We start from the raw sequence: 55,586 nt of genomic DNA on the forward strand, positions 1-55,586 counted from the left end.
TGAAACAGAGAAAAAATGAAATCCGTCCGGACAAGCCTGTCTATCTGTACTGCCAAAACAGTGTCCGCAGCGGACGCGCGGCACAAACTCTGCGCAAAAACGGCTGCACTGAGATTTACAACCTAAAGGGCGGCTTTAAAAAATGGGGCGGAAAGATTAAAGCGAAGTAATAAAGGAAAACAGCTGTCGTATAGACAGCTGTTTTCCTTTATCTCTCTTCCGTCTCGTACCTGAGCACCGGGTGTCTCGCCGCTTTTGTTTCATCCATTCTTTTTACAATCGTCGTATGCGGCGCCTCTTGGACGAGCTCCGGATTCTCCTCCGCTTCCCTTGCGATTTGAATCATAGCGTTGATAAACGCATCCAGTGTTTCCTTGGATTCCGTCTCTGTCGGCTCGATCATGATGCATTCTTCAACATTAAGCGGGAAATAAATCGTAGGCGGATGATATCCAAAATCGAGCAGCCGTTTTGCTATATCAAGCGTACGCACTCCCAGCTTTTTCTGGCGCTTCCCTGACAATACAAATTCATGTTTGCAATGACGGTCAAACGGAAGATCGTAATAAGGCGCAAGCTTTCTCATCATATAGTTGGCGTTTAACACTGCGTTCTCAGTAACAGCCTTTAACCCGTCAGGCCCCATAGAGCGGATATACGTATACGCTCTGACATTGATGCCGAAGTTGCCGTAATACGGCTTCACGCGGCCGATCGCATGAGGGCGGTCATAATCAAACGTAAAGCGTCCTTCTTTTTGGATTAAAACTGGTTTTGGCAAATAAGGAATCAGATCTTTTTTTACGCCGACAGGGCCTGATCCGGGGCCTCCGCCGCCATGAGGGCCAGTGAATGTTTTATGCAAGTTGAGGTGCACCACGTCAAAACCCATATCTCCCGGTCGTGCTTTGCTTAAAACGGCATTTAAATTAGCGCCGTCATAGTACAGTTTCCCCCCCGCTTGGTGAACAATTTCCGCCATCTCGGTAATCTGTTCCTCAAACAAGCCGAGCGTGTTCGGATTCGTCAGCATAAGAGCCGCCGTTTCTTCATCCACTGCTCTTTTTAAATCCTCCAGATCGACGAGCCCCTTTTCATTCGATTTCACCGTTACTGTTTCAAAGCCTGCTACTGTAGCTGAAGCAGGGTTCGTCCCGTGCGCGGAATCAGGTACAATGACCTTCGTCCGCTTGAAATCCCCGCGCGCTTCATGATAGGCCCGGATCATCATCAGCCCCGTCCACTCGCCATGCGCCCCAGCAGCGGGCTGAAGCGTGACCTCATCCATTCCCGTAATTTCCTCAAGGTGCTTGCTTAAATCATATAAAAGCTCTAAAGCGCCTTGAACCGTGTCTTCATCCTGAAGAGGATGAATCGCAGCAAAACCGGGAATTCGCGCGATTTTTTCATTTATTTTCGGATTGTATTTCATTGTGCAAGAACCGAGCGGGTAAAAGCCTGAATCCACCCCGTGATTACGTTTAGACAGCGCTGTATAATGGCGCATGATATCCAGCTCGGACACCTCTGGCAGCTCTGCATCCTCGTCGCGAATATAGGTGTCTGACAAGAGGTTCTCCAATTCGATTTCCGGTACATCGAGCTCCGGCAGACTGTAGCCGATACGGCCTTCTCTGGAAAGCTCAAAAATAAGTGCCTGATCCTGATTACTCATGGCGATCCCCCAATTCCTGAATAAGTGCGTCAATTTCTTCTTTTGTTCTCAGCTCCGTTACAGCAATCAGCATATGACAGTCCAGCTCCGGATACGTCAGCCCAAGATCATATCCGCCGATGATGCCTTTTGCCAGCAAACGCCGATTTACTGCTTTTACCGGTTCATCCAGTTTGATGACAAATTCATTAAACATCGGTCCATCAAACATGACGGTGAGGCCCGCTTTTTTTGCTTCTTGCTTGGCATAGTTGGCTTTTAGGAGATTTTGACGGGCGATTTCTTTTACGCCGTTTTTCCCGAGAGCTGTCATGGCGACAGAAGCTGCCAGCGCATTTAAAGCTTGGTTCGAGCATATATTTGATGTCGCTTTATCCCGGCGGATATGCTGTTCCCTGGCTTGCAAAGTAAGCACAAAGCCTCTTTTTCCGTTTTCGTCTTCCGTTTGTCCGACGAGACGGCCCGGCACTTTTCTCATTAATTTTTTGTTGACTGCAAAAAAGCCGCAGTGCGGGCCGCCGTATGCGGAAGGAATGCCGAAAGGCTGTGCATCACCGACGACGATATCAGCCTGAAACTTGCCCGGCGGAGTGAGAAGACCTAGCGCAAGCGGATTGGCTGACACAATAAACATGGATTTCCCTTGATGAGCGATAGGCTCAATATCCTTTAATGGCTCAACCCGGCCAAAAAAATTAGGGTACTGAACGATCACTGCAGCCGTGTCCTCGCAAACGGTTTGGCGCAAAGCATCAATATCAGTAACTCCATCTTTAGCGGGGACTTCAACGACTTCAATATACTGACCTTTTGCGTACGTTTTCAGCACTTCTCTCGATTCAGGATGCACGGTTTTTGACACAACGATTTTTTTCTTTTTCGTGTGGCCGGAAGCAAGCATGGCCGCTTCCGCCAAGGCTGTTCCGCCATCATACATAGAGGAGTTGGCGATATCCATTCCTGTCAGTTCACAGATCATCGTTTGGAACTCGAAAATGGCCTGTAGCTCCCCTTGTGAGATTTCCGGCTGATAAGGCGTATACGCCGTATAAAACTCAGAGCGCGAAATGACATGATCCACAATAACAGGCTGATAGTGGTCATATACACCCGCTCCTAAGAAAGACGCGTGTTGTACGGTATCACGATTTTTAGAGGCCAGCTTTGCCAGTTCTCTTGTTAATTCCGTTTCTGATTTCGCTTTTTTGATTTGATACTCTTTTTGATATCTGACGTTTTCCGGTATATCAGCAAATAATTCATCGATGCCGCTTACGCCGATAGCGGCAAGCATTTCCTGTTTATCCTTTTCTGTTGCGGGCAAATAACGGTGCTTCATGTGTTGACTCCTCTCCCCAAGAAAAAATATTAGCGTTTATAAAATGGTGTTTTGACAACCTTTGCTTTCACTAATTTTTTGCGAATCTCCACCTCTACAACAGTCCCGATTTCACTCGCTTCCGCAGCAACTAGGGCAAGGCCGACGTTTTTCCCTAATGTCGGTGACTGCGTGCCGGTTGTGACCTTTCCGACGGACTTGCCATGTTGGAATACTTCATATCCGTGCCGCGGTATCCCTTTTTCGATCATTTCGAGGCCGACAAGCTTTCGCTTTGCTCCGTTTTCTTTCTGTTCACTCAATACAGACTTACCAAAAAAGTCAGACTCTTTTTTGTGTTTTACGGCAAAGCCAATACCTGCTTCAATCGGTGTAATATCCTGGGTCAGCTCCTGGCCGTAAAGCGGGAGTTTCGCTTCAAACCGGAGCGTATCACGTGCGCCAAGACCGCATGGAATCAGTCCGTATTCCTCACCCGCATCAATAATTTGCTTCCACAAATACACGGCATCATGAGCACGGCAGTAAATTTCAAATCCGTCTTCACCCGTATAGCCGGTGCGCGAAATGAGTGCTCTGCAGCCGCTGATATCAGCTTCATCAATAAACGCAAACGGCTTTAATGCAGACACATCTGAAGCTGCCAGTTTTTTTAAGATTGCTTCTGCTTTCGGCCCCTGCACAGCCAGGAGCGCAATTTGATCTGACTGATTGTCAATCTGCACATCACCTGTCGCATGTTCTTTCATCCAAGCCAGGTCTTTATCTATATTAGAAGCATTAATGACTAGCAGATAGCGGTTCTCTCCTTTTTGATAGACAAGCAAATCATCGACGGTTCCGCCATCCGGATAGCACATCGCTGTATATTGCGCACGGCCTGGTGTCAACGCGGAAACATCATTTGTCATCAGCCTTTGCAAAAAAGACAGACTGTCGCTTCCTGACACTTCGATTTCTCCCATATGGGATACATCAAAGAGCCCGGCTGCAGTTCGAACAGCCTCGTGTTCGTTTTTTATAGAAGAGAATTGAACAGGAAGCTCCCAGCCTCCGAAATCAATCGTTTTTCCTCCATATTCCTTATACAGGTCAAATAACGGCGTTCTTTTCAGCATCAAATTCCTCCCCTTTTTCAACGGCGCAGCTAAAAAATTATACAAAAAAGGACAGAGAAACACCTCATGTAAAATGAAGGTTCTCTGTCCTGGCACCTGAAAGTTTACTTTGCATACGCAAAGACGTCCCCTTTGGTGGCTTGCGGCATCCGCGCAAACACTCTCCAGAGTTGCGTCGAGCAAGAGTTCTTTTGCCTGAGAGATTCACTCCGCAGTTTGCTCCTTCGGCGCCTGTATCCCGAGGTTCTCGGTCAGGTCTCTCCCCTTGCTGTCATTCGCTCATATTTTCATGCTGTTATGGACATACTATAGCAATATCTTACATCAAATACATACTCATATCCTACCACCATCACTATATGCTGGGCAACAGCAATTTGGGCAGATTTTTCTTATATTGTTCATTTTAAGAATCGAAGAATAAGAAGGGCGGTTTCAAAGCAATGAACGCAGAAATGATCTACGATGCAAAATGGCCGGAAGAATTCGCTGAAAGGCTGAAAAATGATGGCCCATGGGCGAACTGGGAACTGTACAAGCTATCTGCAGAAATCCAGAAAACATTAGCAATTCCTGAATTTGAAGGCTTACGGGCCCCTTTATATCTGCCTTCCTTTACGCCGCTCCCTCACCAGCTTGAGGTAGCGCAAAAAGTGGTTGAAAAAATGAACGGGAAAGCGATTTTAGCAGATGAGGTGGGTCTCGGGAAAACGGTTGAAGCCGGGCTGATTCTAAAAGAATATATGATTCGCGGTTTAGCCAAAAAAATTTTAATCCTTGTGCCCGCTTCCCTTGTGTCACAGTGGGTCAAAGAGCTACAGGAAAAATTTTTGATCCCGGCTGTTGAACAAAAGAAAAGCTACGTGTGGGAGCAATACGATATTGTCGTCTCATCAATCGACACCGCGAAGCGCTCGCCCCACCGTGAAATTGTGCTGTCAATCCCATATGATCTCGTCATTATTGATGAGGCACATAAACTAAAAAATAGCAAAACGAAGAACTATGAATTTGTCCGGAATCTCGTAAAAAAATATTGCCTGCTTCTTACCGCGACGCCAATTCAAAACCGTATCGAAGAAATTTTCAATTTGGTGTCCTTATTAAAGCCTGGCCATTTAGGCAGTCAAAATCACTTTCAGGAAGAGTTCGCTAAGAAGAAATCCAGTTTAGAAGCGCACGAGCATTTAAAAGATCTTGTGAATAAAGTCATGATCCGTAACAGGCGGCATGACACAGGGCTGAATTGGAAACAGCGCTATGTTGAAACAGTGCCGATTGAATTTTCTCCATCTGAGCAGGCGCTTTATGATGAAATTTCCCGCCTGAAGGAAGGCATCAACAAGCCGGCCAGCATGTTCTCGATTATGACTTTGCAAAGAGAGTGCTGTTCGAGCAGAGAAGCGGTGTATATGACGCTGAAAAAGATGCTAGATCAAAAAGAGAAACAAGCACCGGCCATTGATGAGCACACCATTTCGGTTTTAATAGATCGCATCAACCAAGTGACACAAAACTCCAAAGCGCTTCAGGTCGTTGATCTGATCAAAAAGATAGACGATAAGGTCATCATTTTTACAGAATACCGGGCAACCCAGATTTACCTGCAATGGTTTCTTCAGCAAAACGGCATCAGTTCTGTGCCGTTCAGAGGCGGATTTAAACGCGGGAAAAAAGACTGGATGAAGGATCTTTTCCGCGGAAAGGTCCAAGTCCTGATTGCAACTGAAGCAGGCGGTGAAGGGATAAACCTGCAATTTTGCAATCACATGATCAACTATGACCTGCCATGGAATCCGATGCGTCTCGAGCAAAGAATCGGAAGAATTCACAGGCTCGGGCAGGAGCGTGACGTGCACATATACAACATGGCGACGAAACATACTGTAGAAGAGCATATTTTAAAGCTGCTATATGAAAAAATTCATTTGTTTGAAAAAGTGGTCGGCGAACTTGATGACATTTTAACGAAAATTCAAGTGAACAATTTTGAAGAGCACCTACATGACATTTTGTACCATTCAGCTACAGAAGAAGAAATGAAAATAAAAATGGATAATTTAACCTCATTTTTGTCTTATAAAAAACAGCAGCCTGCTGAAAAAAGAGGATCTTAGCCTGTAAGGAGGTTTTACAAGTGAGACAGCAAGAGGTTCACGATTTTCTGCTTCGTTTTTTCCAGGCAAACAGCTGCCAAATCGTCGATCAAGGTTCCGGCTATATGACTGTGCAGCTTACAGTTGAAATGGACAAACAGATCATGAACCGCCCTTTCTACTGGCATTGGCGCGAGAAGACAGGCGGTGATCCGAATCCGATGAAAATCACTTTTATTACAGATAAGGAGACTGCTCCAAAAGACCTAGACGGCGAATTTATTTATTTTGGAGCGCCCCGCCTTTTTCAAATATTTAAAGCTGTTAAACAAAATGGGAGATTTACCAGAATGTATGAGAAAATTGAATCAGCCGGAGCTAAAGTCCCACTCCAGCCTTGGCTTGGTATAAATATCACGATTTCATACCAGTCCGACATGAAAAAGGACAAGCTATTGTCACTAGGTCTTCACCTAGTCTCTGGAACCATGATTGAAGATTTTCAAAGCAAGCTGACACAGCTTTCACTGACGTCTCAAATATGTGACTATTGCTTCACCATATCGCCTATGATCAAACCAGAAAGCGGCCTCAAGCGCATGGAAAACTATATTGCTAAATCCGCCATGCAGGAGCCGTCAGACTGGGCAGAACAGGCTGTAAACAGGTGGAAAAAAGATATGGAATTGCTTGACAAATTTTATGAGCATACAGAAGAAAAACCAGAAGAGTATTATCTAGAAAAACAGGCCCTGAAAGCCTTGTATCAACCAAAGATATCAGTTGAAATTGAAAATGGCGGATTATTTTATCTGCAAAATAATATTTCAAGCTAACTTTTTTACCATTCGACATCGTTCTCGTTTTTTTTGAAAAAATGCGACTATAATAAAGATATATTGGAAAAAAATTCTGGCAATTTCAATGACAAATGACTTCCAGAGACCAATGAAGGCATACAATGAGTCATGGCCGGACTGGCTGAAATACATAAACAAGTATTTTAGGAGGAGAAACTGCATGAAAAATGCAAAACAAGAGCACTTCGAATTAGATCAAGAATGGGTTGAATTAATGATGAAAGCCAAAGAGGCAAATATCAGCCCGGAAGAAATACGAAAATATTTACTTTTAAACAAAAAGTCTGCTCATCCTGGTCCGGCAGCCAGAAGTCATACCGTAAATCCTTTCTGAATGTGCTATAATATCACAAGGAAGGTGATGACATTGATTGGCCAGCGTATTAAACAATACCGTAAAGAAAAAGGCTACTCACTATCAGAACTAGCTGAAAAAGCTGGGGTAGCGAAGTCTTATTTAAGCTCAATAGAACGAAATCTACAAACGAACCCCTCCATTCAATTTCTCGAAAAAGTCTCCGCTGTTCTGGACGTCTCGGTTCATACTTTGCTCGATGAGAAACATGAAACCGAATACGATGGTCAATTAGATAGTGAATGGGAGAAATTGGTTCGCGATGCAATGACATCCGGGGTATCGAAAAAACAATTTCGTGAATTTTTAGATTATCAAAAATGGAGAAAATCCCAAAAAGAGGAGTAGTGCCTGAGCAGAGGCACTTACTCCTCTTTTGTTAATAAACGTAGAGATGGCCCAGTATATGATATACCGGGCCATCTCTTTTTTATTGCTGCTATTAATTTTTATCCTCACTGTGCGCTTTTTCATTTTCTTTCACGTAACCGTCTTTATCAGTGTGTTCCTTTTTGATTGTCAAACCATTCCATTGTGTTGCTTCAAACGAGAACTGAAGCTGAATGGAGTTGCCTTGGTATTTATTTTGAACCATTAGCCCGTTTTCATCTTTTGTTTTGTCGTCTTTAAATTGGATTTCCATTTGAACCTGGTCGAAATCAGTCGGTGTTTTTGGAACACCATCATATTCAGGAGCGGTTTTACCGTCAATTGTTGCTACATTGACTTTGCCGCTTGCGTTTAAGAATTTAGGGTCAATTTGTTTTTTGATTTTTTCAGCAGCCGCTGCATCATTCTTTGAGGACATCAAATACAAGTCTTTGAGGTTGGCATCATCTAAAATAATGTTTTTCGGGTAACCATTGCCGCCCTCTTTTCCGACTGTCAATAACGTCACTTCAAACTGGCTGAGAAAATCTTCTGGAGATGTATTGCTGCCGCCGTTTGCTTTAAATTCTCCGTAATTCAGCGCCATTAATACCTCTTTGATTGCAAGTGAGCCGTTATTTTCAAAATGGAAATCTTTCGTCAATTTGTCTCCCGGCTTTAGATTTGACAGGTTGACACTTGCTGAATTTTCTTTAGCTGATAAATCAAGCGTACCTGATGCAAAAGTAGCATCCGTTGATTTAATGTCGTTAAATGCTGCCCATGTTCCTCCTCCAACTAAAGCTAATCCTAATGCCGCAGAAGCGACTCCTAAACTCAATTTCTTTTTCATACCCATGGCAAACTCCCCTTTTATTGAATGATATTATATCGAAACCTGTTGCCAGGTTTACAACTGATGTTAAGTGGACATAGTATTGTCCTTTGTATCTGTTTCCAAAGCTTTTGTCTTTCTTTCTATTTCTCTAATGGCGCTTGTGATTGTCACAAAAGCGTACACCAGCAGCATCACGCCGGGAACAATCAGTAAAACAGCAGTTCCGATCGGCTGACTGGCAAAATGAAGTATGTAGCCGGCATACGGAAGCTGAAAACCTGTATAATGCGCACGGACATTTTCGTCCGATACGAGCGCTGAATCAGCTGCGGCGTTATTGTCCCCTTTTGTTTTAAATAACAAATGGTCTCCTTGCTTCGTCATGTCAATAATTCTGTGGGTCACCGCCGTATTTGCATCCTGCATAAATGTAATGACGTCACCCTTTTGGAGCTCTTTCACATCAGTAATTTCTTTGACCAATATTAAGGAACCTGTGTTGAACTCCGGCTCCATTGAACCTGACAGAACTGATTTCAGCGTGTATCCAAACACTGCCGGCTCTCCCCCGGATGAACGTGTTGATATCACGACAAGCGTCAGCACAATAATGAGAGTAAAGATGATCACGTAGAGAATATTACTGATCAGCCTCATTGCTTTTTTCATCCTCTTCCCCGCTTTCCCTCTGAACTGATTGAGTTTCTTTTTCTTTTGTTACAGCTTCTTGAGTTGCATCTTCTTTATTTGATTTTTCTTGTATATCCTTTTGAGAGTTTTCCTTCTCCTTTTTGAAGGCTGGCTTCGTTTCTTTTTTCGGAACTGTCGGTTTTTCATCGCACTTTGCAAGCGTCATAGGCTCCGACCACTCAAATGTACTGCCTTCTGCCGGATAGCCAGCCGGTTTGTATACTTTAAATGCATAAATGCCGGGTTTCATTTTTTTCTTCGTCTCAATTTTATAAAGTGAATCGCCGATTTGATTGGAAACAAATCCTTTTTCGATCACATTCCCATCCTTTAATGGTTTGCGGGCATTTTTCAGCTTATGAAGCTCCCACTTCCACTTTGATTTTTTAAGTTTCTCGCCTGTATTTTCGAGCTCAGCAAATAAAGCGACAGGGGAGCATACAGTGCCTTTCGTATCCGTTTGATCTGATAAGTGCAAATCACTTTGATCCCAGCGTTTATCATAATGGCAGTTTTTATCTGTATGCTGAAAATCTGTACACGCTTGAAGCGAAACATCCAATGTTTCAATATCATGAAAAGCAGCGCTTGTATCATCGGAAAATTGTAAGCATATCGCGAAAGTCAGACTGAAAATGACTGAAAGCTGAAAAATAAGAAGCAGAACTTTCAGATTCGTCTTCGCCTTTTGCTGATTGCGGAACAATCGAAACATATCTTACCTCCTGTAAAACACTGTAACTTGATATGACAATCGTTCTTTTTAAAGAACTGCACAAATAGAGTATAATCAACGTTTAATGGATTGAAAAACATCAAAATCGACCGTTTTGTTCGTTTAAAAGAATGTTTTCATCATATTACAAAGTCTTACTCAGTATTGCTCACCTTTTTGAATTTTTTTGAAATTTTTGGGATTATTATGTGAGAAATTAAATGCATAGCCAAACATGATTTGGTAATAATAAACAAAGAAAGGGTGACAGCATGATGATCAAACAATGTGTGATATGTCTTCTTCTCGTTTTCGGCACCGCAGCCGTTCACGCAGAAGAAGCACCACTTGTGACCGCCCGCCACATGTCCAAATGGGAAGAGCTTGCTGTAAAAGAAGCAAAAAAAAGGTACCCGCTCGCACAGGTACTGTTCAAACAAAAAGTATGGGACCGAAAAAGAAAAGATGAAGCAGTAAAGCAATACCACCTAACCCTGAGGGAAGGATCAAAGGAATTCGGCGTATTTGTAACGATTTCATTCGATCCCTACAGCCAAAAGGTCAATAAAATTGCCATATTAGAAGAATATCAATAAGGTCCTCCTTATTTGAAGGACCTTATTCTTTGTATATGTGATTATTTTTTCCGTTTAAGCCATAGCCTGAAACCATAGGGTAAAATACCGAACCAATGCTGTGAAGCGGGTGTTTTAGTTTCTTTCCGGACCTCTTTTCGCTCTTTTCGCTCATCTTTCGGAGTATCTATATATTTGACAAATTGCTGAGTCATATATTTGACATAATCATTCGTTTTCACGTGATCACCTCATCATTCAATTATTATGAGTGTTGGCTCACATGACTTTTTTTATACCCTTTTCTCTGCTTTATTCTGTCCAGCGCAGCAGTTTTTTCTGTTTTTGATCGAACACTAGCTGTGCAGTTCTTTCTGCTCCCGACTCCGTAATGGCTTTTAAGCTGATTTGTTTTTGCTCTTTTATCAATGTATTGTGAATGTGATAAGAAACCTGCCCATATGTAAACTGCTGTGAACCCTTTTGGCCTTTCCGCTGCTCAAGAACATGCCGAATTGAAAGAAGTGCGCCATTTTGAAGCAAATTTTCTCCTGTGTAAAACGCTTTTGTTTCCTTTTCAAACATGCAGCGTGAAATATATTGAGCAGCAGTAAAGTTTACGATCAGCAGCACAAGCGCGGACACAAAAAGAACAGCGGGATAAATAAACCCTTTCGAACGGTACATTCATCCTCCTCCTAAAGACGTATAAACCGGAAAAGCAGTTTGATACACTTTTTCATCCTTGCTCTTAATATTTAACAACACAATCCCATTTTCAATATCAGCTTTCATGGCAGTAATATGATCGAGAATCGGCACATGCCCTTTGCCATCCACCCTTTTTCTGATCATTGAATGATAGGTTTCAAAACGGATGTCTTGCCCGGAAAGATTGGTACAGATCAATACATTCCCATGCTCGGCTGTCTTGACTGTTTGAGACTTCTTGCACTCGTTCATCATCTGCTCCATTGAAATCATCCATTCTTGCTGTGTGAAACCGTCATGCTCCTGCTGTCGTGACAAAAACAGATGGAAGATCATAGCTAACGATCCTGATATGAGCAAAAAGACGGAGAGCGAAAATAATACGTTAAGAAGCGTATAGCCAGTCTGTCCGCAGAATGCTGAGGCAAAATGGTTTTTCTTTATATGCTGCTGAGATGCATACGTTTTGATATTCTCCCTCCTCCTCCCACTTCAGCATATAGATATTATTGTTCTTTGTAACCGTTTTTGACGCAGCTCCTTCACCAGTCATCATATATTTGCTAATACTTTCATTCATTAACTGGTAGCCGATTTCTCGTGATTCCGCCATATTTTCATCAGCTATCAGCTTGTCCCACAAGGGAACGACTGTCAGCATCAGAAACAGCCACAGGCTTAGCGCAGACATTGTTTCTATTGTAGAAAAACCTTTACTTTCTCTCCACATTGACTCTCCCGCTCCCTAAATAAACTGTGATGTCATAAGCGGCATGTCCTTTTACTTGTATTTTTCCGCCTGCATTCGGGTGCCCTTTCTCGTTAAATTCCAAACGGTCTTTTAATGTCAGCGGTTCTATAGAAAGTCCCGTTGTATACGGACGTTCAATCACAATATCACCCATGACTAATTGATATTCTTTTTTCTGAAAGAGAATTTTTGTTCTTTGATGACTGGAAATAGCAGTCTGCTGTGCAAGCATAATATCGTTTTTCAGCTGCCAAGCCGCCTGACGGACAGCTGTATTGTCATAAGCAGGAGGAAGTGTGGTAAACACGGCAATCAAGAGGATAGAGGCTAGACTTAACACAAGTAAGCTTTCTAAAAGGGTAAATCCCTCCTCCTCGTTTAATTTAATGTTCAACCTTAACTTCTCCGCCACTGATAATAATGTGCTTCCCATTTGGACAAACTGCATCCTTTTTCACATAGCCCTCTGACTGTAAATCAGCAAGGCTCGGTGTCTGTCCTTCATGGTCGAGCTCATATGCAGTCATTTGTGCTTTAATCATGTTTTGCAGGCCTTCACAGCCCTTTTTCTGAATGGTTTGATTATGTTTCGTGACGTTCGGTATTGTAATTAAAAGCAAGATTGAAATAATAAAGAGCACAATTAACATTTCAACAAGTGTGAAACCTTTCTCATTCATCAGCCTCTTCCTTTCACATTTGATTCATCATCTGATACATAGGCAAGAGCATAGATAAATACACGATTAAGATCATCGCTGCAACAAATCCATAAATCATAGGCTGAAGGATGCCTGTCCATTTTTGCGCCTTGTGTTCCAGCCGCTGAAGTATGAACTGGCTGTATGTGAAAAGCTCCCGATCCAGGCGGCCGCTTAGCTGGCCGTGAGATATGACTTTTGAAAAATCAGTTTCATAAAAAGGGCTTTCACAAATAGCGGCTTCAATTGATTCACCAGCTTTTAACCGTTCAATCACTTGTTCAGCCTCGCAGCGGTAGAAAGGGAGAAACGTTTGATGTTTAAATGCGCTAAGGCTGTCATAAATTGAGAGGCCTGATTTTAAAAGGCTGCTTAGCTGCAAAGAAAAAAAGTAGCTGTTAAACAGCCTGACAAGGTTTCCAACCAAAGGAATCCTGACACAAATAAGCATTTGCCTAGCAGGTGATTTTTTCTTAAACACAAGCCAATAATAAAGGCCGATACCTGCTGCAAAAAGAGCCACTAGAATGATCACAAGATCAATATGCTGAAAAAAAGCAAAAAGCATGTCTGTTGAACGTGAGGTTTCTATATTCATCGATTGATAGATACCGGAAAACTGAGGAATGATGATGGCCTGTAACATATAAAACATGACAGCGACTGTGAAGATGAGGAAAAGCGGATATCGCAGCACCCTTTTCAGCTGGTCTGCCTGTGCAATTTTTCTTTCCAGCAGCTCTCCGCTCTGGATCATGGAAGCAGGCAGTTCACCATGTGTTTCAGCAAAATAACAAATACCTATGGCTTCCTTATGAAATGACAAACTCTTTAATACTTGATAAAACGGCGCCCCTTCCCTCAAACGAATGACTGTGTCAGTCAAGTCAGCCGCCTGCCTTTTAGTCATCTGGAGTTCCATCAGGCGTAATCCATCCAGAAGGGTATACCCGCCCGCCGTCATTTCACCGAGCCGCTTCAATAACTGGGCTTGATCCTTTAACGGCCAAGTTTTCCTAATCTGTTTCATGATAAACCCACCGGTCATAATTGTTTGTCGTCAAGTAGCCAAGCGCAATTCCTTTTCTGATAATTTGACGAAGCGTTTGATACTGGTAATTTGCATGATTTCCTTTTGCCTCCTGGATACATTGCTGAAGATTTTTCCCGTAAAGAAGCTCATAAACGCTTGCTCTCCTGGTGCTTCGTGACTGGCGGCAATACACCGATGAACATCCGTTTTCACAAAACGGGCAAGCCAAATCAACCAAGCGCTGAGCCGCTATTGCAATGACGGTCTGTTGGATTTCATTCATATTGATGCCGAATTCAAGCAGCCTGTAAATCGCGCCCTTCGCATCTCTCGTGTGAAGGCTCGTCAGCACCAAATGCCCCGTCATCGCTGCCCGCACCGCAATTTTGGCTGTTTCCGCGTCTCTGATCTCACCTAAAATAATCATATCCGGGTCATGGCGCAAAATAGCCTTCAGCCCTGTGGAATATGTCACACCCGCTTTTTCATTCACCTGCACCTGAAGAACATCCTCGTCCCTTGTTTCAACAGGGTCCTCCAGTGTGACAATATTTCGATTAAAGTGTTTTTTTGCATATTGAACAAGAGAGTATAGTGTAGTGGTCTTCCCTGAACCAGTCGGCCCGGTAAAAATGAGCATGCCGTGGGAATGTTTTAAAAATGAGAGCAAGGTGGCTCCTGTCTTCGGAAATAATGACAGTTTATCAATCGAAGGGATATTATATTGAGGCATCACTCTGATCACGAGGCTTTCTTCATTAATTGTGGGGAGCGTTGACATTCTTAAATGAACATGTCCCTCTTCAAGCTTTAACGTAAGCGAACCATTTTGCGGCTTTCGTCTTTCCCCTATGTCCATCGCTGAGAGAAATTTAAAATGTGAAATCAGTCTTACACACTCTTCTTTTTTCATGTTCCTTTTTTTAAGCAATGCATGATCAACCCGAAAATGAATGATGGCATCACGCTCCCTCGGCACAATGTGAATATCAGAAGCCTTTGTTATATATGCCTCTTCAATCAAGGTTCTGCTTATCTTTTCTATTGAATCCAATTTGATTCCCTCTCCTTTCAATGCGTATTGTAGAAAAATAAGAACCGGTAATCAAACGGGGAAAAAATGATTTCCTGAAGGTTTTATATACTGAAAAATCAATTCCTGCTGGCAGAAAAAGTGGTTTCAGCTGAATGTACATGCTTGATTTCACTATTTTACTCAATAAAAAAACAGGCATGATGATCATCATGCCTGCTTCACTCCATCTTTCATTATGCTGATTTAGAAATTTCACTTAATGCTTCACCGGCTTTTTGATCTGTATCTTTCTCAACGGAAAGATCGCCTAACGCAACAATACCGGCAATTCGTTCGTTTTCAAGAATCGGTAAACGGCGGATTTGGTGCTCTGACATAAGCTGACCCGCTTCTTCAGCAGACATTTCAGGATGGCCGGATACGATGTCAGCGCTCATGATGTCACTTGCTTTTGCATCCATCTGATTTTCAGCTAAGCATCTCGTCACAATATCTCGATCAGAAACAATCCCCTGAAGTGTGCCATTTTCACAGATTGGAATAGAACCGACATTGGAGTCTCTCATCTTCTTCGCTAGTTCAGTCATTGAAGCGGTTAGTTCACTGCATTCTACATTCTTCGTCATGATGTCTCTTATTTTCATTTCCATTCCTCCTTTACCTTGTTCTATTTATCCTTTATCCGCTGCACAGAAAATGAAACATCCTACAGTGTTCGCCTTTTCTTTTTCTTCTTACGTTCCTGCAGCATATCTCCCGTCCAGCCCTTTTTCTTCAGATACAGGTAGATCAGGACCGTAGAGGTGATAATCAATAAGAGGGAAAAGAGATATCCGTATTTCCAATTCAGCTCAGGCATCACTGAAAAGTTCATCCCCCAGAGGGCGCCCAGTGCTGTAATCGGCGTAAAAAGCGTCGTAAAAATGGTCAGCGCTTTTACAATTTCATTTCCCCTGTGAGAAGTAATGACTTCCTCTGAATGCAGCAGATTGTTAAGCTCCCCTTCAAATTCGCTGATGTATGTAAACCCCCTGTCAATTTTGAGGTGTGTCCGCTGATAATCCTTTTTTCCTTCATTTTGAGGCAAAAAGGTTTCATTCAACGCCATTTCAATTTTTTTGGCGCTTAGGATTAAGTTTTTCCAGATCATCAGCTCATGGCGCAGGAGATGGACGCGGTTTAAAATGCTTTTGCTATTGTCGTCTTTGATTTGCCATCTGAGCTTTCTTAGCTTTACTTCAAATTCATCAACACCGATTAAATACGCATTCATTAATTCGCCGAGAAGAATCAAAAATCCCTCTATAGCATTGTCCGCTCTTTCCATTTGTTGGACAACTTGTTTTCCCTTAATCCCTTTCAAAATCGAAAAATCAAAGTTAATTGTAAAAAAATATTGCCTGGTAATATAAAAGTGAAAAACGGTATGGTCTTTTTCCTCACCCAGCCCTTGATCATATACAATCGAGCCAAATACCGCTTCATTTTCTGTTTCAGTCGTGTCTACGCGCAAAAAATTAATATGGTGATTATTTTCAAACCACTTTTCACATTGAGGCCAGTGAGAAAAATGGATCAGATCTCTTGCCTTATTTCTTTCCTGAGGCCCCATTTGGTACCAAAACCAATCCTTTCCCGTATGTGCCTTCATGTCAAGCTCCTCCAAACTTTTGTTCTTTTATTCTTTAATTGCCCAAGAAAGGCATCGCTAAACCAGTGGCCGCTTCAACTCATGTTTGATGAGCATTTTCCGGTGGTATGGAATGTAGAAAGACATCGGAAAAGGGAGGTGCATGCCTTCCTTGGAGAAGGCAGTTGTTTTGGAATTTATCAATTTACTAGCAGTCGCTATTCTCATTTTGCTAACAGGATTTTTTGTCGCCGTAGAATTTTCAATCGTAAAAGTGCGGCGATCCAGAATTGATCAGCTTGTCGCAAAGGGAAAGAAAGGTGCTAAAGCGGCAAAGCATGTCATCACTCACCTTGATGAATATTTATCAGCCTGCCAGCTGGGCATTACAGTTGCAGCTTTAGGACTGGGCTGGCTTGGGGAACCGACCGTGCAAACCCTGCTTCGGCCGCTTTTTCATAAAGCAGGCTTAAATGAATCGCTTACCCACCTTCTTTCACTTGTCATCGCCTTTTTAACGGTGACGTATTTAAATGTCGTCATCGGGGAGCTGGCGCCAAAGAGTTTCGCCATTCAAAAAGCAGAAAGCATTACCTTGATGCTTGCCAAACCGCTTATCTGGTTTTATAAAATCATGTTTCCATTCATTTGGCTGCTGAACCACTCTGCCCGGTTGATTACAGGGTTGTTTGGGCTGAAGCCGGCGTCAGAGCATGAGCTGGCGTATACGGAGGAAGAGCTGCGGGTTCTTTTGGCAGAAAGCTATAAAAGCGGTGAAATCAGAAAAAGCGAGTTAAAATACATGAATAATATCTTTACCTTTGATAAACGAATGGCAAAGGAAATCATGGTGCCGCGAAATGAAATGGTCAGTTTGTCACTTGATGAAGACTCCATTCCAAATCTGCAGGAAACAGTGAAGCAAACAAAATATACACGGTACCCAGTTGTCAGAGAAGATAAAGATAATGTCATTGGCGTAATCAATATGAAAGAAGTGCTGTTTTCAATGCTGACGAAAGATTTCTCACTCAAAAAGCAGCAAATTGAACCTTTCATTCAGCCTGTTATCCACGTTATTGAGACAATTCCTATTTATAAATTACTGCTGAAGATGCAAAAGGAACGCACTCATATGGCGATCCTCATTGATGAATATGGCGGGACTTCCGGTTTGGTTACTGTTGAGGATATTATCGAAGAAATTGTAGGAGAAATCCGTGATGAATTTGATGCCGATGAAGTGCCTCATATCCGCGAGCTCGGAAAGAATCACTACTTATTAAATGCAAAATTATTAATCAGCGATGTGAACAACCTGCTTGGAACAGATTTATCAGACGCAGAAGTGGACACCTTGGGCGGCTGGTTTCTGACACAAAACATAGACGCCGAGCCTGAAAGTGTCATTGAATATGATGGTTACTCTTTTAAGGTAAAAGACATCGACAGCCATCATATTTTATTTATTGAAGTTAAAAAAGCTGAATAGCCCGATGGTGGCTGTTCAGCTTTTCCCAGAATGAACATGGCTGATTATTAAACGGTATATCATGACTCTTCTATCTTAAATCCTTTATTGGCCAGGGCTTTAGCAAGACTTTGCTCAGTTTTTACATTCGAAAAATCCAGACCCAGTTTCACCACAGTTTGGGCAATTTCCGGCCTGATTCCTGAAATAATCGTCTCAATTCCGAGCAGCTTGGTGCTGTCAATCACTTTAAAAATTTGATAGGCCACCATTGTATCGACGATGGGAACGCCCGAAATATCTAAAAATAAATACGAGAGCTTTAACGCTGAGCACTGTTGCAGCACCGACTCCAAAATTGTCCTCGCTCTGTACGTATCAATTTCACCAACAAGCGGTAGAATCCCTATCCCGTCAGAAATCGGCATAATCGGCGCACTCAATTCATTAATCATTTCCTTTTGCGCGTTTAATTGGATCATGGTGACCTGGTGATATTCTTCAGTAAACACTTCGATGATCTCATCAATGGTTTGATTCAAAATCTGGCTCCACTCATAAATGTCCTGAATACTGATTTCTTGAGAAGAGGCTTCGCTGAATTTCTGAAGCCATTCAAAAATGATGTGTCTAAAAGCGTTAAACTGGCCGACACTTTCTGTTACACTCACTTCATGAACGGCACGGTCTCTGGCGCATTGAAGAGACCATTGATTGAGCTCATCCTTTACATCTTCTGCTTTACTAAGGGATTTCGCCACGATGGTCACTAATGATTCATGCTGGTCTTTTAACTTTTGTTCTAATTTTTGCTGATCTTTAACGGAATACAGCCAGCTTCCCTTTGACGAGCAAGTTTCCAGCCATTGTTTGATAATATCTTCTTTGTGCTCTGTTACATGCTGATCAAGAGCTATCATCTTAATGAGCTACCTCCTATTTTTTCAAAAAATATATGCTTCATATGTATAACGCGTCTGCCTTTACACATACTATGTTTACATTCAATGGGCTATAGCCAAGCGGTAAGGCAATGGACTTTGACTCCGTGATCGTTGGTTCGAATCCAGCTAGCCCAGTTTCTGAACAGGTGAAAAACCGAAGATAAGCTGATTCATATAATCAGCGGATCTTCGGTTTTTCATCATGCAGATTGATGAACCGTTTTCTTCTTCGATAACTTCAACAGTTCTCCCGGATTATAACCGATCACCAGCTTTTTGTTGTCCACAAGAATCGGACGCCGCAAAAGCTTCGGCTTCTCGACTAAAAGTTCAAGCACTTCATTTACCGTCATCTCTTCGATGTTTAAATTTAAATTTTTGAAGGTCTGGCTTCTTGTCGCTAAAATTTCATCAATTCCTTCTGTCGTTAACGATAAAATGTACTTTAATTCTTCTACTGTCGGGGTCTCTCTAAATAAGTGCCGTTCGTTAAATTCAATTTGATGCGCTTTGAGCCAATGTTTTGTTTTTCGGCATGACGTGCAGCTTGGATATGAGTAAAAAATTAATTGTTTCATTCGTTTTTTTCCTCCTCAGTTAACCATCTCTTTGTAGAATAACTACCCGGATCATTTTTTCTTTAAACCATTTACAGAACTTTTTTTCGGATTATTTTTAAAAACCATTCATATAATAGAAAACGCAATCAAAGGAACAAATTCCATTTGTATAACAATAATGAAAATGTTTACATTTATAGGTGTGATCTATTATAATAACAGTCAGAGGGACTCTCGGGAGGGGATAAAAATGAATCGTATGTTCCGGGTGTTAGGATTTTGGACGGGAATTTTTGCAGTCATGTTTTATTTGGGTGATATGAAAGATGCTTCCCTTTTATTTTTTGGACAGACGATCTTATTTGTTTTTCTATCGTATTTGAATTTGACTGAACGCACGTATATTTATATTTTTGGCGCTTATTTAACGATTTTCTTCGCCGGCTTTACATATTACTCGATTTTCATTATGGTGCCCGGCGGCGGAGGCCATTAAATGCAAAAAGAGACAAACCTTATCGGTTTGTCTCTTTTTTTACAATGAAAACCCATTTAAAAACGGATTTTGATCCTGCTCAGTCCGTACGTCTGTTTCAGGACCGTGGCCGCTTAACACCAGCGTGTGCTCCGGCAGCGTAAGCAGTTTTTCATGGATAGACGTCAGCAGCGTTTCTTGATCGCCGCCTATTAAATCCGTACGCCCTATGCCGCCTTGAAACAGGACATCTCCGGAGATCACCAAGTCTGCATCCTTCACGTAGTACGAAACACTGCCTGGCGAATGTCCCGGCGTAAATAATGTTTCCAAATGAAACGGCCCGATATTCAGTTCACCGTCTCCTTCAATCAGATGATCTGCAGGCTTAGCTGTGACTTCTATCCCCCGCAGCATGCCGGAGCCGTTTAAAGAGGCATCCGTAAGCCAATTCTTTTCATTCTGATGTAGGTAAACAGGGATATCCCATTTTTCCCTCACTTCATCTAGCGCCCCTATATGGTCAAAATGGGCATGTGTAAGCAAAATGGCTAAAGGCGTCAGCCCTTTTTCTTTTATGTATTGATTGATTTTATTTCCTTCGCCGCCCGGATCAAAAATCAGGCATTGATCATCATTGATGAGAAAATATGCGTTCGCTTGAATCGGCCCTACTGGCATCCGTCTCCATTTCACTTGTATCACCTCTTTCTTTTCTATGCTCCTATTATGAAGGTTTTTGAAAAAAGATTCAAACAATCGCAATGAAAACGCTATCGACAAACATATAAAAAACAGGTAGAATAAAAATGGAAAGAATTGCAGGTTTTTCAATGTAAAGGGGGCTGCGTAATGTTACTTGTCGTGATTTTCGGCCTTGTCGCTCTTTTCGCTTTATGGGGAGTCTTGCGTTCTGTTAAAAATAAAAATATACTTGGCTTTTTATTAGCCGGCGCCACCTTATTTGTCTTTGGCTGGTTTACAGTGATGACAGTAATAAACAGCGGCTATCCAACCGCACATTAAAACCTGTATCCGATCGGATACAGGTTTATTTTTATTGCTATAAATGTTTATTGACACTTTCTATTTTGCTTTCAAGCGTTGTTTTTTTGTCACGCCTGTCATCGATACGGATGTTCGTTGCCACTCTGTGCAGCCCTTTTTGAAACGGTGCTTCGTGAATTGCCTGAATGACTGTGAAAAGGTCACTGAGTTCTCCCTCGATCAGCGTATTCATCGGTGTCAGCTGATATTTGATTTTTCCTTCAGCTTGATATCCTTCTAAAATCTTTTGCACATCGGCCACGTAAGCACTCACACTAGGTGTTTCCGTACCGATTGGGATAATGGTTACATCTGCAATAGCCATGGTTATTTCATCTCCTTTTGATCAATGATGAGTTGCTTCATTTCATGTGATTTCAATAAAATGATCTGCTCAAAATGAAAGCCGTATAATGCATATTTCCCGTTCGGAGATATTTGAATCGGCTCCATTTCCGGCAAAGTGAAAAGATCTTTTGCCTTTCCCGATGCCACATTGACAGCTGCGAACTTATATGCATCGCCGCTTTCTTTAAACGTATAAAACAGGCCTTTTGCTTCATCATAGTCATACTCCATCGGGGCCAAACTTGTATATTTCGTTTGGAGCGGCCATTCCGCTGTAACAGGCGATTTTGTTTGCGGCGTTTTAAACTGATACGTCCCTTTTTCTCCGGCAGCTGATTTGACAGTAAAACTCATTTGATGGAAAGAATCAAAGAAGAGAACGTCATCCTCGAGCTTCTGCTCCGTTTTAGAGACTGTATCGAACGTATATAATGGCCCTGACTTATCGTCTCTTCCCTCTTTTACATAATTAAATGTGTTTTTGGAGGTCCAATGAATAAACGGAACCTGTACCGGACTTAAGGAAGATTCGTCTTTTTTGGCATCCACCTGATATGTATGAAAGTCCCATTTTTCAGAGAATACCGTAACCATCATTTGATAAGGATCATACTGATTCCAAGCAGCCTCGAGCTCATACGTTTCGTATTCTTTTTGGTAAAGCGTCTCTCCTTTTGCATTAAGCAAAACCACTGCTGTCTTTTGGCTGTGCGTGACTTGCAGCAAAACCATCTGCTTCCTCGGGTTGATTTGAACATCAACGATTTGGCCATCCGTCCGATAGAGCTTTTTCGCTTTGCCTGTAAAGATGCGGTATGCAAAAAGCTCCGTTTTCGTAGGATCGGACGCTGTATATAAAATTGTGCTGTTAGTAAGCCAGCCTTCCACTCCCTCTGCTTTTTCCGCAGAAAGCGGAGTGATGTCTATTTCCTCATCTTTTGCCGCCGATGCCTGTTTTTGCTGCTGATGAGATGGTTCGCATGCCGATAAACTAAACAGCAATGCTGACAGCAGAATGAAACAAACTGATCTCATCAGCCTTCCCCTCCGATCATCTTTATTGTCGCATATTTTCTGCGGCATAAAAAAGAAAAAGTTTCAGTTACTCATGAAAAAATAACGCCCTCCATAAAATGCCGTTTGTCGCGTTATAAATATGTGTAAACTGCTTAAACGGCAAAGGGTTTTGACCTTTTCCAAGTTCCACCGTATACCCTTCTTTAAAATAATGGTGAATAAACCAATCGCGAAATCCCGCATAGCTGTCAATATCCCTTACTCCTTTATAAATGTTCCCGCTTAACTTCTCAAAATCCTTTATGACAGCAGCAGATTCTTCAGGCTCAAGGCCTTTATAGCCCCAATAAATTTCTTCCCCCTGTGTATGGAGGGCCAGCAGTCTGTCAGGCGGATTCACCGTTATCAGCCGGTACATCGCAATGGATTCCGGCTCCGTAAGCGGAGAGATTCCCGGAAAATCACGGTAGCTGGGTGCTGCCGGTTTGCGGTATTTTTCAATTTCCCATAACGACGGAAATTGTTTATTTAAATCGACCCCGTTTATGTTTGCCTTCCATTCATTAAAATTCGGACGATGATCATTTAGCCTTTCAAGCTCTTCTTTCCTGGCTCCCATGCCTTCTGATCCGTTCAAGACAAGATCAACGCCATCCGGATTGACAAGAGGAACGAGAGACAAGGATGTGCTGCTGAACAGCTTCATGGGAGAAAAGCCGAAGAAAGGCGAGTTGCAGCATAATGACATACAGTATTCCTTAAACCATTTTAGCAGGACAGATGTTGTGATCCACTCATTCGCATGAAATGAGGCGTTCATATGGACCTTTTTGGCGGTATGCTCTCCTCCAGCCTTCAGCTCCCAGATCGGCCTGCCGAGTACAGAACGGCCGATTTCCCGACATGAGACAAATGGAAACACATCAATGATCTTCTTTACTTCCTTTTCTACAGCTGAAAAATCATAGACTTTTTCTTGCTCCACCCAGTTATCAGAAAGGTCCAGCCGCCGAGGCTGTAAAAAGCTCTTTATGTCCTGAATGGTTTGAAGCTCCTTATCGTTATGTTCTTCTATAACATAACCAGGACAAAACAATTGATGTTTCTGTGCGGAGCGATTTGCACTTCTAAGCAGCTCCTCGTCTATCTGCAGCTCTCTCGCCACTCTGGCCAAATTGTGCTTGATCTCAGGTTTCACCTTAATAAACGCCATCATCATCCCCCTTTTTTGTTACTATATGACAGCGTGTTTAAAAAAAGAAAGCCTCCCGCTACTTTGATGCGGGAGGCTTTGTGATTACGATGCCTGATCAAGCATTTGTTTTTCATTTCGTTTTGACGAATTGTCCAGCCTTTTCTGATCATAAAATCGTAACAAATCTCCATATATGATTTCATCAGAAAGTAATAGCTCCTGTTTCGCTTTATCAGCAAATGCTTCACATTGTTTTGCCTCTTTTAACGGCTGTCCGGTCTCTTTATCATAACAAGCACCGTCAGTATATACGACCTGATTAGTGATAAAACTCCCGTCCCGGAGCACCGTAAAGTCCAGTTTTTCATCCGAAAGCAGATCGTTTCCGAATTGAATTTGATCTTTCGTATCAATCCCTAAAAGGTTCATCAGCGTCGGCCTGATATCAATCTGCCCGCCTACTGTTTCAAAGGTTTGCGGTTTTTTATCGGTAATACCGGGAATATGAATGACAAGCGGCACTTTTTGGAGCTGAACTTCTTCAAATGGTGTAATCTCTTTCCCTAAAAATTGCCCCATCGCTTCATTATGGTTTTCCGATATACCATAATGGTCACCGTATAATACGATAATAGAGTTGTCGTATAACCCGTCTTCTTTCAGCTTTTCGATGAACCGTTTCAGCGCCTCATCCTGATAGCGCACTGTCGGGAAATATTTGTTTAGTGTCTGGCTGCTTGAATCGTATTCATCAATTAATTTATCCTCTTCATCAAGATCAAACGGGAAGTGGTTCGTAAGAGTGATTAGCCTCGAATAAAACGGCTGAGGCAGATTTTTCATCAGCTCTGAAGATTGCTCAAAAAATTCTTTATCCTTCAGTCCCCAGCCGACTGAATTTTTGTCAGTTACTTCATAGGAGTTAATATCAAAAAACGAATCATATCCAAAAGAGTCGTACATTAAATCCCGATTCCAAAAACTTTTATTATTAGCGTGAAGCACAGCTGAATAGTAACCGTTGTTTTTCAAAATCTCGGGTGCCGCCATGTATTGGTTGCCCGCATTTGTAAAAAACACGGCGCCTCGTCCAAGCGGATACAGTGAATTGTCCACGATAAATTCAGAATCCGATGTTTTCCCTTGGCCGGTTTGGTGGTAAACATTATTAAAGTTGTAGCTCTTTTTTATAAAGTCATTCAGAAAAGGCGTGATTTCTTCTCCATTCACCTTTTCATTGATCACAAAGCTTTGCGTTGACTCTAAGGATACGAGTATGACGTTCCTTCCTTTCGCAGCGCCGAATAAGCTTTTGTTGGCATCTTTCGCATTAGCGGTTACGTAGTTTTCAATTTCCGTCAGGCTGTTGCTGTCAGCCAATGCCCTTTGTGCGGACTGCTTTGACTGAAGAACACCGTCGTAAATATGAAAATTAAATAGGCTGATGTTTTTAACAAGCATTTCCCTGTCAAATGAGCGTGTCAATAGCTGAGGTCTTTCCGCCTCAGACAAGCCCAGGTTGAAGAAATAAACAGAAGCAACAAACAAAAAATATGCCGCCCGTTCATTTTTCGTGGAAGGAATGTCCGATTGGAAAGCTTTTTGCCGGATGTGCAGCCATAGTAATACCGCAATATCTACAGCCAATAGGAGGTCTGTCGGCTCAAGAAGTGTTCCGATGCTGCTGCCGAGATCACCCATATTGCTCGTTTGAAAAAGAACAGGGATCGTTAAGAAATCATTGTAAAAACGATAAAAAACCATATTAGCCAGCAATACAAACGTGACAAGACAGCTCATCGCGATAATATAGCGATTTCTGTTTTTGCCTTTTAAAAACAGGCTGAAGCCAAAGATGAGCAGCAAAAAGCTCAATGGGTTGATAAACAAAATAAATTCCTGCGTTAGATTGTCAATTTTAATATGAAAACTGGTTTTGTAAACAGCATACGTTTTCAGCCACATCAATATAATGGCAATCAGCATAAATGAAATCTTCGAAAAAAACGTTTTTCGCATTTCAACCTCCTATGCAGCACGCTCAAAAAATCAGTCTATTCCCAACATTCTCATTAACACATCAAATTAAATCTTAACCTGAACATAACAAAAAATCAATTTCATTTACACAATTTTAACAATTTTGGTGTTTCAGCCATTCGTTTTTAGCGATCCAAGCGCCTCCGATAACGCCGGCATCATTTCCAAGTGCTGCAATTGAAATATCAGCAGCTTCTGCTGCCCGCGGAAACGCGCATTTGCGGAATGTTTTCTCGACTTTTGATCTCAGCAGTTCGCCGGCTTTCGATACGCCGCCGCCAATAACGATTTTTGACGGGTTAAGCGAGCTTGCCAAATTTCCGAGCACCAAACCAAGGTGCTTGGCTACATAATCCACCACTTCAAGGGCCATTTCGTCATTTTCACCCGCTGCTTCAAATACATCCCGCGCTGACAATTGCTCAGTTGCTTTTAAACGTGTCGTCTGCCTAGCATTTGCTATTTTCTCTTTTGCAATTCTTACAATTCCGGTTGCCGACGCAATCGTTTCGATACAGCCCGTTTTGCCGCAGTTGCATGGTGCTCCGCCTTCAGGAATGCTGCAAATATGGCCGATTTCCCCGCCGGCGCCATTTATGCCATGTACAATTTCACCATTTACAATAATGCCGCCGCCAACTCCTGTGCCAAGCGTCACGAGAATGACGTCTTTCGCGCCGTCACCCGCTCCCTTCCACATTTCTCCGAGCGCAGCAATATTCGCGTCGTTTTCTATAACAGCCGGGATGCCGGTTTCTGTCTCCAGATGGTTCTTTAAAGCATAGTTTTTCCACCCCAGATTTACCGTTTCATAAACGACTCCTGCCGCCATATCTACAGGGCCTGGTGCGCCCATTCCGATGTATTTGATGATATGCTTCGGTTTTTGCAGCTCATCCAGCTTGCTGTCAATTGTTTTTGCGATTGTAACGGTAATGGTGTCGCCGGTTTTATCAGTCGGGACTTCCCACTTATGCTGAATTTCACCATATTGATTAATAAAAGCGAGTTTAATCGTCGTTCCTCCCAGATCAATGCCCGCAAACCATATCTCGTCCATTTTTATCACCCTAGCCTTTACATATATCTCTTCCGTTTTTTTGTTTGTTCCAATTCTTTTCGAAGGACAGCTGCCGCTTTGGCCCACTGCTCCTTCTCAATCATGTGGTTCATGTATAATTCCTTTAATTCATCCAGCATAAACTCAATTTCAAGCTCTCTGTCTCCAAAGTAAACAATGTGGCCAAACGTTTTTAACAGCTGCTGCACATCATATAATGTATTCATTTTCCTCACCATTCTTAATCTTAACTATTTAAGCGTATTCATATGGGAGCGGCCAGTCAAGAAGAAAACGCTGACAAAAAATCCAGCCTCCCTCCTTAGGCATATTCCGCTCCCTATGATTCTTTATTATTTTCAATTTGCTGCTGGAGCTCTTTGTACCGCTGCTCCTTCGGCTTAAATTTTACAGCCGACTTGATAGCCTCTTCTGCTTGACCAAGCTCATTTTTTTCCGCATACAGCAAGGCTAAATTGTAATATGAGGCATGATCTTTAGGTTCTTTTTCCACGACTCTTTCCAAAAGAGAAATCGCCTGATCATATTCGCCGATTTGAATATCAGAGACAGCCAAGATTTTCAAAAGATCGACTGAGGCATCTTTTTGCTCCGCTTCTCCGTTCAGCAATTCCGTTACTTCTTCATACTTTCCTTCCTGATACAGCTCACTTGCCTGCTGAATCAGGACTGACTCCTGGCGGGAAGGCGAATGCAATCCGTAATATAAAAACCCGGCCGCCAAAGCAATCAGCAAAACCGCTGACAACAATCTTTTTCCAAAGGCTCCGGCTTTGGGCAATCCAAGTGCGGCAGCTGCGAAAAAGCCGCCAATCAAGCCGCCAATATGTCCAGAGTTATCAATATTCGAAACTGCAAAACCGAAGCCAAGATTAATGATAATAATGACAATAATATTGGTGCCAATGGTTCTTAAAAACATTTTCCGATTTGACAAAGCTACATACAGCAGTGCGCCTAAACATCCAAATATGGCTCCTGAAGCGCCCGCTGAAGGATACGGGCTGAACACAAAGCTCGCGATTGAACCCGTAATGCCAGCCGCCAGATAAATCAGCAGAAATCTGCCCGAGCCGTACATCCGCTCAACTGCTGTACCAACCGACCATAAAGCAAGCGTATTAAAAGCTAAATGCGCTATGCCAATGTGAAGCACGATCGGAGTCAGGAGCCGCCACCATTCTCCGGCTGCAATCAGACTGTTTTCCTTTGCCCCAAAAGCGACCAGCGTCTGCGTATTTGTGCTGCCCCCGTTTAGTTCAAGCAAGAAAAACATTAAGACCTGAAGCGCGATGAATACATATGTAAAGATTGGTTTTCCGTTTTGAAAAACCGCCGCTTCATTTTTTCTCTGTTCTTCTTGTTTCAGTACGAGCGAAAGGAAGCGTTCTCTCGCCATTTGCGCGTCTTCAAACGAATCGCGGGCTTCTGTACATTCTTCTGCACGAATTGATGGGAAAACAGCTTGAAGGTCATCACGAAGCATCGTTCCCCTCACGATCGCCGGCTCAACTAAGACAGGTCCCTTCTCAAAAGGCTTTTCGGCGATCTCTTCCCAGTCATCAACAGGGGCTTCCGCTGAAAAAAATACATTCAGCAGCTTCATCTTGCGTCTGCCAAGTTGCTTTCTGGCTTGTTCTACTCGTTCAGCCTGCTCTTCGATATCTCTTGCCATTTCTTGCCGAAAATCAATATCATGTTTATAAAGGCGAACCAGATCATAAGAAGACTTGTCCGGTGCTTCCAGCCATATTTCACCTGACTCACCGGCTTGTATGACGCCATATCCGCTATTCACTAGGTGCTCCGCAGTTTTCCAATATGTATACTCCAACAAATACATGTTTACCGCTCCAATGGTTTTTTTTCATTATAACAGCTGGCGCTCCGAACGCCTACTGAAAGCAAAAAATCCCGTTTTTCACGGGATTTTAGAAAGCTTGCTGTATAAACTTATTACGGATAAACGGAATTCTTAAAAAGAAATGGATAAAAGACCGCCTGATACCCGGCTGGCTGAGTACGGTATTCATAAGACGGTAGCGATTTTGATAAAACATAACGGCAGAAACAGCAAAAATGGCATAAATCATAAGTTTTTTCATCTTATCCCTCCTGCCAATAGGGTTTGTCATTCTTTCTTATTTATTCTTGAATAATGAGCAGGAGTTATGAAAAACAAGACATGATCCGATCCTCTGTTATCAGCTTATGTACCGGGATGTCATGCGGCAGACGGGGGACGTGTGCAAACAGCTGGCACTCCAAAAGCAAAGAGACTGTCTTCCCTTTATAATCGCTTAAATAACGGTCATAATAGCCGCCGCCAAAGCCTATCCTAAACCCATCAGTATCAAAACAAACACCCGGAACGATCATCAAGTCAATTTGCGATCGTTTCACTTCTTTTGTTTTTTCAATCACCGGTTCAAGAAGTCCGGCGTAAACGGTTTCGAGCTGATCATCCGTCTGATATGTGCGAAATTGCATTTTCTTTGTGTCCGGGTCACATTTTGGAATACAAACTTGTTTCCCTTCTTCCCAAGCCTGCTCAATGACGGGGCGCGTCGGTATTTCCAGCCCTCTGGAGATGGTGACGGCAATGGTGCTGGCATTTTGCCACTCCGGCAGTGAAAACAAATGCTTGTACATACGTGCTGTTTTTTGAAGAAGATCTTCACTTGATACAGCAGATAGTGCCTCCATCGTCTTTTTTCTTATTTGTGATTTCATCTCTCATCCCCCTCGGAATAGAAAAAAAGCCAGAACCTTTTTCAAAGCTCTGGCTTTTTTCTTACACCTTAAACAGCTAGGCTGTTATTTTGTTTCACGGTGTAACGTAGATTTTTTATCACGTGGGCAATATTTTTTAAATTCAACGCGGTCTGGATTGTTGCGTTTGTTCTTTTTAGAAATATAGTTACGCTCACCACATTCAGTGCAAGCCAAAGTAATATTAACGCGCATTATTTTCCCTCCAAACTAAAATCATTTACTTATTCAGACTTATATATAATACCACTATAATGGACGGAAAGCTAGGCTGTTTTTCAATGAATTGCTGAATTATTGATGATACGCTTATAAAGCTGCAAATATGATTCCGTAATGAGCCGGGGATGGTGAAGTTTGATCACTTGTTGTCTGCCGGCTTCTTTTATCCGGCATGCTTTTTCCCGGTCTTTTAATAACCTGTCCAGCAGAACAGCCGCTTCCTCTGCACGCGTAAAATCAACGGTGATTGCCGTTTTGTCATGAACCGCATAGTCACAAAAACCACCCGATGGAGAAACAGCAGTCAGCACACCTTGTTCCATGCTTTCTTGCGCGGCAAGCCCAAACGGCTCATAAAAACTAGGAAATACAGCCATTTCACAGTGAGACAGAAACGCTCTGATGTCTCTTCTGTGCAAAAACGGCAGGAACATGACACGTTCCTTCAAGTTCAATGCCTCAGCCAATTTCTCATAGGAGGACAAAGACGGCCCTTCCCCAGCCAGCACCAAATGCAGGTCAGGCTGACGTTGCCTCAAGATAGCAAACACCTTTAACAGATGAGTAAACCCCTTTTCAGGAACAAACCTTCCAAACGAAAATAGGAACCTTCTATTCATGCTCTTTGGTATTTTCCCCTTTTCTTCTTCCATAGATGCAGGGCTCGGGATAACGGATATTTTTTTACCTGCTGTCTTATCAAGAGACCGTTTCATAAAAGTGCTTAATACAATCAGTTCATCAGCGGATTCTATAAGGAGCCTTTCGGTCTGCAGTCGGTATGGGTGCGGTGCTTCTTGGCACGCCTTCTTCCTTTCGCTTTCAAGACCATGGATTGTCGCAGCAAGCGGAAGATCAAGCTGTTGTTTCAAATAATAAGCAGCAGGGGCTGTCATGTCGTCATGGGCATGAATCAGATCAAAGCGTTCATTGCAGGATAACATATGCTGAACCATTGCAAAGTTGGCATCAGCTATGAAATCTTCAAACTGCGCATATGAAAACAGCTTCCTGCTTGGAGTGCAAACCGTTATGTTGATATGCGGTTTTAAATAGGAAATGAGACGGTTTAAATGGACCCCGAGCCCGCTTTTCGGCTCATGAGGATGTTCGAGAGTCAGCATGAGAACGTTCATCGTTCTTTTTCCCCTCTCCCATAACAGGTGTAAGCAGAAAATTGCTTCTCCCATCTGGTGTGCCCGTCCTCAATCTGAAAGCTGTTTATATCGCTAACCCCATTTTCCGCAAGATAGATGTCCTCTGTATCGGCGAGCTTGAGCGTCACATTCATAGAATTAACGATTCTGTACTCAGCCCGATAGACAGCATCACCAGCCGCCTGTCCAATCGTCCATTCCCCTTTATCATATGTTGTGCGATTCGTCCTGACAGCTTCGATGCCTTTTCTTTTAATGACAATGCGCAATTCTTTTATCATATCCTGCGTTTTTTCGAAAAGCACCGCTTCAGCCAGCTGCATTGTTTCTTCTGAGATCTCCCAGCGTACGGTCAAGGTGTGAGCGTTTTGAATAATCATGTCGAATGTGTCCCTAAAAAAAGAAAGCCTATGTCGTATATTATAGAGAAATGGGTGTTTATCCATAGACTCCTACCATTCTCCTTTCCTATCGTTCACTCGGTGTCCCTATTAAACCATTACATAGAGAGGAAGCAAAGAAAGATTTCTCGACAAAATCTCGTTTTTTTCGCGAATTCCTTTAGAATCCATTGGTTTTATGGTATAAAAAAGAAGGATAAAAAAAGAATAGAAGGTGATGAAACGTGGAAATTGCTATTATTGCGTTGTTTATCGTCAGTATAGCGCTAATTGCATTCTCATATTCTCAAAGAGATCCGATGAAAGATGTAGAACAGGAGCTCGAAACACTGCAGCTTTCTGCGATGCAGGAAATTTACAAGCTCAAAAAGAAAATGACAGTGCTTGAGGAAGAATTACTGGAAACAAACCTTGTCATCCGCAAATCAAAGCATAGCGACATCAATCAAAAGATCGCCAAACAAATACTTTCTAAATATAATAACGGCATGTCCGCTGAAGCGATTGCTAAAGCTGAGCATGTATCAGTGGAAGACGTAAATACGATTATCAAAGATAACGAGAAGGTGCTCGTATGACAAAACGGGGCATTCAGGCATTTGCTGGCGGCATTATTTTAGCGACAGCCGTTCTCGCAGCTGTTTTTTATCTGACAGACGAAGATCAGGCCGCTGCTGTAAAAGAAAGTAAAACAGTAACCGAACAAGAAGTGAACAATTACCTCGATTCTAAAAAAATGGTTTCTGTTAACCGTGATGAATATCAAAAACTTCTCGACTCAAAAGAGAAATCCTTGAGCAATGACAGCAGCTCAGGCACGAAAACAGACAAAGTAAAAACGTACAAGCTTACCATTAAAGATGGCATGAGCACTGCAGATGTATCAGATATTCTTGAAAAAGAAGGCATCATCTCCTCGGCTCAAGACTTTAACGACTATGTCATTGATGCCGGCTATCACAAAGAAATCCGCGCCGGAGAGTTTAAAGTAAAATCAGACATGAGCTTCAAAAAGATCGTAAAAACGTTAACACGATAAAAAAACAGGCTGACTGTCAGCCTGTTTTTATTTATCCAAACTTTCCTGTAATGTAATCGAGAGTTCTTTGATCCTGCGGGTTTGAGAACATTTTATTGGTATTGTCGCATTCAACAAGCTCGCCCATGTAGAAAAAGGCGGTTTGATCAGAAACCCTTGCTGCCTGCTGCATGTTATGCGTGACGATTACAATGGTATATTTATTTTTCAGCTCAAGAATGAGTTCTTCAATTTTTCTCGTTGAGATTGGATCCAGTGCAGATGTCGGTTCATCCATCAGCAAAATATCAGGATTTGTCGCTAGCGCTCTGGCGATACAAAGACGCTGCTGCTGGCCGCCTGATAACGAAAGGGCGGATGAATGCAAACGATCCTTCACCTCATCCCATAACGCCACGTCTTTTAATGACTTTTCCACAATGTCTTGAAGCTTCTTTTTATTTTTGGTGCCGTGGACTCTCGGTCCGTAAGCGACATTATCAAAAATGGATTGCGGAAACGGGTTCCCTTTTTGGAATACCATGCCGATATTTTTTCGTAAATCCACGATATCCACTTTATCCTTTAAAATGTTGCTGCCATTATAGTTCAGCTCACCTGCAAGCTTTACATTCGGCGTCATTTGAATCATTAAGTTCAGTGTTTTGATGAAGGTTGATTTCCCGCATCCTGATGGCCCGATGATCGCCGTGACCTCGTTTTCATGAATGCTCAAATTGATATTTTTTAAGGCATGATTCTGTCCATACCATAAGTTCATTCCATTGACTTGATAAACTTCCTGTTTCATTACAGCTTCGGTAGCAATACTCATTGCCGCCCTCCTATCCGAATTTCCCGTTAATATAATCCTCTGTTTTTTGCTTCTTCGGACTTGTAAAAATCTGTTCAGTCTGTCCGTATTCTACAAGCTCGCCGTTTAAAAAGAACGCCGTCCGATCAGAAACCCGCAGAGCCTGCTGCATATTGTGCGTGACAATAATAATCGAGTATTCGCTTTTCAATTCTGTAATTAATTCTTCTATTTTTGCATTTGAAATCGGATCAAGCGCTGAAGCTGGTTCATCCAGCAGAAGAACAGCCGGCTTCATCGCAAGCGTTCTCGCGATGCATAAACGCTGCTGCTGGCCGCCTGATAATGAGAGTGCAGATGAATGCAAACGGTCCTTCACCTCATCCCAGAGCGCTGCTTTTGTTAAGCTTTCTTCCACAATCTCATCTAAAACAGCTTTATTCCGCTCTCCGGCATATTTCAATGCATGTGTGATATTGGCATAGATCGATTTCGGAAATGGATTCGGTTTTTGGAAAACCATTCCGATTTCTCTTCTTAAGCTGACAACGTTAATATTGCTGCCCAGTATATTTAGTCCTTCATAAAGGATTTCACCCTCAGCTCTTGCAGAAGGAATTAAATCATTCATTCGGTTAATATTTCTCAAAAAAGTAGACTTTCCGCATCCTGACGGCCCAATCAAAGCGGTCACCGCGTTCTTTTCAATATCCATATTCACGTGGTGAACTGCTTGTTTATTTCCGTAAAATATAGACAGATCTTTCACTTCAAGCACGTGGCGCTGCTTCGGAACGAAAACAGCACGTTCAGGCTTTTCTTTTACCATTTGTTCAGACATGATTTTCGCCTCTTTCCGTTCTAATTTGCCGTAAGCTTTTTGTAGATCATCGTGCCAAGCCATCTCGCTGCGAGATTAAACACAAGAACAGAAATGACCAGCACCGCAGAACCTCCGTTGGCAATCGCTTCAGCATCCGGAATCATTCCTTGCGTATTTACGTTCCAAATGTGGACCGCCAGTGTTTCAGCGGGCCTGAAAATATTAAGCGGAGATGTTTCAGAAAACGGGTTCCACTCTGTAAAATTAAGACGTGGCGTTGTCAGACCGGCTGTAAATAATAGTGCCGCCGCTTCTCCGAACACCCTTCCTGACGCTAAAATCGCTCCTGTGATGATAGAAGGGATCGCACTTGGAATTAAAACTGTTTTTACGGTATGCCAGCGCGAAACACCTAAAGCGAGAGATGCTTCCTTCAGATCTTTAGGGACTGTACGGATCGCGTCTTCTGTCACACGCACCATGACAGGAAGGTTAAAAACAGTTAACGCAAGCGCACCGCCTATGATCGTATATCCCCAGCCTGTTAAGTTGACAAACATCAGTAATCCAAACATCCCAATGACAATAGACGGAAGAGATGAAAGCACCTCTATACATGTTCTGATGAAATCAGTCACTTTGTTATTAGGCGCGTACTCAGCCATGAACACTCCGCCGCCCACACCGAGCGGGATTGTAATCAGCATGGTAATAAACAAGATATAAAAGGAGTTAAACAGCTGGTCACGTATTCCTCCTCCAGCTGCAATGGCACTCGATTTTGTTGAAATAAAGTCGAAGCTGAGCTGAGAAACACCGTTGATAATAATATAGGAAAACAAGCCTACTAGAATTGCAGCGATAATGGCTGCACACAAACCAAACATTCCAGTCGCCAGTTTATCTGTTATTTTGCGGTTCATTACACTTTCCTCCTAGATGACAAGTAGCGAATAAGCAGGATGAACAAGAATGACATCACCAGAAGCACTAGCCCCATTGACCAAAGCGTATTATTTTCAACGCTGCCGTATGTGGTGTGGCCCATATTCAGTGTGATGATCGTTGTCAGTGTTCCAGCAGTGTCAAACAGGCTTTCCGGCAATACTCTTGTATTTCCAATGACCATCTGAACAGCCAAAGCTTCACCAAACGCCCGTGCCATACCAAGTACAACAGCTGTCATTAATGTTGGAAAAGCTGCAGGCACAAGTACTTTTCTGATCGTCTGCCATCTTGTTGCACCAAGCGCGTAAGAACCTTCTCTTAAACTCTTCGGAAGAGAAGCCATTGCATCTGCAGAGATCGATGTGATGGTCGGCAGAATCATGACGGAAAGGACAATCGTTCCCGCCAATAAACTGTGCCCTGTCCCGCTCGATTTGAATTGGGCGATAAACGGCACCAATACTGTAAGACCTATGAATCCATAAACAACAGATGGAATGCCGACTAAAAGCTCAATCACCGGCTGCAGCACTTTCTTTCCCCAATTCGGCGCAATTTCTGTCATAAAAATCGCACCTGCAATGCCAAGCGGCGCAGCAATGAGGGCAGAAAGAATCGTTACTGCAAATGATCCAAAAATAAATGGCAGCACGCCATATTTCGGATCAGCATCTGTAGGGTTCCAATTTAGACTCGTTAAGAATTCAATTGGGCTTACACCATTTACAAGAAAAGATTGCAGCCCCTTAACGCCGAGGAAAATGGTGATCGCAACAGATGCCGCAATCATAATAAGCGCACAAGCTGTCACAATCATTCTTCCCCGAACTTCATCCAATTGCCGATTTTGCCTTGAGCTGATTAAACGCTTGCTCACAGACATATTTTCTCTATTGTTTATCATTGTTTTACACTCCTATGAATGTGTTAAGAGGAGAAACGGTTGTCCCCGCACTCCTCTTTTTATTAAAGATCAGCTTTGCTTCCCGTTGGCATCGCGTGTCACTTTCATATCAGTAACCGGAATGTAGCCTTGGTCAGTAACAATGCTTTTTTGAATGTCTTCACTCTTTAGATAATCTAGAAATTCTTTGGCTAAATCTGTCGCTTCACCTTTTGTATAAGAATGTTGATAAGCCCAGATCGGATACTCGCCAGTTGTCACATTTTTTGCTTCAGGTTTTACACCATCAATAGATAGAGCAGTTACTTTGTCATCTGTTAAATATGAGAATGCAAGATATCCAATCGCTCCCGGAGTATCAGCAATGATTTTTTTCACAGTGTTGGAGGAATCTTCAGTAATGCCTTCTGCAGGTTCTTCTCCGTCAAGCGCATATTTCACAAATGTAGCACGTGTGCCAGAAGAATCAGGACGGTTTACAAGTGTAATCTTTTGGTCTTTGCCGCCAAGCTCTTTCCAGTTTTTGATTTTACCAGTGAAGATTTTTTTCAATTCATCTTTAGAAATATCCTTCACACCAGCATCAGGGTTTACAGCTGCTGCCATACCAACGACTGCGACTTGATGATCGACAAGCGCTTTTGCATCGATACCTTCTTTTTCTTCAGCAAAAACGTCTGAATTCCCGATCTGAACAGCTCCTTCAGAGACTTGAGAAAGCCCTGTTCCAGAACCGCCAGCTTGCACCTGTATATCAGCATCAGGGTTTTCTTCCATAAATTTTTCTGCGGCTGCAAGTACTAATGGCTGCATAGCCGATGAACCAGAAATGGTTAAAGAACCTGATGCCTTTCCTTCTCCTTTTGCAGAATCGCTATTCGATTTTTCACTTTCTCCTGCATTTCCGCATGCAGCTGCAATGATCATAAAAGCAGCCATCAGAAGCATAAGCACCAATTTGTTTTTTTTCATTTCCTGAATTCCCCCTGCGTATAATGTGTAATTTGTCCTACACGTATAGAGTAAAGGTTCTATGTAAAAAGGGTTTGAATCGAATGTTAAGGTTTTGTAAATCAGTGCGTTTTTTTGTATAAAAAAAAACGCCCACATGATGTGGGCGTTTCTTTTTAGTTATCAGAAGACGTTGCGTTTTCTGCATTTTCTTCGATTTTGTCTTTATTCTTTTGCTGAGTATCTTCTTTGTCCTGCTTCGATTTCAGCTCAAAATATTTATCCAATACCTCTCTGCCGATTTCGTTTGTAATAGTATATTTAGCGCTGTAATCAACATAAGCCCAAGGAACTACAACAGAGATAGCGATCTCAGGATTATCTGCCGGCGCATAAGCGACAAGTGTCGTATTATAAGCCGCAGTTCCTGTTTTTGATTTATCTGGCCCGTCATAGAATGATTGCGCTGTCCCTGTTTTAGCCGCTGGTTGATAAGACGCTGAAGCAAGTTGGCTGGCAGCTGTCCCCTTCGTCGCCACTCGTCTAAATCCGGCTTGAACTTCTTTGATATACTCACTTTTCATGTCGACTTTATTCAGCACTTCCGGCTGAACGGATTGCACGACAGCACCGATTCCTTTTTCAGGATCAGAATCCCTGACCTCTTTCACAAGCTGAGGCTTCAAGCGGTAGCCTCCGTTTGCAATCGTTGATACATATTGCGCCAGCTCCAGCGGTGTATACGTATCGTACTGGCCGATCGCATAGTCAAGCAAGAATCCCGTCAATCTGCTTGTTCCTTTATAGCCTGTCATTTCATTCGGAAGATCAATTCCCGTTTTTACACCCAATCCAAATTGGCTGAAATAATTCCGGAACGTATCAAAGGCCGTCGTATCAATCGGTAAAGCTTGATGTGGTTTATATTCACCTTTTCCGATTGCGATCGCAGTTTTAAACATAAATACGTTGGAAGACTGCTCTAAAGCTCTTTGAATATTAACAGGTCCTAAAGTAGTCCACGATTTTTTACCGTTTTTATCTTGACCAATATACAATGGTTCATCCTGAAAAACGGTATTCAGGTTGATGGCGCCGGTTTGCAAGCCTGTCAGAACAGTTGCACCTTTGACAGCCGATCCCATGGCATAAGATGACGTCATATTTCCTAATGCGTAATCATCAACTTTATATTTTCCATTTTCTTGTTTAATCTGCTTACCCGCCATTGTCAGCACTTCACCGTTTCTAGGGTCCATCATGACAACGAATGCCCGGTCTAACAATTCCGTGCTTGGTCTTGCTTTAGCAGATTTGAGATTCTTCTCAATGATTTTTTCCACTGATTTTTGCAAATCAATATCAATCGTAAGCACGAGATCTTTACCGGCTTTCCCTTCAGAAACGGTTTTCGTTCCCGTGACATTGCCGTTTGAATCTGTGATATTTTCCACCTTTGCTTTTTGCCCCTGCAGAAGGCTTTCATATTGGTATTCCAGATAACTTTTTCCGACCCTGTCATTTCGGCTGTAGCCAAGCGACAGATAATGCTCGAGCAAGTTGGACGGCAATCCTTCATCAGAGCTGGAAACACTTCCGAGCACTGAGCGAAGAAGGTTTTTATACGGATATTCACGTTCCCAATCGGACGTGACATCAACACCCGGCAGTTCGTCTAAATGTTCACTTACGACTGCCATTTCCTTCGCAGATACATCTTCATTTTTGATATATTGAGGGGTCAATGCATATCCTGAATCCATCTGTCTTTTGATGGCGAGGATCTGCATGTCTTTATCCGTCAGTTCATTCAGCTGCTTATCATTAATCCGTTTTAGCTGAAGCTGATATAAATCGTCATCGGATAATTTTTTGTCTTTTACCTTCTGTCTTTCTTCAGAAGTAATCAACTTTTTGGCTTCTTTCGGCCTAGTCAAAATCCAATAATCCTTTTTATCACGTTCTGTTACTTTTTTTGTATCGACTTTAATCATATCAGACAGCTTTTTTGCGATCTTTAAACGCTGGTCTTGCGTGGTCGATTTAGATCTGGTGTATGTGATTGCATTTAAAGCCTTATTTGTCACGATGGCATTAAAGTTTCGATCATAGATTTTTCCGCGCGGCACCGCCGAGCTGACTTCACTTTGTTCCTGCTGATTGGCTTGGTTTTTGTAATCATCGCCTTGCACGATCTGCTTGATGCCTAATTCCACAATGATCCACGTGAATATGACAAAGGCAGCCAAGAATAAAATATTCAGCCGGATCGGAAGCGACTTCTTTTTCTCTTTATGATTTTGCTTTTTTGGTTTATTTCTCCTCATAACATCACCTTTTTCTATTTACAGAAAGAAAAGACACTCAAGTAAGAGTGCCAGTTTTCATTCTAAAGGTTTTTTCGACTTTTTTCTACAGATAACCCCTTTTTGACAAAAAATTATCTTTCGCCTTTTAAAAGATTCGGTTCAGTTACCCGTTTTTGGCCGTCTTCTTCCATGGTTTCATTTTCCTCTTCTTTCTCCTTAAAACGGATATCCTTGACAAAGTAATAAATCAGCGGATGTCCTATGCCCAATATAGCGAGTGACAAAGGAATTCCCACATCCTCTTTCAGAAGGGCCACAATCAAGAGAAAGCATAAAATAGAGACAATCCTGCCGGCGTTTAAAAACAATTCCCTCAGCACGATATATTCAATTCTTGCTTTTCTGGCATGCCGCGCCCGGCCTATCACATCATATGTAAGTGATACATATGGCACGAGCAAAAGAGGATAGCCGATGGCAATAAAAACGCCGTACGTCAATAATGTCGTAAAGCTCATATGAAACAGAATCAAAAACAGCGCACCATACAAAATAAGGCCGCCCAGCAAGATTGATTTTTTTCTGGCCTTTTTCTTAATCAGCCTGGATGCAAAGTAGTAGGCAAAGAAGGAAACAGCTGAGTTGACAAGGCCGAATGTGCCGAGGGCCAGTTCGCTGTTTGTCTCAATAAATACAAATACACTGATTAAGAAGACAAAAATCCCTTCTCTCAAGCCTTGAAAAAAATGCGCATTCGTAATTCTCCGCCAATTCATATTGCTATGGCGCTCTCCAAATACCTTGCTCAGCATAAAACGGCCCTTTGATTCTCTCCGTTTTAAAAAAAAGCTCATCACGACAGCCAAGGCAAATAAACTGAGGGAGAGACTGAAAATCACTGTGTAACCCGTATTATTTTCAAGCCTTGAGATAACAAATCCCGCTACAATCGGACCGATCATCCCTGCAGAGGAAGACAGAATGCCCATAAATCCGTTGAAAAAGTCTCGCGTCTCCGGCTCTGTTATTTCAAAGGTCAGCACGTTAAACGCAAGCCAATAAAAGCCATAGCCCACTCCGAGCACCGCACCGATCAGCACAAGTCGGCTGGCCGCCGTTTCTCCTGCTAAAAGCACACTTAAATAAAAGGCAGCTAAAAAAATGACGCCGAACCTTAAAATGAACACCCTGTCTATTTTTTTGGCTAACCGTCCAGCCAAATAAAAGGTTAACGGCTGCATTGTCACAATGGATAAATTATATATCGCCAAATCAATAAATTTCCCTGACTGCTTCCAAAGGTACACATTAACAAATGTATTGGACAATGCAATTCCCAGCGAGTAAAGCCCGCCAATGGTCAGCAGAAAGAGTAACCCTTTGTTTACGTCTACATCGCCAATTACTTTTTTTAGTTTGCTCATTACTGACTCCCCTTTACTATCCCTTAGTCTGTCTCACTCAAACCGAGATATGTAAAAAGAAGACAGAAAAAAACAAGGCCCCCCTATTGAGGACCTTGCTTGTGTCATTATTTTGCTTCGCTGTATAGACGAGCCACTTCGTCCCAGTTCACAACTTTCCAGAAAGCTGAAATGTAATCAGGACGGCGGTTTTGATAGTTAAGGTAGTAAGCATGCTCCCAAACGTCAAGTCCTAAGATAGGCGTTTTGCCTTCAGAAAGCGGAGAATCTTGGTTTGGTGTGCTTGTGATTTCAAGTTTACCGTTGTTCACAACAAGCCATGCCCAGCCAGAACCGAAGCGTCCAGCTGCTGCAGCTGCGAATTGCTCTTTGAATTTGTCAAAGCTTCCAAATACACTGTTGATCTCCTCAGCAAGCGCGCCAGTCGGCTCGCCTCCGCCGTTTGGAGATAAAAGTGTCCAGAATAATTTGTGGTTCGCGTGTCCGCCGCCATTGTTGCGGACTGCAGTGCGGATGTTTTCAGGAACAGAATTAAGATCTGCAACAAGCTCTTCAACTGATTTGTTTGCAAGAGCCGTGTTTCCTTCAACCGCTTTGTTTAAATTTGTAACGTATGTGTTGTGGTGTTTCGTATGGTGAATAGTCATAGTTTCCTTATCAATATGCGGTTCTAAAGCATCGTACGCATAAGGTAATTCTGGAAGTTCGTAAGCCATGATAAATTCCTCCTTAATATATATGTACTGAAATGCCGCTTCACAGCGAGCCTTTCTTCATTCAATGTAACAAAAGAACGCTGTGTAATCAATGAAAATGCTCACATTTTGGCTCATTTCAGCGGACATATTTCACTTTAACCGATAATCCGCCCCATTAAACCTGCCGCCGGCAATTCTTATAGGACCGTCCATAAAAAATATCCGATCATCAAAAGCTGTATGATGCCCTTTGCAATAACCCCTGTTAAAAAGCCAATGAGTGAGCCGAGACCAATTTTAAACGCTGACTTTAAGTCCTTTTGATGAACGATAAGTTCTGCACAAACAGCCCCGATAAACGGCCCTAATATGATCCCCGCAACCGGAATGACGAAAGGCCCGATTAATAAACCGATCGTGCTTCCCCATATGGCGGCTTTGCTTCCGCCAAACCTTTTTACTCCAAGCAGATTAGACACGTAATCTGCTGCGAATAATACTGCGGCAAAAACAGCTTCAACGAGCCAGAACATATATGAATACGGACTGAATGAAAACAAAAATCCGTACAATACAAAGCCGGCAACGATAAATACTACGCTCGGAATAACGGGATACACCAGCCCTATAAAAGCGATGATAAATACCGCCGCAATCACCAGCCAATATAACATATCCATAAAATCCATCCTCCCTTTTTACATCTATCTTCTTCATGTCTTCCTTGTATTCACACGCAGGCAACGATACAATAAGCAACATATATTAGTATAGCTAGGAAGTGAAGATAGTGAATGTATTTCAGCTTTTCATCAAAAGTACATACTCTCCCCGTGATATTGCAAAAACAAGATTTCAAGGAATCGGAAAAGCGATTCTTTATGTATTTTTGCTCTCTGTCCTTTTTGCAATTCCTACCGCTTATTATGTAAGCTCAGGGACCGTCAAATCAATGAACGGCTTTAAAACTGTTTTACACAAAGATTTCCCTGATTTCAAAATTTCAAACGGCAAACTTCAAACCGATGAAAAAAAAGCCACGGAATCACAGGCAAATGGCTTCGTTATCGTGTTTGATCCGACAGACGCCTACGGCACTGAACAAATCGAAGCAAAGCAAAACGCGATCGGCATCCTTCAGGACAAATTTGTTTTGGCCATTGACGGACAAGCCCAAGAAATGCCTTACTCAATGATGCCATCAGATTTAACAAAAAAAGATGTGATTGCGGGTTTAAACCAAAATAAAACGATGATCACAACTGTTCTTTCATTTCTCATTTTTCTCGTAACAGCGGCAGGAAAATTTATTGAAGTATCATTCTTAGCGCTTATCGGGGTAATCATTAAAAATGCACAGAAAAAGCATCTGTCCTACCATCAGCTTTGGAAGCTTTCTGCCTATTCGATCACCCTTTCGACTGTGTTCTTTACGATCATGCGGGCATTAGAAGCAACAGTTCCAAGTGAATTTTTACTGAACTGGTTCGTCAACTTTGTCATCCTGTTTCTTGTTTTGAAAGAGATCCCGTCCAAAAAAGTTGCTGCATAATCTGAGACTGCCTTCGCAGTCTCTTTTCTTTTGTCATGAATCGAAATGGACAAGCATACTATAGTATAAAATTTCGTATGCGGGAGGAAAAGCGATGAAGCGTCTCACTTTTGTATGCAGCATTGTTTTTATTCTTTTTATTCTTTTTTATGATCTTAAAATTGGAACGATACCCATCCAGGACCTCCCTGTCTATGAAGCATCAGCAAAAACGGCTGAACAGGAACCAGCCTATAAAACGGTGAAGGTACAGCCGGGTGACACCGTTATGTCAATTGTCGGACCAGCAGGTTCTCCTGACGACATTGTAAAGGATTTTGAAACACTGAATCCGAATGTGAAAGCCAACGCCATTCAAGCGGGAACAGCGTACAAATTCCCGGTCTACCCTTAATTAACGTTAATTTCTTGTCAGTTCGGCGAAGACACTGTTACAATGTAATTTGTAAAATAAATTCACATAAACCATACTAGAATTGTTATATCTAGAAGCGGCAACTACAATTAAGGAGCGATTGCAAGTGAGTGAAATCACACATCGTACAAAAACGCGTCCCGTCAAAGTGGGACCTTTAACAATAGGCGGCAACAATGAAGTTGTTATCCAAAGCATGACAACAACAAAAACACATGATGTAGAAGCAACGGTTGCGGAAATTAACCGTCTGGCTGAAGCCGGATGCCAAATCGTCCGGGTAGCATGTCCGGATGAACGGGCGGCAAATGCCATCGCGGATATTAAAAAACGCATTTCCATTCCGCTCGTTGTTGACATACATTTCGATTATAAACTTGCGTTAAAAGCCATTGAAGGCGGCGCAGATAAAATCCGAATCAACCCAGGCAACATCGGCCGCCGTGAAAAAGTCGAAGCGGTCGTTAAAGCGGCGAAAGAAAAAGGGATTCCGATCAGAATCGGAGTAAATGCTGGTTCACTTGAAAAACGGATTTTAGAAAAATACGGTTATCCGACAGCAGACGGAATGGTAGAGAGCGCACTTCATCACATTAAAATTCTTGAAGATCTTGATTTTCACGATATTATTGTCAGCATGAAGGCATCTGACGTCAACCTTGCGATCGAGGCTTATGAAAAAGCAGCGAAAGCATTTGACTACCCTCTGCATCTTGGGATCACTGAGTCAGGAACACTGTTTGCCGGCACAGTAAAGAGCGCAGCAGGACTCGGCGCGATTTTAAGCAAGGGCATCGGGAACACCATGCGTATTTCATTAAGCGCAGATCCTGTGGAAGAAGTAAAAGTAGCAAGGGAGCTTCTGAAATCTTTCGGCTTAGCCTCCAATGCTGCCACACTCATCTCATGTCCGACTTGCGGCCGTATTGAGATTGATTTGATCAGCATCGCCAATGAAGTGGAAGAATACATTTCTAAGGTGAAAGCGCCGATTAAAGTCGCTGTTCTCGGCTGTGCAGTAAACGGACCTGGTGAAGCGAGAGAAGCTGATATCGGAATCGCCGGAGCACGTGGTGAAGGACTGTTGTTCCGGAAAGGAAAAATTGTCCGTAAGGTTCCAGAGGAAACAATGGTAGAGGAACTCAAGAAAGAAATCGACATTCTTGCTGAGGAACACTATGCAAAGCTTGAAGCTGAAAAAGCAAAACTAAAAAAAGAAGAAACACAAAAAGCTTGACGGGAACCCGTCAAGCTTTTTTGTGTTAGAAAAATGGAATAATAAATATTCCAAGCACTAATGAGACGACACCGATACCCATCGCCCAAGCTCCTAGGCCTTGGGCACCTCTTCTTCTTGCGATATAGCCGACAATAATACCGGCAGCTCCCAATAAAACAGGCAGTACAAACAATGAAATAATGGACAAGGCTAATGCAATATAGCCTATTCCCCGCCCTTCATTGACATTGCCGTCGCTGCGGTCATTGTCTCGGTCATTGCTGCGGTCAGTAGCACGGTAAGGCTCTGCGATTTCAGCAGCCGTTTCCTCAAAAAAACCATCGTTGTCGCGGGTAATATTTGATCCTTCAGAACCATGATCTACATAGTAGCTGTTGTTATCACGTTTTTCGTAATCGTTTGCCACCTTCAATTCCCCCTTCTGTTTTTATTAAAGGAGCTTTTATAGTTTGATCTATTTTGCCTGATTCATGTTTGCTAAACTTTTCTGTTAATGTCAATTGTTTATGTTACACTGGAAGGGATGAAACTGAAGGAGTGTGGGCATGTTACGCTTAGGAATAGATATTGACGGCACAATCACGGCTCAGGATACATTCGTCCCTTATTTGAACCGCTCGTTTAATCTTTCCATTTCATTAAACGATATGACGGATTATGATTTGACAAAGCTGTTAAACATTACGCAGGAAGAATTTTGGGATTGGATGAATCAAAATGAAGCCATCATATATAAGGAAGCATTGCTTGCGCAGCATGCAAAACAGTCACTTGACCTCCTCAAAGAGGAGCACAAGCTTATTTATATTACAGCGAGACGGTCTCATTTAACTGATATTACTTATGAATGGTTTGACAGACAAAATATTCATTACGACCACATCGAACTCGTTGGCGGTCATCATAAAGTTGAGGCAGTCAAAAAACACAACATTGACTTGTTTTTTGAAGATCATCACGGAAACGCAATGATGATTGCGAAAGAAGCCGATATACCGGTGATTTTATTCAATTCCCCTTATAATCAGCTTCCGCTTGATTCAAACATCATCAGAGTCAGCAACTGGCTTGAAGCCGTTCAATGGATTAACAAAAATAAACATCATATCATACGTGTCAATAACTGAAAAAGGAGCCCAACCGGGGCTCCTTTTTCTCATATAAACAATTACGCAGTAGTGTTTTCTTGGTTTTCCGCTGTACAATCAGGGCATGTGCCGTAAATCTCAAATTTATGTCCGCTGATCTGATAGCCATCCAAATCATCACAAAGCTTGTCCATCGGGCATGATTCAATTTCTTTTGTTTTGCCGCAGGCAAGACAAATAAAGTGATGGTGATGGTGGGTAAATGAACACTTAAATCGGAAGAGTTTTTCACCGGACAGCTCAGTTGTTTCCAAAATACCAAGTTCTTCATATAAAGAAAGGTTTCTGTAGATTGTATCAAAGCTTAAGCCGGGATAATCATCATTTAATGCAGACAGTACGTTTTTAGCGGTAAGATACCTGTCTGAATCAGCAAAAAGCTGCAGCATATCTTCACGTTTATTTGTATATTTATATCCGTTTTCTTTCAGTAGGTTCAGCGCTTCTTGTACGTTCATGAAGGGTCCCCCTTTGCTTTGCTTAAGAACGTATCACATGTATGAAAAAGAAAATGGCAGCTGTCTGACCAGCAAGCCATTTTCTTTACTGCAGATAAAATTATACCCATAAAATGAATAAAAGTAAATGAAAGCCTAGTGGATTGCGTTTTTGAATTTTCCGCCTCTCGTTTCATGCGTATTCATAATCGTAATGAATGCATTTTGATCGACTTCAAACACGATCGATTTTAGCTTAGTCACTTCCAGCCTTGTGACAACCGCGTAAATCACGTCCTTTTCTTCGTCCGTATATCCGCCTTTCCCCTTCAGCTTGGTTGTTCCGCGACCGAGACGGTGCAAAATCGCGTCGGAAATCTCATCATACTGATCAGACACAATAATGACAGCTTTTGTTTCATCAAGCCCCTGGATTACGGCATCAATGGTTTTCATCGCAATATAATAAGTCATGAAAGAGTACATCGCTTGCTCAGGACCGAACACAAAACCAGCCCAAATGAAAATGAATACATTGATGAGCATGACGAACTCACCAACTGAAAATGGCAGCTTTTTCGTCAGCAAAATACCGAGAATTTCTGTACCATCCATTGAACCTCCGTTTCGAATAACGAGCCCGACGCCAAAGCCGAGCAAAAGACCTCCGAACACAGTGGCCAAAATAGGCTGAGTTGTAATGGCTTCTACATGGTGAAGTGAGGATTCAATAACGGCAAGCCCGACAATTCCAATCATCGTAGAGACAAGGAAGGTCTTACCGATATATTTATAGCCGAAGATCATAAAAGGAATATTTAAAATGACAACGAATAAAGCGAAATTCAAAAAGGGGTTTGACATAAAGAGGTGGTCTAAAATAAGTGATACACCGATAATCCCGCCATCAATAAAATCGTTAGGGATTAAAAATAATTCAATACTTACAGCCGCAGATGCAGCTCCTGCCAGAATCATGAAGACCCTGAAAATAAAGTGGGAAAATGTTTCTCTCTTATGTTGTTTTGTTGGGGTCATAAAATCTCCTTTCCTGCAATAACTATTTTAAATACATTATAAATCTATTTTACCATTAAACACTGACACATTTTACTGATTTGCCCATACATTAAGTCTGGAGGTGGAATGGTCGATGATTTTATTTCAAAGAATTATTTTGCAGCGGCTTAATCAGGCTACTGCTGACGATTTGCTGAAGTACTCAAAACAATACGGAATCAGCCTAACAAGACCGCAGGCCGTTGAAGTAGCGAACCTGCTGTACGGGAAAAATGTGAACATCTTTAATGAGAGTGAACGAATGCGGCTGCTGAAACAAGTAGAGGCAATTACATCGAAAGAAACAGCCCAAACCGTTAATGAACTATTCAAACAATTTACAAGCTGAAAAAATGGGGGACTTATCCCCCATTTTTTATTGCTGTAAAATCTTTTCAAGCAATGTGTCATCAAATTGTTTTTCTTTCAGCATTTCAATCTCAAAACGGTATGGCGGTTTTTTATTCTTTTTATCTTCACCGACATACGGCGTTTCAAGGATTTTCGGAATGTCTTTTAACTGCTCATGGTGAACAACATACTGCAGTGCGTCAAATCCGATTTCACCAAAGCCGATGTTTTCATGGCGGTCTTTTCTTGCGCCTTTGACATTTTTGCTGTCATTAATATGAAGCACTTTAATACGGTCAATACCGACGATTTTATCAAACTCAGTTAACACTCCATCAAAGTCTTCGACAATGTTATATCCGGCATCATGTGTATGGCACGTGTCAAAGCATACTGACAGATGCTCATTGTGTGTAACGCCATCGATAATCTGCGCAAGCTCCTCAAAGCTTCTGCCGCATTCAGATCCTTTTCCTGCCATTGTTTCTAATGCAATCTGGACATTTTGATTCGGATCAATCACTTCATTTAAGCCTTCAATAATTTTCTTGATGCCTGCTTCAGCTCCCGCTCCTACGTGAGCGCCTGGGTGAAGGACAATTTGCTTCGCTCCGATGGCAGCTGTCCGTTCAATTTCAGAACGAAGAAAATCGACACCAAGCTCAAAAGTGGACGGATTTGTCGTGTTGCCAATATTAATAATATAAGGCGCGTGTACGATAATCTCGTCAATACCGTTTTCTTTCATGTGTGCCCGGCCAGCTTCTATATTCAAGTCTTCAATTTTCTTTCGGCGCGTATTTTGCGGTGCGCCTGTATAGATCATAAACGTGTTCGCCCCATAAGAAACTGCCTCCTGGCTTGCAGCCAGAAGCATATGTTTTCCGCTCATAGAGACGTGTGAGCCTATTCTCAACAACAGGTTCCCCTACTTTCTTTTTTTAGATTGGTTTCTTCTCTGTTTTTTCTTGATTTTCTCCATCTCGTAGCTCATTTTCTTTTTATATCCAGGCTTAACCTTCTTCGGCTTTTTCACGAGACGATGTGCAATTTCATCCGCTTCGTTCGACGTTTTTTTACGCTTTTTGCGGCGCTGGCGGTCATCGCCTTTTTTCCACTCGCCCTTTTCAAGCTCCAAGTAATCAAATTCAATGCCCATTTTCTCGAGTCTGACTAATGAATCCTCATCAGAGAGCTCATAAATGGTCATCGCTTGTCCTGATGAGCCGGCGCGAGCCGTTCTGCCCACACGGTGAACATAAAAATCGAGATCATCCGGCAGCTCATAGTTGATAACATGGCTGACACCTTTAATATCAATGCCTCTTGCAGCAAGGTCAGTCGCAATGACATAAGTGAATTCCAAATCATTGATCTGCTTCATGACTTTTTTCCGCTCACGAGGCGTTAATCCGCCATGCAGCAGCCCGATTTTCATGCCTTTTCCAGTCAGATATTGAGCGATATGGTCAGCCGTGTTTTTCGTATTGGCAAACACAATGCCCAGGTATGGATTCAGATGAGACATGATGTCAAAAAGGAGCTTGTCCTTGTCACGATGTTTCGAAGGAATGAGGATATGCTCGATCTTCGCAGCAGTCACCTGTTTTGGCTCCACGTGGGCGTATTTCGGATTTTCCATATATTTTTTCAAAAATGGTTTCAACTTTTCCGGAATGGTCGCTGAGAACACAAGCATTTGCAGATCCTCAGGCATGCGTGAACCGATGTAATCTACATCTGCAAGGAATCCCATATCCAGCATTAAATCCGCTTCATCAATGACGAGAGATTCCGCTTTATAAACACTTAACGCCTGTTCTTTGATTAAATCGGCAATACGTCCTGGCGTACCGACGACAAGATGAGGCTGTGTTTTCAATTTATCAATTGATTTTTGTTTATCTGTGCCTCCGATAAAACATTTCGAGCGAATCTGACTGCCTTCTTCACCTTGTGTGATTTTAAGTGCTTCCTGATGAATCTGGTTGGCAAGCTCTCTTGTCGGAGCCGTAATGACAACCTGAACGACATCCTTAGCAGGATCGATTTTGTTTAATAAAGGCAGTAAATAAGCGTGAGTCTTTCCGGTTCCCGTCTGAGACTGGCCGATGACGCTTTCTTTTTTTAACACTGCAGGAATCAGCCTTTTCTGAATATCAGTCGGTTCATAAAAACCAAGGCGGTGCACTGCATCTATAATAAACGGTTTCAATTCATAAAGTTCAAATTTAGTTTCTTTCATTTTTCCCAGCTCCTTAAAGCGGCACATTATGTGTCCATCATCACATTATACCCGATTTTGCTTAAAAACACCACGTTTGGAAGGCGTTTGTTTTATTCAGTTATGTAAAGCAAATACCGCAGCCCATGCATATTCTAATAGCAGAGAGAGCTGAAAGGAGGTACAAGTATGTTTTCACCGCAGCAGCCGATGAGAAATTATCCGCAGCCCGGACCGCCCCGCCCCATGCCAAATCAGCGAATGATGGGCAGAAGACCGCCTAATTTGCAAAGACCTTCATTTGGACCGCAGCAGCAAGGTTTTCAGCAATCCGGACAATTTCTTCCTCAGGCAAATGCCGGAGCGAGAAATGGTGCGGGCGGAGGCTTAAAAGGAATGCTGTCAAAGTTCTTACCCGGAGGAGGAGGCACTGGCGGCGCCGGAGTTCCAGGAGCAGGCACAGCAGCGAGCGGAGGAGCAGGTCTGCAAGGCATTCAAAATATCGCCAATCCTGCATCTTTATCCAGTATGCTTGGGAATGTGCAAAAAGTGCTTGGCATGGCGCAGCAAGTCACCCCCATGATCCAGCAGTACGGCCCATTAGTCCGCAATCTGCCAGCAATGATGAAGCTGTACAGCCAGTTAAGTAAAAGTGATGATACAGAGAGCAATGAGGAAAATGAAAAGCAAACAGAGTCAGAAGAAACCTCGGAAATCGAGAACGAGGCTGAAGCAAAAACATCAGATGGGAACAAAAAATCAAAACCAAAAAGTTCTTCTCCACCGAAGAAATCAAAAACATCTGACAGTAAAGAACAAGAATCAAAAACATCTGCCCCGAAGAAAAAAGAAGCTGTCTCTCCTGCTTCAAAAAGAACATCAGGCAGATCAAAGCCGAGATTATATATTTAACATTCTTTGATATCTGAAGTGAGATTGGCTATAATGAGATCAGAAGAATGCAAGAATAGAGCCGTTTGATTACGGCTTTTTATATTGCCTTTACTCACTTCAGTATTGGAGGACTACCGAAAATGGACGTAATTAAAATTTCACCGCGCGGCTATTGCTATGGCGTTGTTGATGCTATGGTCATTGCCAAGAACGCGTCACTTGATAAAAGCTTGCCAAGACCCATCTATATACTCGGGATGATTGTTCATAATAAACACGTTACTGATGCGTTTGAAGAGGAAGGAATCTTTACTTTGGACGGCGCTAATCGTCTGGACATCCTGAAGCAGGTTGACAAGGGAACTGTCATTTTCACTGCGCACGGCGTTTCTCCCGAAGTCAGAAAAATCGCTGAAGAAAAAGGATTAGTCGCAATTGATGCCACATGTCCGGACGTGACAAAAACTCACGATTTAATTCTAGAGATGAAAGAAAAAGGATATCACGTGATCTATATCGGCAAAAAAGGTCATCCGGAACCAGAAGGAGCTGTTGGCGTAGCGCCTGAGATCGTTCACTTAGTTGAAACGGAAGAAGATGTGAAAAACCTTGATATCCAAGCAGAGAAATTAATTGTAACCAATCAAACAACGATGTCTCAATGGGATGTTTACGACATCATGGAGCTTGTAAAAGAGAAATATCCGCATGTCGAATACCACCAAGAGATTTGCCTGGCTACTCAGGTACGGCAGGAAGCTGTATCAGAACAGGCGAAAAAAGCGGACTTAACGATCGTTGTCGGTGACCCTAAAAGCAACAATTCAAATAGGCTTGCTCAAGTGTCAGAGGAAATAGCCGGCACAAAAGCATACCGAATCGGCGACCTAAGCGAATTAAAGCTCGAATGGCTTAAAGACGTGAATACTGTTGCCGTTACTGCGGGGGCTTCAACACCAACGCCGATCACAAAAGAAGTCATTCGCTTTTTGGAGCAGTATGATCATGAAGATCCATCAACTTGGACAATTGAACACAATGTACCGCTCAAAAAAATACTCCCGAAAGTAAAAGCAAAAAACTGAGGCTGTTAAAGCCTCAGTTTTTTTATAGAAATGTAAATGGATTTGTATCTGTCTCAGAAATAAAGATATTTACGTCCAGCTTTTTATCTTTGCACATTGCCGTCAGTTTTCTCGTGACGCCTTTTTTCATGATTTTTTCCGCATAATGGCCCGGATCAACAACATTCAGGCCAAGCATCATCGCATCGTGGGCCACATGGAAGTATAAATCTCCTGTGACGTAAACATCGGCGCCCTTCCGTTTCGCATGATGAATATACTTGTTTCCATCTCCGCCAAGAACAGCTACCTTCTTCACTATGCTGTCAGCCTCACCCACCATTCTAACGCCATTTACTTCAAGCTTGTCTTTCACAAATAAAGCGAATTCCTTGAGCGTCATCTCATTTTTAAGTGTTCCGACACGGCCGAGCCCTTTTTCGACAGGAGACTGCTCAACAGGATAAATGTCGTAAGCGACTTCTTCATATGGATGGCTTTTTATCATTGCTCTTATAACAGCTTTTTCGATGCTTTTAGGAAACACAGTCTCAAGCCTTACTTCATGAACAAGCTCAAGCTCTCCCACTTCACCAATAAAAGGCTTGGCGCCGTCTAATGGCTTAAAGCTGCCGATTCCTTCAGACGAAAACGCGCAATGGCTGTATTCGCCGATATGGCCCGCTCCTGCATTTCCGAGCGCCGCTCTGACCTGCTCTTCATATTCCTTCGGCACATATACGGCCAGCTTTTTCAGAGGATCAGTATAAGTAGGCGCCAGCACTTCCGTCTCACTCAGCTCTAATGCTTCAGCAAGCAAATCATTCACGCCGCCGTCCGCAACGTCTAAATTTGTATGAGCTGCATAAACTGCGATATCATGCTTCAAACACTTTTCAATTAACCTTCCGGCAGGCTGATCTGTTGAAATATGCTTTAGCGGCCTGAAAATAGGAGGATGGTGTGCAATAATCAAATCAACCTCTTTTTCAATTGCTTCATCGATAACGCTCTCCAACACATCAAGTGTAACCATCACATTTTTAATCGGTTTGTTTAAGGTGCCGATTTGCAGTCCGATCTTATCGCCTTCGACAGCATAGGCTTTCGGGGAAAATTGTTCAAACAGCTGGACGATCTGCTGCCCATTTACTGTTTTAGCCATGATCGATAACCTCCTTTAGCAGCTCCATTCGATCGGCGAGCTCCTTTAATTTTTGTTTATTTTGCTCTGTAGTTGCAGCTCGGCTGATCTGTTCATAAATGCTTTGTGTGTGCTCAAGCTCTTGTGTCCATTTTTTCAAAAAGACAGCATTCTTTTCTTTTGCCAAGAAAGGGCCGACGAGCATTCCGGCTGATAAAGAAATACCGGCATAAGCCGCATCTCTGTCTCCCGCTTCGGCGACAAGCACCTCATAGCACTTTCCGTCCTCTTCAAGGATCACCTCGTCTATCAACGCATATCCTTCTTTATAAAGCCACTCTCTGATATGAACAGCATGAATATTCGGCTGTAAAATAAGCCGTTCCTTTCCCGTTAATTTGTCTTTACCCGCTTCTAAAATGTGAGCGATCAAAGATCCGCCCATCCCGGCAATCGTAATGGCATCGGCTTCACCTTTTTTAATGACTTCCAGGCCGTCTCCCTGCCTTACAGAAATGTGCGAGCTTAAGCCTGATTTTTCAACCTGCCGCTTGGCAGACAAAAATGGGCCGTCTGTTATTTCTCCGGCAATTGCTTTGCTTGCTTTATGATTCAGCACCGCATAACAAGGAAGGTAAGCGTGGTCAGACCCGATATCGGCCATCACCGCTCCATTCGGTATGTACTCAGCTACTGTTTGCAATCGTTTAGATAATTTTAATTCGTTCACTTGTCATCACAACTTTTCTCAATCATTTTTTCCTTTTCTATCATATAAAAAATCAGCCAGGAATCCAAGCTGAGCGAATGATTTTAAGATTATTTCTTTTGATGCGGCTCTACTACGCAACAGACAAAAATAAAAGGCTGTCGAGAACATCTCGGCGGCCTGAGAACGTATAAGGAGAAAGATAGATCTTTTATTTAATTTTTGATACCCATTCTGCCATATCATCCAGCTTATCGGCCGGAACAAGACCGGAAGGCATCCCGTTACCGCCTTTTTCGATCTTTGTTTTAATTTCAGCGACATCTTTCTTATCCCCTACACCTTTTAAGCTAGGACCCGAAACACCTTCATAATTTTCACCGTGGCACGCGATACAGTTTGCCTTGTATATATCCTCCGGTGAAGCGTTTGCATCATCTTTTTCAGCAGATTTGCTTTCTCCGCCGCTTGCAATCTCCCGAGAGTCATCAAGTCCCTTTACTGATAAAAAGAAAGTCAGACCAATACCTAAAACAGCGATCAGTAAAAATGGAATAAGCGGATTCCATTTCATTTCCCTTCCCCCTTTTTGATCCTTCCCCCTATGTAAACACTTCTAATTCTAACTTATTTTTACAAAAAGTAAATGGATTGATATACAAAAGTTTTTTATTCACACTTTATACAAAATTGAATAGAAACATGCTTATTTCTCTGATATCCTTTTTATTCTATTGTATAATGTATTGTATACGCTTACAATAGAAAATATGGATTCAGTTTTGAAATTTTTCGCCACAATGTTCATTTGCAAATGACATCATTTTTCAGTAAAATAAAGACATATTATCCATATATCTTTTTTAAAAAAAGAAGAACGGATCTGCAAGACCCGTTCCATCTTATTCGAGGAAATCTTTCAAACGTTTACTTCTGCTAGGATGTCTTAGTTTCCGCAACGCTTTAGCTTCGATTTGTCGAATACGCTCTCTCGTTACTCCAAATACCTTGCCGACCTCTTCTAATGTTCTTGTACGGCCGTCATCAAGACCGAATCGAAGACGCAATACATTTTCTTCACGATCAGTTAACGTATCAAGCACATCTTCCAGTTGCTCTTTTAATAGCTCATATGCGGCGTGGTCTGAAGGTGAAGTTGCTTCTTGGTCTTCAATGAAATCACCAAGATGCGAGTCATCCTCTTCACCAATCGGTGTTTCCAGCGATACCGGCTCTTGTGCAATCTTTAAGATTTCGCGTACTTTTTCAGGTGTTAAATCCATATCTTCCGCAATTTCTTCAGGTGTTGGTTCTCTGCCTAAATCTTGCAGTAATTGACGCTGTACACGGATTAATTTATTAATGGTTTCAACCATATGAACGGGAATCCGGATCGTTCTCGCCTGATCGGCAATGGCGCGAGTAATCGCCTGTCTGATCCACCACGTAGCATACGTACTGAATTTATAACCTTTGCGGTAATCAAATTTTTCAACGGCTTTCATCAGACCCATGTTGCCTTCCTGAATCAGGTCAAGGAACAGCATTCCGCGTCCGACATACCGTTTTGCGATACTGACAACAAGCCGCAGGTTCGCTTCAGCCAATCTGCGTTTAGATTCTTCGTCACCTTCTTCAATCTTCTGAGCGTAGGCGATTTCTTCTTTTGCAGAAAGAAGGTTAACCCGGCCGATTTCCTTTAGATACATACGAACTGGGTCATTGATTTTGACACCAGGCGGTACACTTAGGTCATTAAGGTCAAATTCTTCTTCGGCTTTGGCAAGCTGCTGAATATTAGGATCTTCTGTTTCTTCATTCTCACTAATTAATTCAACACCTTGTTCACCTAAAAATTCATAATACTCATCCATTTGGTCTGATTCAATTTCAAAGCTGGACATACGCTCGGCAATTTCTTCATATGTCAAAACGCCACGTTTTTTACCAGACTCTGTTAATTGCTCTTTTACTTGGTCGAATGTTAATTCTGTCTCGTGGGTTTGTTTATCAGCCATTATGGATCCCTCCTTCCAAAGCTTGCAACGAATTCTATAAGCGGTATGATTCTTATTCGGTCCATTCAGGCGTTTTCTATGTGAACTGCCTTTAACAATGTGCGAATAATGAAATGACAATTCATGATGAGGTCAAGCGATCTATTTGCTCCTCCGCAAGGAATCATTGCCAATAAATGCTTCTCACCAGTTTATCTAGTTATTTTAAAGATCGGTTCAA

The 55,586-nt window shown here is 42.4% G+C and carries 68 protein-coding genes, 1 tRNA gene, 1 pseudogene and 1 riboswitch (2 of these 71 cut by a window edge); of the genes and pseudogenes, 19 read left to right on the forward strand and 51 right to left on the reverse strand.

Annotation, left to right across the window (positions count from 1 at the left end; translation table 11 throughout):
* Positions 1-170 carry the 3' portion of a rhodanese-like domain-containing protein gene (locus tag BSI_RS16005; protein ID WP_003236926.1) on the forward strand. The gene continues 208 nt to the left of window position 1, outside the view, so only the last 170 of its 378 coding nucleotides appear in the window; its start codon lies beyond the left edge, outside the window; its stop codon occupies positions 168-170.
* Between the two features lie 38 nt (positions 171-208).
* Here BSI_RS16005 and gcvPB read toward each other — a convergent pair whose 3' ends face one another.
* Genes gcvPB through gcvT form a run of 3 tightly spaced genes read right to left on the reverse strand, consistent with a single transcriptional unit; the run spans position 209 to position 4,132 of the window.
* Positions 209-1,675 (reverse strand): aminomethyl-transferring glycine dehydrogenase subunit GcvPB, encoded by a 1,467-nt coding sequence (gene gcvPB, locus BSI_RS16000; RefSeq protein ID WP_003236929.1) that lies wholly within the window; start codon positions 1,673-1,675, stop codon positions 209-211.
* On the reverse strand, positions 1,668-3,014 hold the full coding sequence (gene gcvPA / locus BSI_RS15995; protein WP_003236931.1) for an aminomethyl-transferring glycine dehydrogenase subunit GcvPA: 1,347 nt from the start codon (positions 3,012-3,014) through the stop codon (positions 1,668-1,670). Before gcvPA ends, gcvPB begins: the two co-directional genes overlap by 8 nt.
* 29 nt (positions 3,015-3,043) lie before the next feature.
* Positions 3,044-4,132 carry a glycine cleavage system aminomethyltransferase GcvT gene (gene gcvT / locus BSI_RS15990; protein ID WP_003236933.1) on the reverse strand — a complete coding sequence of 363 codons (1,089 nt, stop codon included), beginning with the start codon at positions 4,130-4,132 and terminating at the stop codon, positions 3,044-3,046.
* A 173-nt stretch (positions 4,133-4,305) separates the two neighbouring features.
* Positions 4,306-4,407, reverse strand: a riboswitch (glycine riboswitch).
* Positions 4,408-4,575: 168 nt separating this feature from the next.
* On the opposite strand from gcvT, the gene BSI_RS15985 reads away from it, so the two are divergent.
* From BSI_RS15985 to sinR, 4 genes are all read left to right on the forward strand, one after another.
* Entirely contained in the window at positions 4,576-6,249 is a 1,674-nt protein-coding gene (locus BSI_RS15985; RefSeq protein WP_003236934.1) for a DEAD/DEAH box helicase, read from the forward strand.
* A gap of 20 nt (positions 6,250-6,269) precedes the next feature.
* Complete coding sequence (locus tag BSI_RS15980; protein ID WP_003236936.1) at positions 6,270-7,064, forward strand: YqhG family protein; 795 nt, start codon at positions 6,270-6,272, stop codon at positions 7,062-7,064.
* Between the two features lie 184 nt (positions 7,065-7,248).
* A complete protein-coding gene (gene sinI / locus BSI_RS15975) occupies positions 7,249-7,422 on the forward strand; it encodes an anti-repressor SinI (RefSeq protein WP_003226347.1) in 174 nt (57 codons plus the stop codon).
* Positions 7,423-7,455: 33 nt separating this feature from the next.
* The gene (gene sinR, locus BSI_RS15970) at positions 7,456-7,791 is read left to right on the forward strand and encodes a transcriptional regulator SinR (protein ID WP_003226345.1); all 336 of its coding nucleotides are present in this window, start codon (positions 7,456-7,458) and stop codon (positions 7,789-7,791) included.
* Between the two features lie 94 nt (positions 7,792-7,885).
* Here sinR and tasA read toward each other — a convergent pair whose 3' ends face one another.
* The 3 genes from tasA to tapA form a co-directional block, all read right to left on the reverse strand.
* Entirely contained in the window at positions 7,886-8,671 is a 786-nt protein-coding gene (gene tasA / locus BSI_RS15965; protein ID WP_003236939.1) for a biofilm matrix protein TasA, read from the reverse strand.
* Between the two features lie 63 nt (positions 8,672-8,734).
* Positions 8,735-9,307: a signal peptidase I SipW gene (gene sipW / locus BSI_RS15960; protein ID WP_003236942.1), complete on the reverse strand. Its 573-nt coding sequence runs from the start codon at positions 9,305-9,307 to the stop codon at positions 8,735-8,737.
* Positions 9,291-10,055 carry an amyloid fiber anchoring/assembly protein TapA gene (tapA, locus tag BSI_RS15955; protein WP_003236944.1) on the reverse strand — a complete coding sequence of 255 codons (765 nt, stop codon included), beginning with the start codon at positions 10,053-10,055 and terminating at the stop codon, positions 9,291-9,293. Before tapA ends, sipW begins: the two co-directional genes overlap by 17 nt.
* Before the next feature lie 272 nt (positions 10,056-10,327).
* Between tapA and BSI_RS15950 the strand changes: the two genes are divergently transcribed.
* The gene (locus tag BSI_RS15950; RefSeq protein ID WP_003236947.1) at positions 10,328-10,651 is read left to right on the forward strand and encodes a YqzG/YhdC family protein; all 324 of its coding nucleotides are present in this window, start codon (positions 10,328-10,330) and stop codon (positions 10,649-10,651) included.
* 41 nt (positions 10,652-10,692) lie between these two features.
* Here the strand turns inward: BSI_RS15950 and BSI_RS15945 are convergent, their stop codons facing one another.
* The 11 genes from BSI_RS15945 to corA all read right to left on the reverse strand — a co-directional run bounded on the left by BSI_RS15945 (position 10,693) and on the right by corA (position 16,513).
* Positions 10,693-10,872, reverse strand: coding sequence for a YqzE family protein (locus BSI_RS15945; protein ID WP_003236949.1), 180 nt, complete (start codon positions 10,870-10,872; stop codon positions 10,693-10,695).
* Between the two features lie 70 nt (positions 10,873-10,942).
* Complete coding sequence (gene comGG, locus BSI_RS15940) at positions 10,943-11,317, reverse strand: competence type IV pilus minor pilin ComGG (RefSeq protein WP_003236951.1); 375 nt, start codon at positions 11,315-11,317, stop codon at positions 10,943-10,945.
* Positions 11,318-11,701 (reverse strand): competence type IV pilus minor pilin ComGF, encoded by a 384-nt coding sequence (gene comGF, locus BSI_RS15935; protein ID WP_032731882.1) that lies wholly within the window; start codon positions 11,699-11,701, stop codon positions 11,318-11,320.
* A gap of 25 nt (positions 11,702-11,726) precedes the next feature.
* Entirely contained in the window at positions 11,727-12,071 is a 345-nt protein-coding gene (gene comGE, locus BSI_RS15930) for a competence type IV pilus minor pilin ComGE (protein WP_003236954.1), read from the reverse strand.
* Positions 12,055-12,486, reverse strand: a complete 432-nt coding sequence (gene comGD, locus BSI_RS15925) for a competence type IV pilus minor pilin ComGD (RefSeq protein ID WP_003236956.1) — start codon at positions 12,484-12,486, stop codon at positions 12,055-12,057. The genes comGE and comGD overlap by 17 nt, the downstream gene beginning before the upstream one ends.
* Positions 12,476-12,772, reverse strand: coding sequence for a comG operon protein ComGC (comGC, locus tag BSI_RS15920; protein WP_003236957.1), 297 nt, complete (start codon positions 12,770-12,772; stop codon positions 12,476-12,478). Before comGC ends, comGD begins: the two co-directional genes overlap by 11 nt.
* Before the next feature lie 13 nt (positions 12,773-12,785).
* Entirely contained in the window at positions 12,786-13,823 is a 1,038-nt protein-coding gene (gene comGB, locus BSI_RS15915; RefSeq protein WP_003236959.1) for a competence type IV pilus assembly protein ComGB, read from the reverse strand.
* Positions 13,810-14,880, reverse strand: a complete 1,071-nt coding sequence (gene comGA / locus BSI_RS15910; RefSeq protein ID WP_003236962.1) for a competence protein ComGA — start codon at positions 14,878-14,880, stop codon at positions 13,810-13,812. The genes comGB and comGA overlap by 14 nt, the downstream gene beginning before the upstream one ends.
* A complete protein-coding gene (locus BSI_RS15905) occupies positions 14,843-15,073 on the reverse strand; it encodes a hypothetical protein (protein WP_032731884.1) in 231 nt (76 codons plus the stop codon). The genes comGA and BSI_RS15905 overlap by 38 nt, the downstream gene beginning before the upstream one ends.
* 22 nt (positions 15,074-15,095) lie before the next feature.
* A complete protein-coding gene (locus tag BSI_RS15900) occupies positions 15,096-15,506 on the reverse strand; it encodes a CBS domain-containing protein (RefSeq protein ID WP_003236965.1) in 411 nt (136 codons plus the stop codon).
* A gap of 62 nt (positions 15,507-15,568) precedes the next feature.
* Complete coding sequence (corA, locus tag BSI_RS15895; protein WP_003236968.1) at positions 15,569-16,513, reverse strand: magnesium transporter CorA; 945 nt, start codon at positions 16,511-16,513, stop codon at positions 15,569-15,571.
* 142 nt (positions 16,514-16,655) lie between these two features.
* Here corA and BSI_RS15890 point away from each other — a divergent pair, with 142 nt between their 5' ends.
* Complete coding sequence (locus BSI_RS15890) at positions 16,656-17,984, forward strand: hemolysin family protein (protein ID WP_003236970.1); 1,329 nt, start codon at positions 16,656-16,658, stop codon at positions 17,982-17,984.
* A gap of 59 nt (positions 17,985-18,043) precedes the next feature.
* On the opposite strand, the gene rsbRD is transcribed toward BSI_RS15890, so the two are convergent.
* Positions 18,044-18,883 (reverse strand): RsbT co-antagonist protein RsbRD, encoded by an 840-nt coding sequence (rsbRD, locus tag BSI_RS15885; protein ID WP_003236972.1) that lies wholly within the window; start codon positions 18,881-18,883, stop codon positions 18,044-18,046.
* 88 nt (positions 18,884-18,971) lie between these two features.
* On the opposite strand from rsbRD, the gene BSI_RS15880 reads away from it, so the two are divergent.
* A tRNA-Gln gene (locus BSI_RS15880) sits at positions 18,972-19,042 on the forward strand.
* 65 nt (positions 19,043-19,107) lie between these two features.
* On the opposite strand, the gene mgsR is transcribed toward BSI_RS15880, so the two are convergent.
* The gene (gene mgsR, locus BSI_RS15875) at positions 19,108-19,485 is read right to left on the reverse strand and encodes a transcriptional regulator MgsR (protein WP_003236975.1); all 378 of its coding nucleotides are present in this window, start codon (positions 19,483-19,485) and stop codon (positions 19,108-19,110) included.
* A 232-nt stretch (positions 19,486-19,717) separates the two neighbouring features.
* Between mgsR and BSI_RS15870 the strand changes: the two genes are divergently transcribed.
* A complete protein-coding gene (locus BSI_RS15870) occupies positions 19,718-19,963 on the forward strand; it encodes a DUF2626 domain-containing protein (RefSeq protein ID WP_003236976.1) in 246 nt (81 codons plus the stop codon).
* Between the two features lie 39 nt (positions 19,964-20,002).
* On the opposite strand, the gene BSI_RS15865 is transcribed toward BSI_RS15870, so the two are convergent.
* Positions 20,003-20,638, reverse strand: a complete 636-nt coding sequence (locus BSI_RS15865) for an MBL fold metallo-hydrolase (RefSeq protein WP_003236978.1) — start codon at positions 20,636-20,638, stop codon at positions 20,003-20,005.
* A gap of 156 nt (positions 20,639-20,794) precedes the next feature.
* On the opposite strand from BSI_RS15865, the gene BSI_RS15860 reads away from it, so the two are divergent.
* Positions 20,795-20,968: a DUF2759 domain-containing protein gene (locus BSI_RS15860; protein WP_003236980.1), complete on the forward strand. Its 174-nt coding sequence runs from the start codon at positions 20,795-20,797 to the stop codon at positions 20,966-20,968.
* 37 nt (positions 20,969-21,005) lie between these two features.
* Here BSI_RS15860 and BSI_RS15855 read toward each other — a convergent pair whose 3' ends face one another.
* From BSI_RS15855 to BSI_RS15805, 12 genes and pseudogenes are all read right to left on the reverse strand, one after another.
* Positions 21,006-21,314 carry an MTH1187 family thiamine-binding protein gene (locus BSI_RS15855; RefSeq protein ID WP_003236982.1) on the reverse strand — a complete coding sequence of 103 codons (309 nt, stop codon included), beginning with the start codon at positions 21,312-21,314 and terminating at the stop codon, positions 21,006-21,008.
* 2 nt (positions 21,315-21,316) lie between these two features.
* Positions 21,317-22,372, reverse strand: coding sequence for a YqgU-like beta propeller domain-containing protein (locus BSI_RS15850; RefSeq protein ID WP_003236984.1), 1,056 nt, complete (start codon positions 22,370-22,372; stop codon positions 21,317-21,319).
* 67 nt (positions 22,373-22,439) lie between these two features.
* Positions 22,440-23,570: a M14 family metallopeptidase gene (locus tag BSI_RS15845; RefSeq protein WP_080030793.1), complete on the reverse strand. Its 1,131-nt coding sequence runs from the start codon at positions 23,568-23,570 to the stop codon at positions 22,440-22,442.
* A gap of 81 nt (positions 23,571-23,651) precedes the next feature.
* A complete protein-coding gene (locus tag BSI_RS15840) occupies positions 23,652-25,568 on the reverse strand; it encodes an LTA synthase family protein (protein ID WP_003236988.1) in 1,917 nt (638 codons plus the stop codon).
* A gap of 115 nt (positions 25,569-25,683) precedes the next feature.
* Positions 25,684-26,649, reverse strand: coding sequence for a glucose kinase GlcK (glcK, locus tag BSI_RS15835; RefSeq protein WP_003236990.1), 966 nt, complete (start codon positions 26,647-26,649; stop codon positions 25,684-25,686).
* Positions 26,650-26,659: 10 nt separating this feature from the next.
* Positions 26,660-26,876: pseudogene (locus BSI_RS15830) on the reverse strand (YqgQ family protein).
* Positions 26,877-26,989: 113 nt separating this feature from the next.
* Positions 26,990-28,513, reverse strand: coding sequence for a rhomboid protease YqgP (gene yqgP, locus BSI_RS15825; RefSeq protein ID WP_003236995.1), 1,524 nt, complete (start codon positions 28,511-28,513; stop codon positions 26,990-26,992).
* Positions 28,514-28,601: 88 nt separating this feature from the next.
* Positions 28,602-28,775: a protein YqgO gene (gene yqgO / locus BSI_RS15820; protein ID WP_003236997.1), complete on the reverse strand. Its 174-nt coding sequence runs from the start codon at positions 28,773-28,775 to the stop codon at positions 28,602-28,604.
* 64 nt (positions 28,776-28,839) lie between these two features.
* Positions 28,840-29,403, reverse strand: a complete 564-nt coding sequence (locus BSI_RS15815; protein ID WP_003236999.1) for a 5-formyltetrahydrofolate cyclo-ligase — start codon at positions 29,401-29,403, stop codon at positions 28,840-28,842.
* A gap of 84 nt (positions 29,404-29,487) precedes the next feature.
* Positions 29,488-29,637 carry a 50S ribosomal protein L33 gene (gene rpmG, locus BSI_RS0120825; protein WP_003153056.1) on the reverse strand — a complete coding sequence of 50 codons (150 nt, stop codon included), beginning with the start codon at positions 29,635-29,637 and terminating at the stop codon, positions 29,488-29,490.
* Positions 29,638-29,720: 83 nt separating this feature from the next.
* Positions 29,721-30,800: a glycosyltransferase family 4 protein gene (locus tag BSI_RS15810; protein ID WP_003237001.1), complete on the reverse strand. Its 1,080-nt coding sequence runs from the start codon at positions 30,798-30,800 to the stop codon at positions 29,721-29,723.
* On the reverse strand, positions 30,797-31,267 hold the full coding sequence (locus BSI_RS15805; RefSeq protein WP_032731887.1) for a hypothetical protein: 471 nt from the start codon (positions 31,265-31,267) through the stop codon (positions 30,797-30,799). The genes BSI_RS15810 and BSI_RS15805 overlap by 4 nt, the downstream gene beginning before the upstream one ends.
* A 179-nt stretch (positions 31,268-31,446) precedes the next feature.
* Here BSI_RS15805 and BSI_RS15800 point away from each other — a divergent pair, with 179 nt between their 5' ends.
* Together BSI_RS15800 and BSI_RS15795 are read left to right on the forward strand one after the other, a co-directional pair.
* The gene (locus BSI_RS15800) at positions 31,447-31,800 is read left to right on the forward strand and encodes a hypothetical protein (RefSeq protein ID WP_003226272.1); all 354 of its coding nucleotides are present in this window, start codon (positions 31,447-31,449) and stop codon (positions 31,798-31,800) included.
* The gene (locus BSI_RS15795) at positions 31,797-32,261 is read left to right on the forward strand and encodes an endolytic transglycosylase MltG (RefSeq protein ID WP_003237004.1); all 465 of its coding nucleotides are present in this window, start codon (positions 31,797-31,799) and stop codon (positions 32,259-32,261) included. Before BSI_RS15800 ends, BSI_RS15795 begins: the two co-directional genes overlap by 4 nt.
* Positions 32,262-32,292: 31 nt before the next feature.
* Here the strand turns inward: BSI_RS15795 and pstB (BSI_RS15790) are convergent, their stop codons facing one another.
* The 9 genes from pstB (BSI_RS15790) to BSI_RS15750 all read right to left on the reverse strand — a co-directional run bounded on the left by pstB (BSI_RS15790) (position 32,293) and on the right by BSI_RS15750 (position 41,791).
* Complete coding sequence (gene pstB / locus BSI_RS15790; RefSeq protein WP_003237005.1) at positions 32,293-33,075, reverse strand: phosphate ABC transporter ATP-binding protein PstB; 783 nt, start codon at positions 33,073-33,075, stop codon at positions 32,293-32,295.
* A 10-nt stretch (positions 33,076-33,085) separates the two neighbouring features.
* Complete coding sequence (pstB, locus tag BSI_RS15785) at positions 33,086-33,895, reverse strand: phosphate ABC transporter ATP-binding protein PstB (protein WP_003237006.1); 810 nt, start codon at positions 33,893-33,895, stop codon at positions 33,086-33,088.
* 20 nt (positions 33,896-33,915) lie between these two features.
* Positions 33,916-34,800, reverse strand: coding sequence for a phosphate ABC transporter permease PstA (pstA, locus tag BSI_RS15780; RefSeq protein ID WP_003237008.1), 885 nt, complete (start codon positions 34,798-34,800; stop codon positions 33,916-33,918).
* Entirely contained in the window at positions 34,800-35,729 is a 930-nt protein-coding gene (gene pstC, locus BSI_RS15775) for a phosphate ABC transporter permease subunit PstC (protein WP_003237011.1), read from the reverse strand. The genes pstA and pstC overlap by 1 nt, the downstream gene beginning before the upstream one ends.
* Before the next feature lie 69 nt (positions 35,730-35,798).
* A complete protein-coding gene (locus BSI_RS15770; protein WP_003237013.1) occupies positions 35,799-36,701 on the reverse strand; it encodes a phosphate ABC transporter substrate-binding protein in 903 nt (300 codons plus the stop codon).
* Positions 36,702-36,856: 155 nt separating this feature from the next.
* Entirely contained in the window at positions 36,857-39,007 is a 2,151-nt protein-coding gene (gene pbpA, locus BSI_RS15765; RefSeq protein ID WP_003237015.1) for a penicillin-binding protein 2A, read from the reverse strand.
* 113 nt (positions 39,008-39,120) lie between these two features.
* Positions 39,121-40,413 carry an MFS transporter gene (locus BSI_RS15760; protein ID WP_003237017.1) on the reverse strand — a complete coding sequence of 431 codons (1,293 nt, stop codon included), beginning with the start codon at positions 40,411-40,413 and terminating at the stop codon, positions 39,121-39,123.
* Between the two features lie 107 nt (positions 40,414-40,520).
* Positions 40,521-41,129 (reverse strand): superoxide dismutase SodA, encoded by a 609-nt coding sequence (sodA, locus tag BSI_RS15755; RefSeq protein ID WP_003237019.1) that lies wholly within the window; start codon positions 41,127-41,129, stop codon positions 40,521-40,523.
* A gap of 179 nt (positions 41,130-41,308) precedes the next feature.
* Positions 41,309-41,791: a DUF456 domain-containing protein gene (locus BSI_RS15750; protein WP_003237020.1), complete on the reverse strand. Its 483-nt coding sequence runs from the start codon at positions 41,789-41,791 to the stop codon at positions 41,309-41,311.
* Between the two features lie 110 nt (positions 41,792-41,901).
* On the opposite strand from BSI_RS15750, the gene BSI_RS15745 reads away from it, so the two are divergent.
* The 3 genes from BSI_RS15745 (at position 41,902) to ispG (ending at position 44,315) form a co-directional block, all read left to right on the forward strand.
* Entirely contained in the window at positions 41,902-42,663 is a 762-nt protein-coding gene (locus BSI_RS15745; protein ID WP_003237022.1) for a DUF1189 domain-containing protein, read from the forward strand.
* A gap of 94 nt (positions 42,664-42,757) precedes the next feature.
* Complete coding sequence (gene yqfZ / locus BSI_RS15740) at positions 42,758-43,057, forward strand: protein YqfZ (protein ID WP_003237024.1); 300 nt, start codon at positions 42,758-42,760, stop codon at positions 43,055-43,057.
* Between the two features lie 121 nt (positions 43,058-43,178).
* Entirely contained in the window at positions 43,179-44,315 is a 1,137-nt protein-coding gene (gene ispG / locus BSI_RS15735) for a flavodoxin-dependent (E)-4-hydroxy-3-methylbut-2-enyl-diphosphate synthase (protein WP_080030794.1), read from the forward strand.
* A 25-nt stretch (positions 44,316-44,340) separates the two neighbouring features.
* Here ispG and BSI_RS15730 read toward each other — a convergent pair whose 3' ends face one another.
* Positions 44,341-44,730, reverse strand: coding sequence for a DUF308 domain-containing protein (locus BSI_RS15730; RefSeq protein ID WP_080010836.1), 390 nt, complete (start codon positions 44,728-44,730; stop codon positions 44,341-44,343).
* A 133-nt stretch (positions 44,731-44,863) separates the two neighbouring features.
* On the opposite strand from BSI_RS15730, the gene BSI_RS15725 reads away from it, so the two are divergent.
* A complete protein-coding gene (locus tag BSI_RS15725; protein ID WP_003237029.1) occupies positions 44,864-45,445 on the forward strand; it encodes a hypothetical protein in 582 nt (193 codons plus the stop codon).
* Between the two features lie 41 nt (positions 45,446-45,486).
* Here the strand turns inward: BSI_RS15725 and zur are convergent, their stop codons facing one another.
* Positions 45,487-45,924, reverse strand: coding sequence for a zinc uptake transcriptional repressor Zur (gene zur / locus BSI_RS15720; RefSeq protein WP_003237031.1), 438 nt, complete (start codon positions 45,922-45,924; stop codon positions 45,487-45,489).
* A gap of 135 nt (positions 45,925-46,059) precedes the next feature.
* Positions 46,060-46,941: a YitT family protein gene (locus BSI_RS15715; protein WP_003237036.1), complete on the reverse strand. Its 882-nt coding sequence runs from the start codon at positions 46,939-46,941 to the stop codon at positions 46,060-46,062.
* 115 nt (positions 46,942-47,056) lie between these two features.
* Between BSI_RS15715 and BSI_RS15710 the strand changes: the two genes are divergently transcribed.
* On the forward strand, positions 47,057-47,311 hold the full coding sequence (locus BSI_RS15710; RefSeq protein ID WP_003237038.1) for a DUF2624 domain-containing protein: 255 nt from the start codon (positions 47,057-47,059) through the stop codon (positions 47,309-47,311).
* Between the two features lie 27 nt (positions 47,312-47,338).
* On the opposite strand, the gene BSI_RS15705 is transcribed toward BSI_RS15710, so the two are convergent.
* Both BSI_RS15705 and cshB read right to left on the reverse strand, forming a co-directional pair.
* Entirely contained in the window at positions 47,339-48,232 is an 894-nt protein-coding gene (locus BSI_RS15705) for a deoxyribonuclease IV (protein WP_032731890.1), read from the reverse strand.
* A 9-nt stretch (positions 48,233-48,241) separates the two neighbouring features.
* Positions 48,242-49,558: a DEAD-box ATP-dependent RNA helicase CshB gene (gene cshB, locus BSI_RS15700; RefSeq protein ID WP_019258916.1), complete on the reverse strand. Its 1,317-nt coding sequence runs from the start codon at positions 49,556-49,558 to the stop codon at positions 48,242-48,244.
* Positions 49,559-49,726: 168 nt separating this feature from the next.
* Between cshB and BSI_RS15695 the strand changes: the two genes are divergently transcribed.
* Positions 49,727-50,449 (forward strand): YqfQ family protein, encoded by a 723-nt coding sequence (locus BSI_RS15695; protein ID WP_003237044.1) that lies wholly within the window; start codon positions 49,727-49,729, stop codon positions 50,447-50,449.
* 122 nt (positions 50,450-50,571) lie between these two features.
* The gene (locus BSI_RS15690) at positions 50,572-51,516 is read left to right on the forward strand and encodes a 4-hydroxy-3-methylbut-2-enyl diphosphate reductase (RefSeq protein WP_003237046.1); all 945 of its coding nucleotides are present in this window, start codon (positions 50,572-50,574) and stop codon (positions 51,514-51,516) included.
* Between the two features lie 22 nt (positions 51,517-51,538).
* Here BSI_RS15690 and BSI_RS15685 read toward each other — a convergent pair whose 3' ends face one another.
* The 5 genes from BSI_RS15685 to dnaG form a co-directional block, all read right to left on the reverse strand.
* Positions 51,539-52,660, reverse strand: coding sequence for a Nif3-like dinuclear metal center hexameric protein (locus BSI_RS15685; protein ID WP_003237048.1), 1,122 nt, complete (start codon positions 52,658-52,660; stop codon positions 51,539-51,541).
* The gene (trmK, locus tag BSI_RS15680; RefSeq protein ID WP_003237050.1) at positions 52,653-53,303 is read right to left on the reverse strand and encodes a tRNA (adenine(22)-N(1))-methyltransferase TrmK; all 651 of its coding nucleotides are present in this window, start codon (positions 53,301-53,303) and stop codon (positions 52,653-52,655) included. Before trmK ends, BSI_RS15685 begins: the two co-directional genes overlap by 8 nt.
* A 256-nt stretch (positions 53,304-53,559) precedes the next feature.
* Positions 53,560-53,922: a cytochrome c550 gene (gene cccA / locus BSI_RS15675; RefSeq protein ID WP_003237051.1), complete on the reverse strand. Its 363-nt coding sequence runs from the start codon at positions 53,920-53,922 to the stop codon at positions 53,560-53,562.
* Between the two features lie 328 nt (positions 53,923-54,250).
* Positions 54,251-55,366: an RNA polymerase sigma factor RpoD gene (gene rpoD / locus BSI_RS15670; protein WP_003226225.1), complete on the reverse strand. Its 1,116-nt coding sequence runs from the start codon at positions 55,364-55,366 to the stop codon at positions 54,251-54,253.
* A gap of 199 nt (positions 55,367-55,565) precedes the next feature.
* A protein-coding gene (gene dnaG / locus BSI_RS15665) for a DNA primase (RefSeq protein WP_003237053.1) crosses the window boundary here: on the reverse strand, positions 55,566-55,586 show its final stretch. Its footprint extends 1,794 nt past the window's final position; 21 of the gene's 1,815 nt are visible here — the last part of the coding sequence; its start codon lies off the right edge, out of view — the gene reads right to left on this strand; it ends in the stop codon at positions 55,566-55,568.

It is taken from the genome of Bacillus inaquosorum KCTC 13429, assembly GCF_000332645.1.
Taxonomy (GTDB): domain Bacteria; phylum Bacillota; class Bacilli; order Bacillales; family Bacillaceae; genus Bacillus; species Bacillus inaquosorum.

Bases quoted from the DNA above. Each gene is read 5' to 3' on its own strand.
- BSI_RS15860 (WP_003236980.1), top strand. From the start codon at position 20,795: ATGTTACTTGTCGTGATTTTCGGCCTTGTCGCTCTTTTCGCTTTATGG.
- BSI_RS15685 (WP_003237048.1), bottom strand. From the start codon at position 52,660: ATGGCTAAAACAGTAAATGGGCAGCAGATCGTCCAGCTGTTTGAACAA.
- trmK (WP_003237050.1), bottom strand. From the start codon at position 53,303: ATGGCCGATATCGGGTCTGACCACGCTTACCTTCCTTGTTATGCGGTG.
- pstC (WP_003237011.1), bottom strand. From the start codon at position 35,729: ATGATAAACAATAGAGAAAATATGTCTGTGAGCAAGCGTTTAATCAGC.
- BSI_RS15710 (WP_003237038.1), top strand. From the start codon at position 47,057: ATGATTTTATTTCAAAGAATTATTTTGCAGCGGCTTAATCAGGCTACT.
- BSI_RS15810 (WP_003237001.1), bottom strand. From the start codon at position 30,800: ATGAACGTTCTCATGCTGACTCTCGAACATCCTCATGAGCCGAAAAGC.
- pstB (WP_003237006.1), bottom strand. From the start codon at position 33,895: ATGTCTGAACAAATGGTAAAAGAAAAGCCTGAACGTGCTGTTTTCGTT.
- BSI_RS15770 (WP_003237013.1), bottom strand. From the start codon at position 36,701: ATGAAAAAAAACAAATTGGTGCTTATGCTTCTGATGGCTGCTTTTATG.
- BSI_RS15725 (WP_003237029.1), top strand. From the start codon at position 44,864: ATGTTACGCTTAGGAATAGATATTGACGGCACAATCACGGCTCAGGAT.
- BSI_RS15815 (WP_003236999.1), bottom strand. From the start codon at position 29,403: ATGAAATCACAAATAAGAAAAAAGACGATGGAGGCACTATCTGCTGTA.
- yqgO (WP_003236997.1), bottom strand. From the start codon at position 28,775: ATGAAAAAACTTATGATTTATGCCATTTTTGCTGTTTCTGCCGTTATG.
- yqgP (WP_003236995.1), bottom strand. From the start codon at position 28,513: ATGTATTTGTTGGAGTATACATATTGGAAAACTGCGGAGCACCTAGTG.
- rsbRD (WP_003236972.1), bottom strand. From the start codon at position 18,883: ATGATAGCTCTTGATCAGCATGTAACAGAGCACAAAGAAGATATTATC.
- BSI_RS15870 (WP_003236976.1), top strand. From the start codon at position 19,718: ATGAATCGTATGTTCCGGGTGTTAGGATTTTGGACGGGAATTTTTGCA.
- pstA (WP_003237008.1), bottom strand. From the start codon at position 34,800: ATGAACCGCAAAATAACAGATAAACTGGCGACTGGAATGTTTGGTTTG.
- BSI_RS15900 (WP_003236965.1), bottom strand. From the start codon at position 15,506: ATGAAAATAAGAGACATCATGACGAAGAATGTAGAATGCAGTGAACTA.
- cccA (WP_003237051.1), bottom strand. From the start codon at position 53,922: ATGAAATGGAATCCGCTTATTCCATTTTTACTGATCGCTGTTTTAGGT.
- sinI (WP_003226347.1), top strand. From the start codon at position 7,249: ATGAAAAATGCAAAACAAGAGCACTTCGAATTAGATCAAGAATGGGTT.
- BSI_RS15855 (WP_003236982.1), bottom strand. From the start codon at position 21,314: ATGGCTATTGCAGATGTAACCATTATCCCAATCGGTACGGAAACACCT.
- comGG (WP_003236951.1), bottom strand. From the start codon at position 11,317: ATGTACCGTTCGAAAGGGTTTATTTATCCCGCTGTTCTTTTTGTGTCC.
- BSI_RS15805 (WP_032731887.1), bottom strand. From the start codon at position 31,267: ATGGATAAACACCCATTTCTCTATAATATACGACATAGGCTTTCTTTT.
- sipW (WP_003236942.1), bottom strand. From the start codon at position 9,307: ATGAGGCTGATCAGTAATATTCTCTACGTGATCATCTTTACTCTCATT.
- BSI_RS15695 (WP_003237044.1), top strand. From the start codon at position 49,727: ATGTTTTCACCGCAGCAGCCGATGAGAAATTATCCGCAGCCCGGACCG.
- zur (WP_003237031.1), bottom strand. From the start codon at position 45,924: ATGAACGTACAAGAAGCGCTGAACCTACTGAAAGAAAACGGATATAAA.
- yqfZ (WP_003237024.1), top strand. From the start codon at position 42,758: ATGAAGCGTCTCACTTTTGTATGCAGCATTGTTTTTATTCTTTTTATT.
- BSI_RS15795 (WP_003237004.1), top strand. From the start codon at position 31,797: ATGACAAAACGGGGCATTCAGGCATTTGCTGGCGGCATTATTTTAGCG.
- mgsR (WP_003236975.1), bottom strand. From the start codon at position 19,485: ATGAAACAATTAATTTTTTACTCATATCCAAGCTGCACGTCATGCCGA.
- pbpA (WP_003237015.1), bottom strand. From the start codon at position 39,007: ATGAGGAGAAATAAACCAAAAAAGCAAAATCATAAAGAGAAAAAGAAG.
- tapA (WP_003236944.1), bottom strand. From the start codon at position 10,055: ATGTTTCGATTGTTCCGCAATCAGCAAAAGGCGAAGACGAATCTGAAA.
- tasA (WP_003236939.1), bottom strand. From the start codon at position 8,671: ATGGGTATGAAAAAGAAATTGAGTTTAGGAGTCGCTTCTGCGGCATTA.
- BSI_RS15840 (WP_003236988.1), bottom strand. From the start codon at position 25,568: ATGCGAAAAACGTTTTTTTCGAAGATTTCATTTATGCTGATTGCCATT.
- BSI_RS15845 (WP_080030793.1), bottom strand. From the start codon at position 23,570: ATGATGGCGTTTATTAAGGTGAAACCTGAGATCAAGCACAATTTGGCC.
- gcvT (WP_003236933.1), bottom strand. From the start codon at position 4,132: ATGCTGAAAAGAACGCCGTTATTTGACCTGTATAAGGAATATGGAGGA.
- BSI_RS15850 (WP_003236984.1), bottom strand. From the start codon at position 22,372: ATGAGATCAGTTTGTTTCATTCTGCTGTCAGCATTGCTGTTTAGTTTA.
- BSI_RS15750 (WP_003237020.1), bottom strand. From the start codon at position 41,791: ATGGATATGTTATATTGGCTGGTGATTGCGGCGGTATTTATCATCGCT.
- corA (WP_003236968.1), bottom strand. From the start codon at position 16,513: ATGAAGGCACATACGGGAAAGGATTGGTTTTGGTACCAAATGGGGCCT.
- BSI_RS15690 (WP_003237046.1), top strand. From the start codon at position 50,572: ATGGACGTAATTAAAATTTCACCGCGCGGCTATTGCTATGGCGTTGTT.
- gcvPA (WP_003236931.1), bottom strand. From the start codon at position 3,014: ATGAAGCACCGTTATTTGCCCGCAACAGAAAAGGATAAACAGGAAATG.
- BSI_RS15950 (WP_003236947.1), top strand. From the start codon at position 10,328: ATGATGATCAAACAATGTGTGATATGTCTTCTTCTCGTTTTCGGCACC.
- BSI_RS15905 (WP_032731884.1), bottom strand. From the start codon at position 15,073: ATGATGATCATCATGCCTGTTTTTTTATTGAGTAAAATAGTGAAATCA.
- BSI_RS15715 (WP_003237036.1), bottom strand. From the start codon at position 46,941: ATGACCCCAACAAAACAACATAAGAGAGAAACATTTTCCCACTTTATT.
- BSI_RS15760 (WP_003237017.1), bottom strand. From the start codon at position 40,413: ATGAGCAAACTAAAAAAAGTAATTGGCGATGTAGACGTAAACAAAGGG.
- BSI_RS15985 (WP_003236934.1), top strand. From the start codon at position 4,576: ATGAACGCAGAAATGATCTACGATGCAAAATGGCCGGAAGAATTCGCT.
- gcvPB (WP_003236929.1), bottom strand. From the start codon at position 1,675: ATGAGTAATCAGGATCAGGCACTTATTTTTGAGCTTTCCAGAGAAGGC.
- pstB (WP_003237005.1), bottom strand. From the start codon at position 33,075: ATGAGTATTGCTACCGAAGCTGTAATGAAACAGGAAGTTTATCAAGTC.
- glcK (WP_003236990.1), bottom strand. From the start codon at position 26,649: ATGGACGAGATATGGTTTGCGGGCATTGATCTGGGAGGAACGACGATT.
- rpmG (WP_003153056.1), bottom strand. From the start codon at position 29,637: ATGCGCGTTAATATTACTTTGGCTTGCACTGAATGTGGTGAGCGTAAC.
- cshB (WP_019258916.1), bottom strand. From the start codon at position 49,558: ATGAAAGAAACTAAATTTGAACTTTATGAATTGAAACCGTTTATTATA.
- BSI_RS15890 (WP_003236970.1), top strand. From the start codon at position 16,656: ATGCCTTCCTTGGAGAAGGCAGTTGTTTTGGAATTTATCAATTTACTA.
- comGE (WP_003236954.1), bottom strand. From the start codon at position 12,071: ATGTGGAGAGAAAGTAAAGGTTTTTCTACAATAGAAACAATGTCTGCG.
- sodA (WP_003237019.1), bottom strand. From the start codon at position 41,129: ATGGCTTACGAACTTCCAGAATTACCTTATGCGTACGATGCTTTAGAA.
- comGC (WP_003236957.1), bottom strand. From the start codon at position 12,772: ATGAATGAGAAAGGTTTCACACTTGTTGAAATGTTAATTGTGCTCTTT.
- rpoD (WP_003226225.1), bottom strand. From the start codon at position 55,366: ATGGCTGATAAACAAACCCACGAGACAGAATTAACATTCGACCAAGTA.
- comGB (WP_003236959.1), bottom strand. From the start codon at position 13,823: ATGAAACAGATTAGGAAAACTTGGCCGTTAAAGGATCAAGCCCAGTTA.